This is a genomic window from Nodosilinea sp. FACHB-131 (assembly GCF_014695395.1).
In the GTDB taxonomy this organism is placed as follows: domain Bacteria; phylum Cyanobacteriota; class Cyanobacteriia; order Phormidesmidales; family Phormidesmidaceae; genus Nodosilinea.
On record NZ_JACJOF010000008.1, the window covers coordinates 1 to 57,671 of the forward strand.

General features: G+C 55.7%; 46 protein-coding genes, 1 tRNA gene and 1 riboswitch (1 of these 48 running past the window's edge). Of the genes, 26 read left to right on the forward strand and 21 right to left on the reverse strand.

What is annotated here, in order from left to right; genetic code table 11:
* Window positions 1-427: 427 nt before the first annotated feature.
* Both H6F75_RS04760 and H6F75_RS04765 read left to right on the forward strand, forming a co-directional pair.
* Window positions 428-2,527, forward strand: coding sequence for a diguanylate cyclase (locus H6F75_RS04760; protein ID WP_190749751.1), 2,100 nt, complete (start codon window positions 428-430; stop codon window positions 2,525-2,527).
* 85 nt (window positions 2,528-2,612) lie between these two features.
* Window positions 2,613-3,863 (forward strand): glycosyltransferase family 4 protein, encoded by a 1,251-nt coding sequence (locus H6F75_RS04765; protein ID WP_190749752.1) that lies wholly within the window; start codon window positions 2,613-2,615, stop codon window positions 3,861-3,863.
* 23 nt (window positions 3,864-3,886) lie between these two features.
* On the opposite strand, the gene H6F75_RS04770 is transcribed toward H6F75_RS04765, so the two are convergent.
* On the reverse strand, window positions 3,887-4,129 hold the full coding sequence (locus H6F75_RS04770; RefSeq protein WP_190749754.1) for a 2Fe-2S iron-sulfur cluster-binding protein: 243 nt from the start codon (window positions 4,127-4,129) through the stop codon (window positions 3,887-3,889).
* Window positions 4,130-4,144: 15 nt separating this feature from the next.
* On the reverse strand, window positions 4,145-4,426 hold the full coding sequence (locus H6F75_RS04775) for a DUF2470 domain-containing protein (protein WP_190517523.1): 282 nt from the start codon (window positions 4,424-4,426) through the stop codon (window positions 4,145-4,147).
* Between the two features lie 49 nt (window positions 4,427-4,475).
* Here H6F75_RS04775 and H6F75_RS04780 point away from each other — a divergent pair, with 49 nt between their 5' ends.
* The 3 genes from H6F75_RS04780 (at window position 4,476) to H6F75_RS04790 (ending at window position 6,541) form a co-directional block, all read left to right on the forward strand.
* Window positions 4,476-4,871, forward strand: a complete 396-nt coding sequence (locus H6F75_RS04780; protein WP_190749756.1) for a hypothetical protein — start codon at window positions 4,476-4,478, stop codon at window positions 4,869-4,871.
* Window positions 4,872-4,933: 62 nt separating this feature from the next.
* Entirely contained in the window at window positions 4,934-5,062 is a 129-nt protein-coding gene (gene psaI, locus H6F75_RS04785) for a photosystem I reaction center subunit VIII (RefSeq protein ID WP_190629129.1), read from the forward strand.
* A gap of 30 nt (window positions 5,063-5,092) precedes the next feature.
* The gene (locus H6F75_RS04790) at window positions 5,093-6,541 is read left to right on the forward strand and encodes a glycosyltransferase (protein ID WP_190749912.1); all 1,449 of its coding nucleotides are present in this window, start codon (window positions 5,093-5,095) and stop codon (window positions 6,539-6,541) included.
* A 54-nt stretch (window positions 6,542-6,595) separates the two neighbouring features.
* Here the strand turns inward: H6F75_RS04790 and H6F75_RS04795 are convergent, their stop codons facing one another.
* On the reverse strand, window positions 6,596-7,450 hold the full coding sequence (locus H6F75_RS04795; RefSeq protein WP_190749758.1) for a tetratricopeptide repeat protein: 855 nt from the start codon (window positions 7,448-7,450) through the stop codon (window positions 6,596-6,598).
* Between the two features lie 573 nt (window positions 7,451-8,023).
* Between H6F75_RS04795 and H6F75_RS04800 the strand changes: the two genes are divergently transcribed.
* Both H6F75_RS04800 and H6F75_RS04805 read left to right on the forward strand, forming a co-directional pair.
* Complete coding sequence (locus tag H6F75_RS04800; RefSeq protein WP_190749760.1) at window positions 8,024-8,617, forward strand: helix-turn-helix transcriptional regulator; 594 nt, start codon at window positions 8,024-8,026, stop codon at window positions 8,615-8,617.
* 161 nt (window positions 8,618-8,778) lie between these two features.
* Window positions 8,779-9,558, forward strand: a complete 780-nt coding sequence (locus H6F75_RS04805; protein WP_190749762.1) for a photosystem II S4 domain protein — start codon at window positions 8,779-8,781, stop codon at window positions 9,556-9,558.
* A 213-nt stretch (window positions 9,559-9,771) separates the two neighbouring features.
* Here H6F75_RS04805 and H6F75_RS04810 read toward each other — a convergent pair whose 3' ends face one another.
* The 8 genes from H6F75_RS04810 to H6F75_RS04845 all read right to left on the reverse strand — a co-directional run bounded on the left by H6F75_RS04810 (window position 9,772) and on the right by H6F75_RS04845 (window position 18,715).
* Window positions 9,772-11,130, reverse strand: coding sequence for a Gfo/Idh/MocA family oxidoreductase (locus tag H6F75_RS04810; protein WP_190749764.1), 1,359 nt, complete (start codon window positions 11,128-11,130; stop codon window positions 9,772-9,774).
* A gap of 100 nt (window positions 11,131-11,230) precedes the next feature.
* On the reverse strand, window positions 11,231-11,761 hold the full coding sequence (rfbC, locus tag H6F75_RS04815; RefSeq protein ID WP_073607863.1) for a dTDP-4-dehydrorhamnose 3,5-epimerase: 531 nt from the start codon (window positions 11,759-11,761) through the stop codon (window positions 11,231-11,233).
* 3 nt (window positions 11,762-11,764) lie between these two features.
* Entirely contained in the window at window positions 11,765-12,790 is a 1,026-nt protein-coding gene (locus H6F75_RS04820; RefSeq protein ID WP_190517505.1) for an SDR family oxidoreductase, read from the reverse strand.
* Window positions 12,791-12,815: 25 nt separating this feature from the next.
* Window positions 12,816-14,036, reverse strand: coding sequence for an L-2-hydroxyglutarate oxidase (lhgO, locus tag H6F75_RS04825; RefSeq protein WP_190749766.1), 1,221 nt, complete (start codon window positions 14,034-14,036; stop codon window positions 12,816-12,818).
* A 54-nt stretch (window positions 14,037-14,090) separates the two neighbouring features.
* Window positions 14,091-14,864 carry a glucose-1-phosphate cytidylyltransferase gene (gene rfbF, locus H6F75_RS04830; protein WP_190749768.1) on the reverse strand — a complete coding sequence of 258 codons (774 nt, stop codon included), beginning with the start codon at window positions 14,862-14,864 and terminating at the stop codon, window positions 14,091-14,093.
* A 626-nt stretch (window positions 14,865-15,490) separates the two neighbouring features.
* Window positions 15,491-16,555: a signal peptidase I gene (gene lepB, locus H6F75_RS04835; RefSeq protein ID WP_190749770.1), complete on the reverse strand. Its 1,065-nt coding sequence runs from the start codon at window positions 16,553-16,555 to the stop codon at window positions 15,491-15,493.
* Between the two features lie 9 nt (window positions 16,556-16,564).
* Window positions 16,565-17,356 carry a glutamine amidotransferase gene (locus H6F75_RS04840; protein ID WP_190749772.1) on the reverse strand — a complete coding sequence of 264 codons (792 nt, stop codon included), beginning with the start codon at window positions 17,354-17,356 and terminating at the stop codon, window positions 16,565-16,567.
* 42 nt (window positions 17,357-17,398) lie between these two features.
* Complete coding sequence (locus tag H6F75_RS04845) at window positions 17,399-18,715, reverse strand: Mur ligase family protein (RefSeq protein ID WP_190749774.1); 1,317 nt, start codon at window positions 18,713-18,715, stop codon at window positions 17,399-17,401.
* Window positions 18,716-18,855: 140 nt separating this feature from the next.
* On the opposite strand from H6F75_RS04845, the gene H6F75_RS04850 reads away from it, so the two are divergent.
* The 8 genes from H6F75_RS04850 to H6F75_RS04885 all read left to right on the forward strand — a co-directional run bounded on the left by H6F75_RS04850 (window position 18,856) and on the right by H6F75_RS04885 (window position 35,209).
* A complete protein-coding gene (locus H6F75_RS04850) occupies window positions 18,856-19,653 on the forward strand; it encodes a cobalt-precorrin-6A reductase (protein WP_190749776.1) in 798 nt (265 codons plus the stop codon).
* A gap of 287 nt (window positions 19,654-19,940) precedes the next feature.
* On the forward strand, window positions 19,941-21,395 hold the full coding sequence (locus H6F75_RS04855; protein ID WP_190749778.1) for a PP2C family protein-serine/threonine phosphatase: 1,455 nt from the start codon (window positions 19,941-19,943) through the stop codon (window positions 21,393-21,395).
* 121 nt (window positions 21,396-21,516) lie between these two features.
* Window positions 21,517-22,113: a DUF2808 domain-containing protein gene (locus tag H6F75_RS04860; protein WP_190749780.1), complete on the forward strand. Its 597-nt coding sequence runs from the start codon at window positions 21,517-21,519 to the stop codon at window positions 22,111-22,113.
* A 30-nt stretch (window positions 22,114-22,143) separates the two neighbouring features.
* The gene (locus H6F75_RS04865; protein WP_190749782.1) at window positions 22,144-22,734 is read left to right on the forward strand and encodes a 2'-5' RNA ligase family protein; all 591 of its coding nucleotides are present in this window, start codon (window positions 22,144-22,146) and stop codon (window positions 22,732-22,734) included.
* A 98-nt stretch (window positions 22,735-22,832) separates the two neighbouring features.
* Window positions 22,833-22,908: riboswitch (Glutamine riboswitch) on the forward strand.
* A gap of 42 nt (window positions 22,909-22,950) precedes the next feature.
* The gene (locus H6F75_RS04870) at window positions 22,951-23,421 is read left to right on the forward strand and encodes a DUF4278 domain-containing protein (RefSeq protein ID WP_190749784.1); all 471 of its coding nucleotides are present in this window, start codon (window positions 22,951-22,953) and stop codon (window positions 23,419-23,421) included.
* 415 nt (window positions 23,422-23,836) lie between these two features.
* Window positions 23,837-27,169, forward strand: coding sequence for a PAS domain S-box protein (locus tag H6F75_RS04875; protein WP_190749785.1), 3,333 nt, complete (start codon window positions 23,837-23,839; stop codon window positions 27,167-27,169).
* Window positions 27,170-27,749: 580 nt separating this feature from the next.
* Window positions 27,750-31,616, forward strand: a complete 3,867-nt coding sequence (locus H6F75_RS04880) for a glycerophosphodiester phosphodiesterase family protein (RefSeq protein ID WP_190749787.1) — start codon at window positions 27,750-27,752, stop codon at window positions 31,614-31,616.
* Window positions 31,617-32,056: 440 nt separating this feature from the next.
* Entirely contained in the window at window positions 32,057-35,209 is a 3,153-nt protein-coding gene (locus H6F75_RS04885; protein WP_190749790.1) for an alkaline phosphatase, read from the forward strand.
* Window positions 35,210-35,420: 211 nt separating this feature from the next.
* Here the strand turns inward: H6F75_RS04885 and H6F75_RS04890 are convergent, their stop codons facing one another.
* Window positions 35,421-35,912, reverse strand: a complete 492-nt coding sequence (locus H6F75_RS04890; protein WP_190749792.1) for a pentapeptide repeat-containing protein — start codon at window positions 35,910-35,912, stop codon at window positions 35,421-35,423.
* Between the two features lie 211 nt (window positions 35,913-36,123).
* On the opposite strand from H6F75_RS04890, the gene H6F75_RS04895 reads away from it, so the two are divergent.
* Window positions 36,124-37,047: a hypothetical protein gene (locus tag H6F75_RS04895; RefSeq protein ID WP_190749793.1), complete on the forward strand. Its 924-nt coding sequence runs from the start codon at window positions 36,124-36,126 to the stop codon at window positions 37,045-37,047.
* Between the two features lie 160 nt (window positions 37,048-37,207).
* Complete coding sequence (gene cysS / locus H6F75_RS04900) at window positions 37,208-38,683, forward strand: cysteine--tRNA ligase (RefSeq protein WP_190749795.1); 1,476 nt, start codon at window positions 37,208-37,210, stop codon at window positions 38,681-38,683.
* Here the strand turns inward: cysS and H6F75_RS04905 are convergent.
* Complete coding sequence (locus H6F75_RS04905) at window positions 38,680-40,170, reverse strand: hypothetical protein (protein ID WP_190749797.1); 1,491 nt, start codon at window positions 40,168-40,170, stop codon at window positions 38,680-38,682. The genes cysS and H6F75_RS04905 overlap by 4 nt on opposite strands.
* 124 nt (window positions 40,171-40,294) lie before the next feature.
* On the opposite strand from H6F75_RS04905, the gene H6F75_RS04910 reads away from it, so the two are divergent.
* The gene (locus tag H6F75_RS04910) at window positions 40,295-41,716 is read left to right on the forward strand and encodes a cobyrinate a,c-diamide synthase (protein ID WP_190749799.1); all 1,422 of its coding nucleotides are present in this window, start codon (window positions 40,295-40,297) and stop codon (window positions 41,714-41,716) included.
* Between the two features lie 47 nt (window positions 41,717-41,763).
* Entirely contained in the window at window positions 41,764-41,877 is a 114-nt protein-coding gene (petG, locus tag H6F75_RS04915) for a cytochrome b6-f complex subunit V (protein ID WP_190517464.1), read from the forward strand.
* A 49-nt stretch (window positions 41,878-41,926) separates the two neighbouring features.
* Here the strand turns inward: petG and H6F75_RS04920 are convergent, their stop codons facing one another.
* Window positions 41,927-43,198, reverse strand: a complete 1,272-nt coding sequence (locus tag H6F75_RS04920; RefSeq protein WP_190749801.1) for an FGGY-family carbohydrate kinase — start codon at window positions 43,196-43,198, stop codon at window positions 41,927-41,929.
* Between the two features lie 37 nt (window positions 43,199-43,235).
* On the reverse strand, window positions 43,236-43,745 hold the full coding sequence (gene apcB, locus H6F75_RS04925) for an allophycocyanin subunit beta (RefSeq protein WP_190749803.1): 510 nt from the start codon (window positions 43,743-43,745) through the stop codon (window positions 43,236-43,238).
* A 493-nt stretch (window positions 43,746-44,238) separates the two neighbouring features.
* On the opposite strand from apcB, the gene glnA reads away from it, so the two are divergent.
* A complete protein-coding gene (gene glnA / locus H6F75_RS04930) occupies window positions 44,239-45,657 on the forward strand; it encodes a type I glutamate--ammonia ligase (RefSeq protein WP_190749805.1) in 1,419 nt (472 codons plus the stop codon).
* A 484-nt stretch (window positions 45,658-46,141) separates the two neighbouring features.
* Entirely contained in the window at window positions 46,142-46,828 is a 687-nt protein-coding gene (locus tag H6F75_RS28720; RefSeq protein ID WP_199303756.1) for a PHB depolymerase family esterase, read from the forward strand.
* 92 nt (window positions 46,829-46,920) lie between these two features.
* Here H6F75_RS28720 and H6F75_RS04940 read toward each other — a convergent pair whose 3' ends face one another.
* Window positions 46,921-47,727, reverse strand: a complete 807-nt coding sequence (locus H6F75_RS04940; protein WP_190749809.1) for a helix-turn-helix transcriptional regulator — start codon at window positions 47,725-47,727, stop codon at window positions 46,921-46,923.
* A gap of 106 nt (window positions 47,728-47,833) precedes the next feature.
* Here H6F75_RS04940 and H6F75_RS04945 point away from each other — a divergent pair, with 106 nt between their 5' ends.
* Window positions 47,834-48,133 carry a DUF2834 domain-containing protein gene (locus H6F75_RS04945; protein WP_190749811.1) on the forward strand — a complete coding sequence of 100 codons (300 nt, stop codon included), beginning with the start codon at window positions 47,834-47,836 and terminating at the stop codon, window positions 48,131-48,133.
* 136 nt (window positions 48,134-48,269) lie between these two features.
* Here the strand turns inward: H6F75_RS04945 and H6F75_RS04950 are convergent, their stop codons facing one another.
* From H6F75_RS04950 to hetZ, 4 genes are all read right to left on the reverse strand, one after another.
* Window positions 48,270-49,469: an aspartate aminotransferase family protein gene (locus H6F75_RS04950; protein WP_199303760.1), complete on the reverse strand. Its 1,200-nt coding sequence runs from the start codon at window positions 49,467-49,469 to the stop codon at window positions 48,270-48,272.
* A 288-nt stretch (window positions 49,470-49,757) separates the two neighbouring features.
* Window positions 49,758-52,049 carry a DUF3488 and DUF4129 domain-containing transglutaminase family protein gene (locus tag H6F75_RS04955; RefSeq protein ID WP_242019693.1) on the reverse strand — a complete coding sequence of 764 codons (2,292 nt, stop codon included), beginning with the start codon at window positions 52,047-52,049 and terminating at the stop codon, window positions 49,758-49,760.
* 63 nt (window positions 52,050-52,112) lie between these two features.
* Complete coding sequence (locus tag H6F75_RS04960) at window positions 52,113-53,111, reverse strand: hypothetical protein (protein ID WP_190749817.1); 999 nt, start codon at window positions 53,109-53,111, stop codon at window positions 52,113-52,115.
* 25 nt (window positions 53,112-53,136) lie between these two features.
* Window positions 53,137-54,285 carry a heterocyst differentiation protein HetZ gene (gene hetZ / locus H6F75_RS04965; protein ID WP_190749825.1) on the reverse strand — a complete coding sequence of 383 codons (1,149 nt, stop codon included), beginning with the start codon at window positions 54,283-54,285 and terminating at the stop codon, window positions 53,137-53,139.
* 365 nt (window positions 54,286-54,650) lie between these two features.
* Between hetZ and H6F75_RS04970 the strand changes: the two genes are divergently transcribed.
* Together H6F75_RS04970 and H6F75_RS04975 are read left to right on the forward strand one after the other, a co-directional pair.
* Window positions 54,651-55,124 (forward strand): hypothetical protein, encoded by a 474-nt coding sequence (locus tag H6F75_RS04970; RefSeq protein ID WP_073607888.1) that lies wholly within the window; start codon window positions 54,651-54,653, stop codon window positions 55,122-55,124.
* Window positions 55,125-55,177: 53 nt separating this feature from the next.
* Window positions 55,178-55,249: transfer RNA gene (locus tag H6F75_RS04975), tRNA-Val, on the forward strand.
* 68 nt (window positions 55,250-55,317) lie between these two features.
* Here the strand turns inward: H6F75_RS04975 and H6F75_RS04980 are convergent.
* Window positions 55,318-56,337, reverse strand: coding sequence for an AI-2E family transporter (locus H6F75_RS04980; protein WP_190749827.1), 1,020 nt, complete (start codon window positions 56,335-56,337; stop codon window positions 55,318-55,320).
* Between the two features lie 450 nt (window positions 56,338-56,787).
* Here H6F75_RS04980 and H6F75_RS04985 point away from each other — a divergent pair, with 450 nt between their 5' ends.
* Entirely contained in the window at window positions 56,788-56,946 is a 159-nt protein-coding gene (locus tag H6F75_RS04985; RefSeq protein ID WP_190630608.1) for a YqaE/Pmp3 family membrane protein, read from the forward strand.
* 502 nt (window positions 56,947-57,448) lie between these two features.
* Window positions 57,449-57,671, forward strand: partial view of a DUF1206 domain-containing protein gene (locus H6F75_RS04990; protein ID WP_190749829.1) — the 5' end (the start) only. It continues 599 nt past the right edge of the window; 223 of the gene's 822 nt are visible here — the first part of the coding sequence; it begins with the start codon at window positions 57,449-57,451; its stop codon lies off the right edge, out of view.

Sequence of the window (57,671 nt, forward strand, 5' to 3'; positions counted from 1 at the left end):
AAGTTGCTGGGGTAGTCTTTACTCATAGCCTCACTCCGGCGTTGCTGACTTCTATCTGCAACCTATACGGAGTGAGCTTTTTTACTCAAGCCTTAACTTTTCAAACATCCTCTTAGACAGAGGCCTAACATTTTTTATGCCAAGCTCACTAAAATTGCCTAGAACCAAGACTTTGTGGCTGCAACTGCTTTAAATCACCTGACTTGTTCCGTGAGGGTGCTGAAATAGCTGTTTGAGATCACGGGCTAGCCTTTACTTAGCCCCTAGGATAGGCCTATAAGCCAAGCCCTAACCTTCTGTAAACATGTGGCACAGCAAGTGTTTCAGGGCCGGTCTGGGCGCTTTATTCTAGAAAAGTAGGTAGGGTGTTTTGCTTCACTTAATATTGCCGCTCAATCCAGTGCCAAAACTCCCGTTCTACCGACCATTGAGCCGTTTGCTTAAGCCCTTTTCGCTCAGCACGGTGTTGGTAGCAATTTTTGTGCTTCAGCTGGTTAGTGCGGTCGGGCTGCTGGGGTTTTTGAGCTTTTATCTCGGCAACTGGGCCGTGGCGATGGTGAGCCTGGGTGCCATCGGCAGCTCGGTGGTGGTGGGGCTGGCAGTGGTCAATCGAGTGCTACAGCCCATTGCCCAACTGCGCCGAGCCATTCAAGCTACGGCCCAGGGCAATTGGCAAACCCCAGTCCCTATTGAGAGCACTGACGAACTCGGGCAGCTGGCGCGGGCGTTTAACACCATGGCGGCCAAGCTACACGATTCATTTGCCGAGCTAGAGCACCTCAACCGCGAGATCCAGCGCAGCGAGCGGCGCTGGCGGCAGTTTCTGGACGGTATTCCCCTGGGCATTGCCGTCTACGATCGCTACGGCCAGATGGTGTTTGCGAGTCAGCAGGCCCGTATTTTGCTCTGCCTTGAAGACATGCCCTCAATACCATCCCTCGGTCTGGACGAAACCTGCATTGCCTACCGAGCGAGTACTGGCCAGCGCTACCCTACCGCGGCACTGCCCATAACTATGGCGCTGCGGGGACAGCCCGGCTGGGCCGACGATATTGAGCTGCGGCCGGGCAATCAGGCTATCCCTATTGAGATGGTGACGACGCCCATTTTTGACCAGGGGGGGCAGGTGGAATATGCGATCGCTGCCTTTCAAGACATTACCACCCGCAAGCAGGCCCAAACGCTACTGGCCGACTATAACCAGACCCTGGAGCGCCAGGTGGCCGATCGCACCGCTGCCCTGCGCCAGGCTGAGGCCACTCAGCGAATTATTCTAGAGGCAATTCCCGACCTGCTGGTGCGGTTTTCGGGCGACGGCATTTGCCTCGACGTGATGAATGCTGGAGCGGTCAACCTGATTGCTGAACCTAGCACCCAGATCGGCAGACCCATGCATGAGGTGCTCCCCGCCGACATGGTTGCCGAGCGCATGCACTATATTCAGCTAGCGCTACAAACCGGTGCACCTCAGGTCTACGAATATCGCTTTTCTACAACCGACGGCTGGCGCTATGAAGAAGCGCGTATTGTCACCAGTGGCCCTGACCAGGTGCTTGCGATCGTGCGCGACATTACCGAGCGCAAGCAGGCCGAGGCCGAAATCGCTCGCCAGCGTCAGTTTCTGCAAAATGTGATCGACAGCATTCCCAGCATCATTGTGGTCAAAGACCGGCAGGGTCGGGTGCAGATGGCCAACCGCGCCAGCGCCAGCTTGCACGGTATTACTCCTGCCGATATGGTGGGCAAGCTAGACACCGATGTTAACCCCAACATTTCGGCATTAAAGGCCATCCAGCAGCACCTCATTCACCAACGGGTGATTGAGACCCAACTGCCCTACCAGGGCGAGCAGGAAGTGATCGACCGAGTTGGCATTCGCCGCTGGTACCAGGTTGTGGTTAGCCCCTTTCAGGATGCCGACGGCACTATCAACGGCGTGATCACTAACTGCATCGACATCACCGATCGCAAGGGTATGGAGACTGCCCTAACTGAGGCCAACGAAACCTTAGAGCGCCTGGCCACCCTAGATGGGTTGACCCACATTCCCAACCGCCGCCGCTTTGACGAGTACTTGGAGCAAGAGTGGCAGCGCATGGTGCGCGAGCAGCAGCCCCTATCGCTGATTATGTTTGATGTTGATTTCTTCAAACCCTACAACGATTGCTTGGGCCATCAGCAGGGAGATGAGGCGTTGATCGCGCTTGCCGCCGCCGCTACCCGCGCCGTCAAGCGCGCTGCCGACCTGCTGGCCCGCTACGGCGGCGAGGAGTTTGCGGTGGTGCTGCCGAATACCCGCCGTGCCGGGGCCGAGATTGTCGCTAAGGCCATTCAAGAGGAAATTGCTGCCCTCAAAATTGCCCATCCCCAATCGTCTGTGAGCGACTACCTCACCATCAGCATTGGTATCGCCAGCGTAGTACCCACCGCCGACCAGTCGCCCGAAGACCTGATTGCCGCTGCGGATGCGGCACTGTATCAGGCGAAGCGGAGAGGACGCGATCGCTACTGGATTCGTCTCATCTAACTATCGTTGCCGGATGAGATTTCCTGGGCATTCTAGGCTCAGTCGCTGAGAGGGTTGGGCTAGCCATAGCTCAACCCTTATTCATATGAGAATTGCCTACGCTACTACTTATGATGTGCGCGATCGCGCCTCCTGGCCCCGTCGCCACCTGGGCCTCTATGGAGCTGGGCAAAAAATTGCTGAACTCCTGCAAAGTGCTGGGGCTGAGCTGGAATTTCTCGGCCCGCTGGAGCGGCGCAGGGTGCCGATTACTCGGCTCAAGTGGCTACTTTACCAACGCCTGGGGCAGAGCTACTACAGCCCTGTAGAACCTTGGGTTGCGCCCTACTACGCTCGCCAGCTTGAAGCTCAGCTCGCTCGGTCTAAGGCTGACCTGCTGCTTTGTCCTGAGAATGCGATTCCTCTAGCGCGGGTGCGCACTGCGCTGCCCACGGTGCTGTGGACCGATGCGCTGTTGGGCAGCTTGGTGAATTTTTATCCTTATCTGACTAATCTGTGTCCCGAGACTCGGCGGCGGCTGCACGCCGTAGAGAAGGCAGCCCTGGAGCGGTGCGATCGCGTCATTCTTACCTCCCAGTGGGCGGCCCAGTCTGCGATCGCTCTCTACGGTCTGCCCGCTGACAAAATTCGCATTATTCCCCGTGGGGCCAGCCGAGCTCAGGATCTGGCTCAGTCTGAGGTAGAAGCCCTGATTGCGCAGCGGCCCTCAAACCCTTGCCGACTGCTGTTTCTTGGCGTGGACTGGGAGCGCAAGGGTGGTCCGCTAGCCCTAGAGGTGGCTCAAACCCTCAACCAGCAGGGCGTAAAGACCGAACTCTGGGTCGTCGGCTGTGAACCTAAATGGGTGGGCGATCGCCCCAGTTTTGTGCGCTCCTTCGGGTTTATCGATCGCGCTACTCCCGAAGGCGAGGCTCAGTTTGCCCATCTACTCAGCACCGCCCACTTTTTAATCTTTCCCACCAAGGCCGATACCTTTGGGGTCGCCATTAGTGAAGCTAACGCCGCTGGTCTTCCCTGCGTGGCCGCCGCCGTAGGGGGTATTCCCACCGTGTTGCAGACCGACATTAATGGCAGAGCCTTTCCGGTAGAGGCCACCGCTATTGACTACGCCCAATATATTGCTGCCGTCATGGCCGACTACCCACGCTACCAAGCCCTAGCCCTCTCAGCTTGGCAGCACTACCGCCAACACCTGAGCTGGAATGCCGCCCAACAACAGGCCTGGGGGTACTTGCAGGAGTTGGTGACTGGGGGCGATCGCAGTGCAACCTCAACCCCTATCCCACCGCGCCCGCGTCGCCTCTTGCCGACGCTGAGCAAAGGCTTCAGAACCTAGCTGAGCGATGCCAGGCAGAATCCCTACCAGGTGGGGTCGACGTAAAGGTTGACGACGAGCCTATCCTGGCCCGGCGGCACTGCCGAAATACAGGCGCAGATCGGGTCTGCTTGACCCTCCAAATCTACTTCGCAGGCGTGGCACGACCCCATGAGGCAGCCGGTGGGAATGCTCACCCCGGCGCGATCGGCCACCGCCAGCAAGGGTTCGCCCACTTCGGCTTCAACGGTGACGCCATCGGGCAAAAATTGAATAGAGACGCTCATAGTAAAGGTCCCAGCTTAAGCCCTAGCTTTTGCCTGTTTGAGCATGGCGACTAGGGTATGGTGAGCATCTTCGGCCCCCTCTAGGGTGTGGTCAAAGGGCACTCGCACGGTGGTTGGGGCCCCGTCTACGGTCACCGCCAAGGTCATACCCTCGGGGTCCACAGATTCCATCACGGCGGCGGTAGCGGTGGGTTGGTTGCCGTAGGCAGTGGCGTAGAGAAGAACCGCTTCGGTGTGGTCGTCGTTCATGTGCTTACAGATGCGATCGCTCACCGCTGGAGTAATTGGCTCAGCCATAGAAAATCCCGTAGACTACTTCAACATTGGCCATTTGTTACATGCTGTTATGATACCGCCCCTGTCGCCCTCCTCAGAGCATCCCTGGTCTACGGGCCACGTTTTTCAGAGCCCAGGGGCCCACCTGACCTACCGCGTCGTCGGTCCCTGCTGCCGCCTGTTCGATCGCGATCAGCTACCCTGGCCCTGCTGTCGCATTCAGTGGCGGGGCAAAGAACCCAGCTGGCGGCGCATTGGCAAGCGGTTTGTGCCCGATATGGCCACCCGCAAGTCGCCCTCCTACTGCGTCGAGATTGTCGGCCAGGGCTATGGAGCCCAGTCCTTTGTCACCACCCTCTACACTGCCAAGCTCGATCGCGAAACCCAGGCCTGGTGGCACAGCCGCTTGCTCCTGGAGGAGACAAACCTATCGAGTGAGAAAGTTTGTAACAAGATAGACATATAGAGTGCCGATTCGCAGTAGTCTTATGCTCAACGCTGTGATGTTGCTATTGAGGTAGAAACCCTATGCCAGCTGCATTCTTACCCACTATTTTGGTTCCTTTGGTGGGGCTTGTCTTTCCCGCCGTTGCCATGGCCTTTTTATTCCTTTACATTGAGCGGGATGACGCCGCTGAGCCCCTCAAGAAGTCCTAAACGTCTGTGATTCAAGCCCATTCAACTGATTTGCTTGAGGCCCCCAAGCAAGACTTCAAGCAAGACATCCGGGCCTACTTTGACTACACTGCCCCCGAGCTAGATCGCTGGAGTCGTCGCAACCGCTACTACTACGGCGACCTAGCTCGGCTTCATAAATTTATTATTCCGCCCGGCAGCCGCGTGCTAGAAGTCGGCTGTGGTACCGGTGACCTCCTCCACGCCACCGCTCCAGCGATTGGGGTAGGCATTGACTTTGCTCCAGCGGTGACGGCGATCGCCAGCCAGAAGTACCCTGAGCTCGCCTTCTACACGCTAGATGCTGAGGCGATCGAGCCCGCTCAGCTGGCCTCGGAACACCGCCAGTTTGACTACATCCTGCTGTCAGGAGTGCTGGGCTACCTAGGCGATATTCAAGCTGTGCTCCAGCGGTTGCAGCCCTTCTGCCAGCCCCACACTCGCCTCATTCTCACCTTCCACAGCCACCTTTGGGAACCTCTGCTGGGCCTAGCCGAACGGATAGGGCAGCGCCGCCCCCAACCCCCCCAAAACTGGCTGAGCATGGATGACGTGGCCAACCTGCTCACCATCACCGGCTATCGCCCCCTTCAGCGAGGCAATCGGTTTCTCTGGCCCAAATTTGTGCCGGGGATAGCCGGCCTGGTGAATCGCTATCTGGCGCCTCTGCCCGTGGTCAAGCACCTGTGCCTAACCACCTTTATTGTGGCTCGGCCTCAACCCGTGCCCAGTTCAGAGCAGCCGACCTGCTCAGTCATCATTCCAGCTCGAAACGAGGCCGGGAATATTGCCGCTGCCGTGGCTCGGCTGCCCCAATTGGGTGCCCATACCGAGGTGATCTTTGTTGAAGGTCATTCCCGCGACCAGACCTGGCAAGCCATTCAGGATTTGGTGCAAACCTACCGAGGGCCTTTCACCCTAAAGGCATTCCAGCAGACGGGGCGGGGCAAGGCAGATGCAGTACGGCTCGGGTTTGACCAGGCCAGCGGTGACATTCTGCTGATTCTCGATGCCGACTTGACCGTTCCCCCAGAAGATTTACCCCACTTTGTGGAGGTGTTAGCCTCAGGGCGGGGAGAATTTGCCAACGGTTCCCGACTGGTTTACCCTCGCTCCAAGACCGCCATGCCCTGGCTCAATATGGTGGCCAACAAAATCTTTGCCCTACTCTTTTCGTTTTTGCTAGAGCAGCCGCTCAAAGACACCCTCTGCGGCACCAAAGTGCTTTGGCGACGCGACTACCAGCGCATTGCTGCCGGGCGTAGCTACTTTGGCGACTTCGACCCCTTTGGCGATTTTGACCTACTGTTTGGGGCTGCCAAGCTCAACCTCCACATTGTGGAGGTGCCAATTCGCTACCAACCCCGCACCTACGGCAGCTCAAATATTGCCCACGTCAGAGAAGGGCTAATTTTGCTAAAAATGTGCCTCTACGCCTCTCGCAAGCTCAAGTTTCGGTAGTGCGTCGGTGGTGAAATAGTGGCGTGAATTGCTGAACTGTCCCCTCTAAACTCGCTAGCTCTCGGGCAACTGCCCGAGGTGGCTTTGGGCTTTAGCTGCCCAGGTCGGGTTACCCATGGTGATATAAAGGTTTTTGGCATATTCCAGCACGGTGCGGGCTTCGGCAAAACGGCCGAGCTGGATGAACGCTAATCCAGCACTGTAGTAGGCATCAGCATAGCCACCGTTGATTTGAGTCGCCGTGCGAAACGAGTTAAGAGCAGTTTCGGTTTGACCCTGGTTAAATCGAGCAATTCCCAAGTTGTAGTGGGCCTGGGCGTAGCGGGGCTGAAGAGTCAGAGCCTGCTGCAGCACAGCCTCAGCTTCGCTGTTGCGCTCAGTTTGTAGGTAGATAATGCCTCGCTGTAAAAATGACTCGGGGGCGTTAGGGCTATATTGACCCGCCCGCTCGAACGCCGCCAGCGCCTCAGGAAATTTCCCCTGAGATTGGTAAACCAGGCCAAGATTGTAGTGGGCATTGCCCAGGTCGGGCTGAATGGCGATCGCCCGCTGCAAATACTGTTCGGCCTGATCAAGATTATTGCCTTCGATCAGAGCCCCGCCTAGGTTGGCGTAGGCCAGCGCAAACTGCGGATCGGCTCGAATCGCTGCCCAGAACGCGGAGGCGGCCTCTTGGAGCTCACCCTTTTGGCGTAGCGCTAGGCCAACGTTGTAATGGGCTGCGGCTAGGGTGGGGTCTAAGGCTGCCGCCTGCTGAAACTGGGCCAGAGCACCGTCGATTTGCCCCTGCTGAATGAGGCTCAACCCCTGGTTGAGGGCAGCCTCTGCCGCCGCTGGCGGTGCTTCCTGGGCATAGCTTGCCGCGTGCAGCGTTGGATAGAGGAAGGGAAGTGCGATCGCAGCAGCCATAATGCCCCTCTGCAAACGCTTTAGCAGTTGTTGATTGGCCGATATCATACTCGTTGCTATGGCCCTTAGCCCAATGGAATGCCCATAACAATATAGACAAGCATCCACTTTTTCAACCGTCTCACCGGATTGCTGCAGAACTTAGTGGCTAGTGCAGCAGATTGGGCAGGGCGCTCTGGTAGCTACTGAGCTTTGCTCAATCTGCTCAGAACGAACAGCATCTATGCAAGCCCTGTAAACCCGAGAGCGGTTTCTATGCGCCAATAAATGACTTAAAAAGTCAGTAAATTGCCATAGAAACTTGCCAAACTTTCCAGAACGACGCTTCATCTTGGTGAAGAATCTGTCAGTTTTATCCGTTTTTTTACGGGCGGTTCACCTTCACCACCGTTGCAACCCTGTAGAAACCACTTAGAAAACTGTCCCTAGTGTGCGGAGATCCCACCCTCCAGGTTGAGGTTCTCTTTACTGAAAACTCCAGCGCAAAACATCCCAGCGCAACTTAACCGGCTGTGTTCCCGGATGACTCCCTTAACTCTGTCGTGTCTTAAACCAGATAGCCCCATGGTCACTATGAGTTCATCCACCACCCTATCTAATTCCCGTTTTATTGCCCCCCAAGCAACCCAGGCCAATCTACCTCTGCTCAGCGCCGTGCTCGAAGGCTTTGTTGATGGGATTTTGGTCTTGACCGAAGACGGCACCTGCATTCACAGCAATCAGAAAGGTAGAGCCCTCTGCCGCGATCTCAGCGGCAGTGATAGCAGCAACTTTTTGCCCCCCAGCCTCAAGGCTATGTGCGTTCACCTCCTAGAAAGCCGTGAGTTTTACCCCGAAACCCTGCTGGTGCTCACTCAGGAGTTTACGTCTTGCTCTGGCCAGCAAATTCGAGCCCGTATTCAGTGGCTCGAACTGCCCGCCACGACCAGTGCTTATCTGCTGATGTCTTTGGAGAATCAAACCCGCGCAGCGCACACCTCTGCCATGCTTGAGGCGGTGCAGTATAACCTCACCCCCCGTGAGCGAGCCGTGTGGGTGCTGCGCCGGGCCAATCGTACCTACGACGAAATCGCCCAGGAGCTTTACATCACCGTCAATACAGTGAAGCGCCACCTAAAGAGCATTTATGCCAAGCGCAAGGAGGTGACCGAAGCGATCGCCAACTAACTACCGCTGCAGAAACCAGGTGGTCAGGTTGAAACCCATAACCACCTAGTTTCCCTCCTCTGCCCCAGGTCTGCCTGACAGTAAGCTAGGATCAGTGCCCGAAGGTTGGGTTTGCCTAAGTCCACCACCATCACTGATCTGTCGCTAAACGCTCTCTGCCCATGCTGCCCAAGGATGACCTGCTGAAATCGCTCGACAACCGCGACTGTTTGGCCCGTGTTTTAGATCAGGCCGACCAAGCCATCAAAACATGGGACATCGTTGTTACCGACTTTTTGTCGCCCCCCGAGCAAGTCGAGGCCGAAGCGATGCTCCAGCGATTGACCGATGTTCATAGCCTCGCCTGGGGTGGCTATACCCAGGCTGAGCGCCAGCGGCTGGCGATCGCGCGGGCCGATATTCCCCTCGATCAGAGCCAGATTCCCTTATCGCTACTGACGGTAGGGGGAAACTTCATGTTCGATCCCGCCAGTCATGGGGACTTTTTAGGAGCCCTGCTCGGCACCGGCCTGCACCGTAGCAAAGTTGGCGACATCATTGTGCTTGGGGAGCGGGGGGCGCAGGCGATCGTTGTGCCTGAACTGGCAGAATTCCTTACTCAGTCGCTTACTCAAGTACGCTCTGTACCCGTAAAGACCCAGCCATTAGAGTGGGATCAACTGCGGGTGCGTGCGCCTCAGAAAAAAGACCTTACTACCGTCGAAGCTTCCCTAAGACTTGATGCGGTCGCCTCCGCTGGGTTTGGCATGTCGCGCAGCAAAATGGCCGACCTAATCAACAGCGGCGACGTGCGTGTGAATTGGAAGCCGATCACCCAAGCCAGCCACACCTTGTCCACTGGGGACTTAATTGCAATCCGCGGCAAGGGAAGGCTCGAAATTGGTGAAGTTGCTGTTACCAAAAAAGAGCGCTACCGCGTCAACTTGACCCGCTATAGCTAGCGACAAGGGGTGGGTTAGCAGTGTAGATTGGCAAGCTCATTAATGTTCATTTGCCTAGACATGCCAGCGTCATTCCTCTAGGTCCGGCAGCCGTGGTGTATCCCACTCTGTTTGTTAGGCATGTACCCCCCTAGCAAGACCATAAAAAAGGGAGAGCCCATCGTGGGCTCCCCCTCTTGCTTTAAGTCTGTTAACCGTAGGGAGCTGCCCTAACTACGCTACCCCGGCAAGGGACTTTTGCGGAGCAAACATAGCGTTTTGTTCAGCCCGCAGCTTGTCGCACAGACGCCCGGGGGGCAGCTCGACATCGTCGTAGGTTAACGCCTGATCCTTAGCGACATCCCGCTTTAGCTTACAGCCCTCAGCTAGACCCACCGGAAGCAAGTTTTCCGCCGCGGTAATTTCAGCGGTTTCGCACTCGCCGTAGGTCATAAAGCCGCCAATGCAGTCAATGGTCTCACCAGCTTTCAGGTCGATTTTGGCGATGGTCACCACATCAACCTTCTGGCCAGCAATGGGGGTCATAACGGCGTCGCCAAACAACACAACGCGGGCGACCGACAGTGGCACTTCAAAGTGGCACAGGTGATAGGGGGTGTAGAAGCTGTATAGAGGCCCCTCACCCAGCTTGTATAGGTTCAGATAATGGCGCTGCTTGGGATCGTCGTGGGTGCCAAATACATAGACTCCAGGGCCGGGCTTTACCGCTACGACGTAGTCGACGATGCCGCCCAGTTCCTTGAGCTGGTCGACATCGTACAGCTTAGTTAAGTCGTCAATATGACCGGTGTAGTTGAGATCGTACTGCTTGACCAACTCATCCTGGTGCAGCCTGAAATCGTGGCCCAACATGCCGCGTTTGGCGACGGTCATACCGGTGGCGTTAGCAACGATAGCTTGCTCAAAAGAGACTTTGGTGCCATCGGCAAAGCTAGTTACCATGTTTACATTCTGCCCCCACTGTTCAGCAAACCCCTTTTGAGTAGTGGGGTTGCGGTAGGGGTCTTGTAGGCCCTTGATATTGCCGCACACCAGCGGAGTAAGGCCGATGCTCTTAACAAAGCGGTAGAGGTTCATCTCAACGCCGGGCTGGTCGCCGTCACAAGCTGACAAAATTACCCCGGCCTTATCGGCGTAGGTCTTAAGAATAGGGCCGATAGTGCCATCTAGCTCGGCGTTCATGAGCACAACGTGCTTCTTGTGGGCGATCGCCTCCATCACCACATGGGCACCAAACTCTACGGCACCAGTGACTTCAATCAGAGCATCGATGCCCTCCGCTCGACACAGCAGCATTGGGTCATCGGTAACGGCATAACCGCCCGCTGCAATGCTGTTTTCCAAGTTAGCCACAGTGGAGACGACGTTAATGTCCTCGACACCTGCTTCTTGGTAAGCCCGCTTAGCGGTATCTACGTTGCGATTTGAGATCGCTACCAACTCCATACCCGGCACAGAGTTGAGCATTTGGTTAGCGACCCCGCGCCCCATAAACCCCGCGCCGATCATCCCCACTCGAACCGGATTGCCGGCTTCCTGTCTGGCTTTTAGCGCCGTATCAACAATAAACATGGTGTTTAAACCTAAGCGATAGATTAGATTGAAATAGCTCAATAAAGGCCAGTTCTTTGGCGGAGGACTTTGTCTCAGCAAAGAACTGGCAGAAGATTACCTAGCCTTTAAAGGGAGGCCACTGACCATCTTTTTCAGAAATAACCGTCACCGGAATTGGCCACTCAATGCCAAAGGTGGGGTCATCATAACGAATACCTTGCTCGTAGCCAGGGGAGTAAAATTCACCCACCTGGTAGATCACCTCGGCATCATCGGTCAGTGCTTGGTAGCCGTGGGCAAACAGCTCAGGTACATATAGCGCCTTGCGGTTGTCAGCGGTTAGCTCAATGCCAAAGTGCTGCATGTACGTCGGAGAATCGGGGCGAATATCAATGATGACATCGTAGATAGCGCCGCGGGTGCAGCGCACCAGCTTAGTCTCGGCTGCCGGAGCAAGCTGATAATGCATGCCGCGCAAAGTACCCTTCTTGTAGTTGAAGGACATGTTGCACTGAGCAACCATGGGTTTTAACCCATGCTCTTCAAATTCTTTGGCACAAAAGGTACGAGCAAAGCCGCCTCGGTCGTCGCTGCGAATTTCGAGATCGATGACAAAAGCATCTTTCAGATTAGTTGCTTCAAAAATCATTGGCTAGCTCCAGAAGAAATCTTTATCAATTTGCTGGGTGCGAATGAGATACTCCAGCTGCTTGAGACGGGTAAAGCCGCGAGAGGTAAACATCTCTTCGGTCATATCGATTTGCTGGAACACCTTCAAAAGTTGCTCTGCACCGCGTCTGGCATCCCAGTCGCACTTAAATCCAGGCAGCACGCTATTGATCTTGTCGAAGGATACGCGATAGCTGCGATTGTCCGTGTCGGGCTTGCCAAAGCTCAGCTGACATTCGGGGAAAGTCTCTGCAACAATCGTCGCAATTTCGCGCACCTGGTAGTTGTGGTTGGTGTCGCCGACGTTGAAGACCTGGTTGTGAACAATATCACGAGGGGCTTCGAGGGCACAGATAATTGACTTAGCAATATCTAGACCGTGCACTAAAGGGCGCCAGGGAGTACCATCGCTGGTCATGCGAATCTCTTTGGTTGTCCAAGCCAACCCTGAGAGGTTGTTGAGCACAATGTCAAAGCGCATGCGGGGAGATGCCCCGTAAGCAGTGGCGTTGCGCATGAAGGTGGGAGAGAAGTCGTCGTCCGCCATCGGCTTCAGATCTTGCTCTACGAGGGTTTTGCATTTAGCGTAAGCGGTTTGAGGGTTGACCTCAGACTCCTCGGTAACGTAATCATCGCCTTCAGCAACCCCATAAACGCTACAGGATGACATATAAACAAACCGACGTACCCCAGCGGCCTTGGCCAATTCTGCTAGGCGCACAGATCCTTTATGGTTAATGTCGTAGGTGATGTTAGGGGCGAGCTTACCTAGGGGATCGTTGGATAGCTCAGCCATATGAACAATGGCTTCTACACCTTCAAGATCGGCAGCTTCAATGTTGCGAATATCTTTATTTAGGGTTTTAGCCGACGAGTTAATGCCGTTGTAGAGCCACCCTGCCTTATAAAAGCCGGTGTCAACGCCGATAACGTCGTGGCCTTTTTGCAGGAGCAACGGCGCCAGCAAACAGCCGAGATAGCCTTCTGTACCAGTAACTAATACTTTCATGGGTGAATTACCTGTTTGAGTGTGACTAGAGTGCGACGGAGGTCGGAGCAGTGGCCTTAACCACTTGGGAGGCAACCTCTTTACCGATTTCCAGAGATGATGTGGCTGCCGGAGACGGCGCGTTCAAGACGTGAATTGACCGCTCTCCGTTGACGATGAGGAAATCATCAACCAAGCTGCCGTTGTTCATCAGTGCTTGAGCTCGTACCCCGGCATGGGTGGGAACAACGTCTTCACTACGGACCTCTGGAATGAGGCGTTGTAGGCTCTTGACAAAGGCTGCTTTGCTGAAGGAGCGAACGATCTCGCGGACACCTTCATCTGCATGCTTGGAAGCCAGCTTCCAGAAGCCTGGATAAGCCATCACTTCAGCAAAGTCTTTCAGGTCAAAATCGGTCTTTTTGTAGCCTTCCCGCTTCAGGCTTAGGACTGCGTTAGGGCCAGCATGAACACTACCATCAATCATTTTGGTAAAGTGCACCCCAAGGAAGGGAAAGCTGGGGTTAGGTACCGGATAGATCAGGGTGTTAACCATATGCCGCTTCTCGGGCACTAGCTCATAATACTCACCGCGGAAAGGCACGATTTTGGCTGAGGGCTTGAGTTTAGCCATTTGAGCTACTCGGTCCGAGAATAGCCCAGCGCAGTTGATTAAAAACTTCGCTTTAATAGTACCTTTGTTGGTTTCTAGAACCACGTTTTGTGGATCTATGGAGATACCTAGTACTTTGGTATTCAAGCGGAGATCGTTGTTGGACTCTTGAATAATCTCGATGTACTTTTGGCAGACGGCTTTGTAATTAACGATGCCGGTTGAGTCTACCTTAACAGCGGCAATACAGTTGACGTAGGGTTCGATCTCCTTAACTTGCTCTGGCGTGATTTTGGAAACGGGAATCTCGTTTTGAAGACCACGCTGAAAGAGATTTTCTAGGAGTGGTAGTTCTTTTTCTTGGGTCGCAACGATGACCTTGCCGCAAACGTCATAAGGAATGTCATGCTGGCGGCAAAAATCTACCATTGACTGACAGCCGGCGCGGCTAAATTTTGCTTTGAAGCTGCCAGGTTTGTAGTAGATGCCGGAGTGAATAACCCCGCTGTTGTTACCTGTTTGGTGATAGGCCCAGGAGGACTCTTTTTCGATGACGGTGATTTTGGCGCTGGGAAGCATTTGGCTCAGCTTCATAGCTGTAGCCAGGCCCACAATGCCACCGCCAACAATGGCGTAGTCGTAGGTATTGGACATTATGTTTGCTCTAGTGTGCAGTTATGCAGGCTGTTTTGGAACGCAGGGCTTGAACTACCAAACCTTCCAGGGAGCTTCCCCAGATTTCCATAATCCTTCAAGATTATTTTTATCTCGAAGAGTATCCATAGGTTGCCAAAATCCGTCGTGACGGTAAGCCGACAACTGTCCCATCTCAGCCAGTTTAGTCAGGGGCTCATGCTCCCACATGACGTCCTCATCGGGGATAAAGTCGATTACCTGGGGATCTAAGACAAAATAGCCACCGTTAACGTAGGCTTCATCGCCATCGGCTTTTTCAGCAAAGGATGCGATCGTGGTCTGTCCTTCATGTAGGGAGATGGCCCCAAATCGACCAGGGGGCTTGACTGCGGTAAGCGTAGCCAGGGTGCCCTGAGCTTCGTGGAATTTGATGAGTTCGGTGACGTTTACATCGCTAACCCCATCACCATAGGTGAAGCAAAAGGGCTCAGACCCAATGTATTCTCTTACCCGCTTGAGGCGTCCACCTGTTAGCGTCGATGCGCCAGTATCAATTAGCGTGACTTTCCACGGTTCGGCGTTACCGTTATGGATATTCATTTGGTTGTAACGCAAGTCGAAGGTTACATCTGACATGTGCAAAAAGTAGTTGGCAAAGTACTCTTTGATGACATAGCCTTTGTAGCCGCAGCAAACGATGAATTCGTTAATGCCGTGGGCCGCATAAATTTTCATGATGTGCCAAAGGATGGGATAGCCCCCGACCTCAACCATAGGTTTAGGCTTGATACTGGTCTCTTCACTTAGACGGGTACCTAAACCACCAGCTAATATAACTGCTTTCATAAACCCTCTAGAAAATAATAAACTAGGAAGTTCTGGTCTTCGAACTGATGCGCTCAACTCGCGGAAGCTGAGCTGGATTTCAACTCATTTACCCAGTAAAGCACTGCCTATGTCAACTTAAAATCCTCATTTCTCTGAAATTTTATTTAGTCGTTAGGGCTAGGGGAACTAAGTAGATTTAGCAAATCTTTAACTTAAGTATTCTTACCGTAGCTTACGCCAGACTCCTATACTCTAACTGCTGTCTTTAGTCGCATTAACAAGCTTTTAACTTGATCATGAAGTTGTGTACTTTAAGACTAATAAAGCCGCTGCTAAAGCGTAGTCGGCGTGCCTAAGCATGACGTAAATCCCTTTGTATAGCGACAATATTCATGTTTAGGCTCCCCTAGGATACGCCTGTTGGCTAGCTTAGCCCTGACCCGGACTATCATTGTGAGCAGTCGGTGAAGTCAGACGGTCAGCATGTAAAAACCAGATAAATATAGCGACAGCTGTTTAAATTAGCCTTGGCAGACAAAATCACCCTTAAATTACCCTGATGGGAGATTGGTCTAACGCTAGAAAAGAATGAGAATCAACTTAAACTTGTGATGAACGAATATATTAGTTGAGAATCTTCTTAACTAAGGCAAGGGCTGTACCCGTTCGGGTGGCCAATAGATTTTGTAGGCATTGCCCAATACGTGAGCTTGGGGCAGAAACCCCCACACGTGGGAATCGCGACTGTTGTTGCGATTGTCGCCGAGTACGAACAGGTGGTTAGTGGGTACTGTTTGTGGCCCCCACTGGTATAGGATAGGCGCGGTCAGGTGGGACTCGACGAGAGGGATACCATCGAGCCACACCTGGCCGTCACGGATCTCCACCTGCTGACCGGGTAGAGCAATGACCCGCTTCACCATCAAATTCTTGAGTTCTCCGGCTTGTTCAATCGGAGTGCGCTCGGGGTTAGAAAAGACAACGATGTCGCCTACAGCTAGAGAATACTCGAAAGTGCGAGGGCGGACGAATATGCGATCGCGCACCTCTAGCGTGGGCAGCATTGACTCGCTGGGCACAATGCATTGCACTACCTTTTGCGGCACGACAAAGGGGATAGAGCTGATCGCCAGACGGGTGATCAGCACTGTGACGAGCAGCCCTCCTAACCAACTCCACTGACGCTGACGGGCGGGAGCAGCTCGGTAGACCAATCCGCAACTCACCGCCCAAACGATAGGCGGTATGGGTAGCAGAGCTGAGTTGAAGTTGGCCAGGTAGGCGGTAAAAATGCCTAAGATTAGCAGCGTTCCCCCTACGGTGGTCTGTTGCAAAAACAGGTGCCCTAGCCCAGGCAATATCTGGGAGAGGAACACGGGGTACCAGGGATCGCTAGATTGGTAGCGCAGTGGGCTGAACTCGTTGAGGGTAATGCCCCGCTTAGCCGCATGGTGGCTATCCCACAAATTGAATATATAGAGACTGAGCAGTGGAATGAGGGTGATTAGCCCTCGTAGGGTGTTGCCCCTAGGCGCAAAGATTGACCAGAAGATAAAGACGACGAGCCCTAGGTGAGCAGCAATGATGACCAGACCACGGGCGATCGCACCCTCATAAATCTGCCCCATGCCGGGCAGGGCTGCGGACAGATTAACCGCCAACCAAGGACTTTTTTGTCGACCCACCAGTACCTTGGAGGTTGCCTTCATAGCTCAGGGTTACCTGTAGCGCTGAACAACGAACTCGTGGGCGGCAAATTCTTCGGTGTCGGTCAGGGTGGGCAGGGTAAGGTTGACGTCGGCGTACTTGCGGCGTAGGGCTAGCCCAATCAGGTAATCGGCAAAATGCGGGTTTTTGGGCAGTAGCGACCCGTGCATATAGCTGCCAAAGACGTTTTTGTAACGCGCGCCCTCGTATTCGGCGGTGGCATTATTACCGAAGCCAGCGATAGTTTTGGCTAGGGGCTCTACGCCCTCACCGAGGTATGTTTGCCCTGAGTGGTTTTCAAACCCCACCAGGGTACGGGGAATTTTTCGAGGGGTAGCGTACATGGTCTGCATCTCGGCGTAGACAGCAGAGTTAATTTCCACAACCAGGTTGCCGATGCACCGCTGCTTGACGTCGGTGCTGGGGGCACGGGTATTGACGTTGACGATGCCCAGACCCTGGGTTTCTTCACCATTGCCCATCAGAAAGGTGTTGCCCATGAGCTGGTAACCCCCGCATACACCCAGGAACACTACTCCCGCCTCCGTATCGGCCCTGATGGCCTCGTGCTTGAGCTGGTGGAAGTCATTGACTACCGCCACCTGATCCATGTCTTGGCCACCGCCCATAAAGTAAAGATCGGTCTGACCGCTCTGGGCTACCTCTTCCATGGTCAAGGGTTTCACCGTGCAGTCAATGCCCATCCATTGGCAGCGGCGGCGCAGCACGATGAGGTTGCCGGTATCGCCGTAGAGGTTGAGGTAGTCGGGGTAGAGATGGGTAATGGTGAGGGCGTAGGGCATGGATGGGTAGTGGGTAGATGGGTAGGGGGTGGATGGGTAGGGTCAGACCACATCCAGGGTTTTGCCCATGAGCTTGCGAAATTCGAGCATGGCCGTGTAAGTGGGCAGCACAAACACCGTGTCGCCGGAACTAGCCTTTTGAAAGGATAAATCAATTATTTGGCGGATCGATTCTTCGGCTGGGATGGGGCCGGGGGGAACATCCAGCGCATATTTTAGCCGTACTGCCATATCCTTGGCGCGAACACCAGTGCAAAATATCCAGTCAATATTGGCTTGGTTGAGCCTTTCGAGTTCACTGTCCCATAGCCAGGAGACGTCTTTGCCGTCGGCGGTGTTGTCGTTGATGGCGAGGATGAGTTTAAGTCCAGGGATATTGCGCAGCAGCTCGAGACTGAGGCTAAAGCTGGCGGGATTTTTTACCAGCAGTAGGCGGTAGTTGACCTGTTTATCGCCCTGCCGGCGGGTAAGGATTTCGCCTCGGCCAAAGGCTGGTTTAAAGGTTTTGAGCCCGGCGATCGCAGTGGCTCCGTCTATACCTAGGAGGTTAGCGATCGCGATCGCCGTCAGCGCGTTGTACACATGGAAGAACCCCGGCGAAACGGTCTTGGCTTGGGGTAGGTGCACCGTCTCATGATTGATTTGCCCCTGAACCGAAAAATCGGTGGTCAGGTCTTCGTTGATGTGAATGTTCGTCGCCTCTAGCCCTTCACTGCCGGGGACTCGGCGGTTGAGCTTGCCTTCATAGGGCAGAAATCGGGCGTACTCTGGGGCAAGCGACATAAAATAGGTGGCGTTCTCCAGCCCCTGAGTGAGGCGAGAGGTGCGGGGATCGTCGCCATTGACGACCACGGCGGCGGTAGGGCACTGGGCTATACCATCGCGAATTAGCTTTTCGGTGCGATCGATTTCACCGTAGGCATCGAGCTGGTCGCGGTAGAGGTTGGTGACGGCGATAATATTGGGCTTGATCAGCCTAGCGATGCGAGGCAGGGTGGCTTCTTCTACTTCTAGCACCGCATGGGTAAAGTCGAGGCGGCCAACGGCGTTGCTCTGCTTAAGTAGCTCTGACAAAATACCCTGGCTGAGGTTGGCCCCGGCCTTGTTGCGCAGCACCTTGGCCTTCGGCGCCTGGTCAAGCACGGCACTGAGCATGGTCTGGCTGGTGGTTTTGCCGTTGGTGCCGGTAATGGCCACCACGACCGGGATTTGACTAACTAGTGCCTTTAGAACAAAGGGAAAATAGCGGCCCACCAAGTAGCCTGGCAGTGCGGTACCTGACCCCCGCCCCGATACCCGCAGGGCCAGGGTCAGCAGCTTAGCAAAGGCGACAATAGGAATCAGCAGCAGTTGGTTCATGGCCGGGCCAGGCAGATCATGAGGGAAAGGGTAGCAGAGTGTAGGGACAGACCCACGGGTCTGCTCTAATTTTTTGAGGCGAGGGGATGGAGAGACGCATTTTCGCGGCTTGGAGGAACACACGATATTGAAGGGAATTTGTGAACAATCGCGGTTCAGTTCTATGGGTGATTGGGGGTACAGGGGAGGCGGTGGAGTTGGCCGCTGCCTTGGCAATGGAACAGATTCCCTGTTTGGTCACGGTGACCACGGCGATCGCACGGCACGCCTATAAAAAGAGTACCTACTTGAAGGTTCTAGTCGGGGGATTGGACGTGGCGTCGCTGGGGGAGTTTATTCAGGCCCAGCGGATCGAGGCAGTGCTGGACGTGTCCCATCCGTTCGCGGTAGAAATTTCACAAGGGGCGATCGCCGCCGCCCGTACCCTCAACCTCCCCTACTGGCGATACGAACGTCCTGCTATAGAACCCTCTTCTAACGAGCGCATTCACTATATAGAAGACCTGCAGACTGTGCTCACCCCAGAAGTTCTGCTGGGACAGCGCACATTGCTGACCCTGGGCTATCGCTGGCTGCACCGCTTTGCCCCCTGGCAGACCCAGGCCACCCTATTTGCCCGTATCCTACCGTCGCCGGTAGCATTGGAAGCCGCCCTAGCAGCGGGCTTTACCCCCGATCGCCTGATCGCCCTCCGACCTCCCATTAGCGCCGCGTTAGAATGTGCCCTTTGGCAGCAGTGGCGCATCACTCAAGTTATTACTAAAGCCTCTGGCGCGCCTGGGGGAGAAGATATCAAGGGCACAGCTGCTGAACGGCTAGAAATTTCTCTATATATTTTGAATCGTCCTCAGCTCGATTACCCAGCGGTGTGTCGCAGCCAGGAGGAGGCTTTGGCGGTTTGCCTGGGGTGGTGGCGATCGCACCAAGGTTATGGGTAAAAAACTGCCTAGGCATCCCTTCCAGCTTCACTGGCTGATCTCCTTCCCCAGAGGTAGTTAAGTCCTCTCAAGAATGCTATTCTTGGCCTTCAATTTGTGCGCTACTATGGGCTATCCCCAGTTTCAGCCGGCCGGGATTACCTTTGCAAAAGTTGCTGTATGTCGCCAAAAATAGGGATTTTCTACGTCTAAGGGCAAAGACGTGCGCCAATTTTTCGGTTAGCCCCTATATTTAGTTGGTCATTTGGTTTGTTGAGTCTCACGAGAGCATTTTGCACAGGTCGTCCATGACAGCTTTTCCCATGCCATCCGGGCCGTCACCTTCTTTTGAGAGCGTTAGCAGTAGCGCTCTGCCAGATACTCCACCCGTGTTTGCCCTTAAGGAACTGGTGGCTCGGCTGCAGCGTGAGCAGTACAAAATTCAAGATTTGCTCAGTTCGCTGGGGTTTGCCCTCCGCAGCCTCAACAACCTGAATCAGTTCCTAGAGCTGATTCCCATGATTGCCAGTCGGGTAACTGATGCTAGCGGCGGTGCCCTGGTGCTGTTTCGAGCCGATGGGCAGGTCCGTTTAGAGCGACTGCACTGCCAGAGCGAAGACCAGTGCCAGGATGTGCGATCGGCCCTAGAGGCCGCTACCCGCCAAGTGACAGCTAGCTTTAAAGCCGCCCCTGAGAGCAGCATGATGTCGATGGCGCGCAATGCTATGCTGGCCCTCGATCGCCAGGTCAACCGCTACCTGGGCGACGAGTTTCAGCTGTTTGGCACCGCTATCATCGTGCAAAACGTGGAGCGGGGTCGGCTCTACGTGTTCAGCCGCGACCCGGACTATGCCTGGACGGAGACCCGCCAGAAGCTGGTGCGCCTGGTAGCTGATCAGACCTCGGTGGCGATCGAAAACAATGAGCTGACAGCGGCGGTGCGCAAAAAAGAGCGCCTCGATCGCGAGCTTGAAATTGGCGCTGAAATTCAGCTGCAATTGCTGCCCCGCGAGTGCCCCGCTATCCAGGGGATGGATTTGGCCGCTAAATGCCGCACCGCTCACAAGGTAGGCGGCGACTACTACGACTTTATCCCCACCACCTTTGATCAGCTGCGCCAGGCCGGCTCCCAGCAGACGGCAGCGGCTCCCTGGAGCTTTGCCATTGGGGATGTGATGGGTAAAGGGGTGCCCGCCGGGTTAATCATGACCATGATGCGGGGCATGCTGCGCACTGAAGTGCTCAACGGCCATTCGCCCGCCCGCATTTTGCAAGACTTAAACTTCGTCATGCACAGCGATTTAGAAAGCTCGAACCGCTTTGTGACGCTGTTCTACGCCGAGTACAATCCTAAAACTCGCCGCCTGGCCTACGGCAACGCCGCACACAATCCACCGCTGCTGTGGCAAGCTGCCACCAACACCATCACCCGGCTCGATACCCCTGGCATGCTGCTGGGGTTGGATATGAACACCGAGTATTGCGAAGCCGAGGTAGAGCTTCAGCCGGGCGACACGGTGGTGTTTTACACCGACGGTTTTACCGAGGCCGCCAACCCTCGGGGTGAGCGCTTTGAGGAAGAAAACCTGGAGCGGGCTCTCCAGTGGGCCTGCCGCAACTGCACATCAGCCGAGGCAATTTTAGACTACACCTTTAACTTGATCGATCGCTTCATTGGGGGCGATCGCAGCAACGACGACGACATGACTCTGGTGGTGATGCGGGTGAAGCCAGAACTTCAGCTCAATCTATTTGACAACTAGCGCGATCTCAAATTCTCGGCCTAAATTCTCGGGTTGGCAGCGCTAGACTTGAGGTATCTAGCCTCAATTTGGCGATGTTGCCGTTTCCGAAGGTGAGGCGACCCTTGGCCGCGATCGCGTTATGTTCACATCCCTAACCCAGTCATCGTTGAGACGAGGCGTTGCTCTGGCTGGTGCCGGTCTACTAACCCTGGGCTCTACCTGGGGATTTTTGGCGCCAACCTCCGCCCCGGCGATTCAGTACTCTGACGGCACCGTAGGTTTTTCGTACCCGCCGCGCTTGACCGAAAGCTACGCCACCCGCAATCTGGTCAGCGACAGCAATGTCACCTACTACCTCACCTTTGATTTCCCTGAGGCGGCAGTTGAGCCTTTGGAGCGGGTGGTGATTCGCCTGAATGAAGGCTATGACCCAATTTTTCGCTACCGGCTAGATGCCACTGAAGCCTTTGCCAACACCCCCAATGGCCGGGTGTCGTTACCCTTGGGCGAACTCACCCAAGACCAGGACGCCCGCGAATTGTCGATTTCCTTCGATCCGCCTGCTGAACCTGGGGTACCGATCACCCTGGCTCTACGCCCCGTGCGGAATCCTCGTTTCGGCGGGGTCTATCTGTTTGGCGCAACGGCCTACCCGGTGGGCGAAACGGTGGAATCTACCTTTATGGGTTATGCCCGGCTGTCGTTTTATGAGCGGGATCGCGATCGCTGGCCCTAGCCCCAACTCTCATTGTTAAGGTTTGCCCCCATGGCTAGCCCATCGCCAGAGTCGGCGCGATTTTTTGTGGCCCTACTGCCGCCCCAGCCGGTGCAGGACGCCATCACCGCCATCAAGCAGGACGTTGAGCGGCGCTTTGGCAGCAAGGCCGCCCTCAGATCCCCACCCCACATCACCCTACAGCCGCCCTTTGAGTGGCCTCTAGAGCGGCTGGACGAGCTACAGCACCATCTGCATAGATTTGCCGGTCAGCAGCGGCCTATTCCCATTGTTCTAGAAGGGTTTAGCGCTTTTCCGCCGCGAGTGATCTATGTAGACGTGCACCAGACGGCAGCGTTGATGGCCATTCAACCAGCCTTAATAAGCCATCTAGACACCCACTGTGGGCTGCGGCAGGGCTACCGAGCCGGTGCTCATCGCCGCACCCCTTGGCCCTTTACCCCCCATGTCACCGTGGGCTTCCGTGACCTTGCGCCCGCTGCCTTTCACCAGGCCTGGGCTGAGTTTGAGCACCGCCCTTTCTCAGCCGATTTTGAGGTGCCTACCCTCACCCTGCTCCGTCACGATGGGCAGGTATGGCAAATTTTTTCTGAGCAGCCGCTGGGTGCGCCAAAGCCTTGAGTTACCAGGCATACGGGATTATGTAGAAGCTTATACAGAATAGAAATTCCCTTGACATCACCCAAAACCGTAGCTTACTATACAGAAGTAATCAGAAATTCGTTCATCTCGCTTTTTCGTTACTGGCTAAAGCGAGACGGAAGTAGGGGTTAATAGCCCCCGAAGGAACGCGCCCCAATGTTCTGATCAAACCCTTGATCTTTTGGAGGCGACCCCATGCAACTTACCTATCGCGGCGTAAGCCACGACTACAATCCCCCCGTTGTGGAATCCAACTTAACCGATGAAGTTGGCAAGTTCCGCGGTGTAGATATTCGATTTCGCACTGTTAAGAAAGCTGCTGTGCAACAGCCCACCCTGGACTTGGTCTATCGTGGTGTGGCCTATCAGACCGGCACCTCTGAGGTAGCCCCTGTCGTTGAGACAGCGCCTGTCGTTGCCACAGCGCCCGTGGCTGCGATCGCCGCTCCCGCAGTGGCAACCACCCTTAGCACCGAAGACAGAGCCCGCATGAGCATGATGAACCGTCATCGCTCCGTGAAGCAGCGTCAGCAATCGATGCTGGCCCGTCTGGCTACCGAAGCTGGTCTGCCCGCCGAAGCTGCCCAATACTGGAACCACATTCAGGGCAAGGTGCACCCTAGCTTTTGGGCTACCTACAGCCGCAGCGGTGCAGCTGTTAGCTAAGCACTCGACCTGTTGAATAAACAGCCCCTGCCAGCAACGTCTGGCAGGGGCTGTTTTGTTGGCAGCTGATGCCGGAACCTGTCCTTTAGAGCAATCCGGCTGTAAATACCGCTAGCACCTCAGCGGGTTTGTTGCCGAAAGAAGTAGATTGGGCGAGATAAATTGCCGAGCAGTTGGGAAATATAGGTCCATTGATATGGGGCAGTAGTGATACAGAAGGAAAGCTGCCCCCGCCCAAATTAGTGGTCAAGCAGATTAGATTCACGCTTAGAACTTCCCTTTTTGCCCCGTGTTTTCTAAACCCCTGATGTGGTGAGACCTAACCGCCTAGGGTGTCTCCATTTACCTGTTGTTCCTCGCTCCACACTCGATTGTGTCTCTAACTTCTAACGGGTTGCCTGTAAACCTTGGCCCTTTGCCCCAAGCTGGCTTAGGGCAAGAGGGGGTAGCTTTAGAATCTCAAGGTCGCAACCTCTTCAACATGGCTTTGGATGCCATGCTCATTGCTAACGATCAGGGGCAGTATGTTGAGGCGAATCCTGCTGCCTGTAAGCTGCTGAACTGTGTACGAGACCAGATCATTGGCCGCACCATTGCCGATTTTTGTGTTTTGCCTCCTGGGGTTGATTTGCATCAACAGTGGCAGATCTTTTTGGCCCAGGGCCACATGCAGGGAGAAGTTGCTTTCAGGGTAGGCAACGGGGAAGAACGAATTGTGGAGTATGCGGCTACGGCTAATGTTTCTCCCCACTTTCACCTGTCTATTCTGCGAGATATCACTGGGCGCAAGCAGGCCGAGGCGCTCAAGGAGCATCTCAACCAAATGCTTACCCAGCAGGTTAAAGAACGCACCGAGGAATTGCGAGTTGTGCAAACTCAGCTCGCCCACAAGCACTCGTTGCTTGACAACATTCTCAGCAATATTGACGGCGTGGTTTGGTCAATCGATCTACAAACGATGACAACCCGGTATGTCAATTCTGCTGTAGAGACCCTCTATGGCTATTCTAAAGAGGCTTTTTTAGATACCGCTGACCTGTGGCGCAGTCTGATTTACCCGGCTGACCAACCCAAAATCGAGCAGTTTTTGGGGCAGCTCGGCGGGCAAGAACGCTTTGATCTGGAGTACCGCATTACCCGAGCCGATGGAGAGCTGCGCTGGGTGCGCGATCGCTCTCGGGTGGTTTATGACCCAGAGGGCAATCCGGTCCGCCTAGACAGCGTCGCCACTGACATTACTGAACAAAAGCAGCTAGAGGAAGCCCTGCGCCTGAGTGAAAGTCGGCTGCGGGCCATTTTTCAGCAGGCGGCCTTGGGCATCAACCAGGCGTCCCTAGACGGTTATTTTTTGCAGGCTAACCAGGCCTACTGCGACATGCTAGGTTACAGCGAGGCAGAACTTCTTCAGCTGCGCTATCAAGATATTGCTCACCCTGACGAACGGCAAGAAACGGAAGCTGCCCTGGCCAGGCTCTACGCCGGGCAAACCTCGTCAGTTACGTTAGAGAAACGCTACTTTCACAAAGATGGCAGCATCCGGTGGACAAATCTAGTGCTGTCTATTCTCCGCGATGCCGATGGACAGGCGATTTCGGACATTGCGATTGTGCAGGACATCAGCGATCGCAAACAGATAGAGCAAGCCCTTGAAGAAGAGCGTAGCCTGTTCATTGATGGCCCCACCGTCGTCATTCGCTGGGGGCCGACCGATGAATGGCCTGTGGAGTATGTCTCCCCAAACGTGCGGGCCCAGCTTGGCTATGAACCGAGCGATCTCGTGGAGGGCCGTGTAGCCTTCGCCTCACTCATTCACCCAGACGATATCGACAAGGTACAAGCTGAGGTAAGCGCGGCTGTGGTGGCCCAAATACCTTTCCTTGCCACAGAATATCGGCTGCGCCATGCCAACGGCGACTATCGGTGGATCGATGAATTTACTCGGATCATCTATGGAACCGACGGTGCAGTAGTCAGGTTTTTGGGCTACGTGCAGGACATCACCGAGCGCAAGCAAACGGCGCTGGCTCTGCAAGAGAGCGAGGCTACAAAGCAGGCCATGTTGTCAGCGATTCCCGATCTGCTCATGCGCATCGATCGCTATGGTCTACGCTATGACTTTATCTCTGGCGGCGAGATTACCCTCTACGGCGACGTTGACACTCAGCGCCCTCAGTCAGTCTACGAAATGCTGCCTCAAGCGCTAGCCGATCAGCGGCTGCACTTCATTCGGCAGGCGCTCGACACCGGCGAGCGGCAGATCTACGAATACACCATTACTGTAGACGGCCATCCCTACTACGAAGAGGCGCGGATCGTGCCCTTGGAGGGGGACAAGGCGCTGGTGATGGTGCGGGATGTCTCTGACCGAGTAACGGCAGAGAAGGCTTTACGGGAGAGTCAGCAGCGCTTTCAGGCAATTTTTGACCAGATGTATCAGTTCATTGGTCTGCTGACGCCAGAAGGTATTTTGCTAGAGGCTAATCAAACCGCCCTAGCCTTTGGCGGCTTCAGTCGAGAAGATGTGGTGAATCGCCCCGCATGGGAAACGGGCTGGTGGGATGTTTCCCCTGAAACCCAGGCGCAGCTCAAGCAGGCGATCGCGGCCGCTGGCCGAGGTGAGTTTGTGCGCTATGAGGTGACAATACAGGGGGCCAATCAGCAGATGATGACCATCGATTTTTCCCTGCGGCCGGTTTTAGATGACCAAGGTCAGGTGGTGCTGCTGATTCCAGAGGGGCGCGATATCACCCAGCGCAAGCATATGGAAGAAGAGCTTGAGCGCACCAAAGTCTTTTTGGAGCAAACCAACAGCGTAGCCCGCGTTGGCGGCTGGGAAGTCGATCTGCAACAGAACCTGGTGCACTGGACCCCCACTACCCGAGAAATCCATGAGGTAGATGCCGACTTTGAGCCCACCTTGGCGACAGCGCTCAGTTTTTACCCTTCGGGCGCTAACCGTCAGCGCATGGCCGCTGCCATCGAAAACGCGCGCCTCACCGGGCAACCCTGGGATGAGAAGCTACAGGTAGTGACCGCTAGGGGAAATCTGCGCTGGGTGCGATCGCTGGGGCAGGCGGAGTTTGTCGATGGCACTTGCATCCGCCTTTTTGGAGCGTTTCAAGACATCGATGCCCAGATGCGGGCAGACATGCAGCTGCAAGAGTTGACTCAACAATTACAGCAGGCGAACGGAGAGCTAAGTCGGGTTGCCACTACAGATGCCCTCACCCAAGTGGCCAACCGACGCTGTTTCGATCAGGTATTCATGCAGGAGTGGACGCGGGCCCAGCGGGCCACCACCTCTCTGGCACTGATTATGTGTGATGTGGATTATTTCAAGCCCTACAACGACCACTACGGGCACCCGGCCGGGGACCGGTGTTTGCAGCAGGTGGCCCAACTGTTGAAGGATCATATTCAGCGCCCTGGAGATGTGCTAGCTCGCTATGGTGGAGAAGAGTTTGTGATCCTATTGCCCAAAACCACGCTGGTGGGAGCGATGGCAGTGGCGACTAGAATTCAGCACCAGTTTACCCAAGCCCGGTTGCCCCATGGGTTTTCGTCAGTAGCTGACCACATCACCTTGAGCTTTGGCATTGCCTGCTGCGTACCCCTCCAAGAGAAGTTGCCCAGCGAGCTACTGGCCGCTGCCGATGCCGCTCTATATCAAGCCAAGCTGGCAGGCCGGAATCGCTACTGTATTAGCACCGGCAATTGGCCTGGTGTCCCAAATTTGCCCATAGGCTGAAGCCGCTATCTTTAGCGCACTAGCATAAATCGTTTAGGTTAGATGGGCCAAGGCAGGGGCAAAAAACGGCTCATTCTCAATAGTTGAATGGGCAGAATGCTTGCGAAAATGCGATCGCATATGCCTTCCAATATCTTATCGACTACGCAGATGGTTAACTTGGATTTTTCCTAAGCTTAAACCAAGCTTTGTTGACCAATGTCTTCCTTTAAATAACCCGCCACTAAAGGTAAGCCGACCGATCCGTAAACTTGGCTACGTTGGCCTCTGCTAGCGCAGTGAGATTTGCAGTAAAAAAAGAGTTTTGAGCCTAGATAACTCTCCTTTTTAAGGAAACAGACAGGATCCGCGGGTCATTAGGTCTACAAGAAATTCCCTTTTTAATTAATCTCTTAATCTGCGAGGCAAGCAAAATTAACCCTAAGGTAGCCCACCCTTAATCTTGCTTCAGAGCTTTTGTGAGAGCATCTTTCCTGACAATTGGGGTTGAAAATAATTTGCTGAGTCAACAGCTCCGGCAAGGGATTTTGATGCCTATTGGAACAGATTGAAACGAGTCACTTGGGAGAGCCTGACAGCTATGGATTTAGATACAACCCAGAGTGCAAAGCTGACGGGCTTTGCCTCGCTGCCCGCTGACACCTTTGCCGAAGGCCCTGAAGCTGGCGGCAACGATGGCACTGGCGCACCTGTTACCGGTAATGGTCGCACTGGCCCGTTTGATGGTCAGCCGATCCAGGGTTTTAGCGGCGTTCAGTTTGCCCCCGGTGGCGATGGCTCAACCTTCTGGTTTCTCTCAGACAATGGCTTTGGAGCCAAAACCAACAGCGCCGACTACCTGCTGCGTATCTATCAGGTTGACCCTAGCCTGGCGGGTGCAGAAGAGGGCGATCGCAGTGTTGAGATCCAGTCTTTTGTGCAGCTCAGCGACCCCAACTGCCTGATTCCCTTTGACATTGTGAACAAAGAGTCTTCTGAGCGGCAGTTAACCGGGGCCGACTTTGATGTGGAATCCTTTGTGATTGACGGCAATGGTGAGATCTGGGTTGGCGATGAGTTTGGCCCCTACTTGCTGCACTTTGATGCCACCGGCAAACTGTTAGAGGCTCCGATCGCGACGCCCAACCTTAAGACCCTCGACACCTTAAATGGTCAAGATCCCCTGGTGATTGGTCACCGGGGCGCGAGTGGCGAACTGCCCGAGCACACGCTAGAGGCTTACAGCCTGGCAATTACCAGAGGCGCAGACTTTATCGAGCCCGACCTGGTGGCGACCAAAGACGGCGTGCTGATTGCTCGCCACGAGCCGATTTTGGGCGGCACTACCGATGTCGCTAACCGCCCCGAATTTGCCGATCGCAAACGCAGTGGCGTGATTGATGGCGTCACTTACGAAAACGAATTCTTTGCCTCCGACTTTACCCTAGAAGAAATCAAGACCCTGCGCGCCATCATGCCCCAGGGCTACCGCACCGATGCGTTTAACGGCGTATTCCAGATCCCAACCTTCGAAGAGGTGATTGACCTGGTCAAGCAGGTTGAGGCTGACACCGGCAAGAAGATCGGTATCTATCCTGAAACCAAACACCCCACCTACCACGATGACCTGGGCCTGTCGCTGGAGGAGCCGCTGTTGGCGACCTTAGAGGCAACAGGTTTCACCGACCCCAGCCGCGTTTTTATCCAGTCCTTTGAGGTCTCTAACCTAAAAGATCTGAACACCAAGACTGACATCCCTCTGGTGCAGCTTTTGGATGCCTACGATGTGGCGCTGGATGGTTCCCTCATCTATCAGGATGTCAACGCGCGTCCCTACGACTTTGCCGTCAACGGTGACACCCGTACCTACGGCGACCTGCAAACACCGGAAGGGCTGGCCGAAATTGCCACCTATGCTGACGGCATTGGCCCCTGGAAACGGATGATCGTCTCTGTCAAAGGCGTGAATGCCAATGGCGACGGGGCAGCGGATGATGTGAATGGCGATGGTGCCGTCAATGATGCCGACAAAACCACCACGGACCCATCCACGCTAATTCCCGATGCCCATGATGCAGGGCTGTTTGTCCATGCCTACACCTTCCGCAACGAGGGGCGATTTCTAGCTGCCGATTATCAGGGCAACCCCAATAAAGAATATGAGCAGTTCATCAACCTAGGTGTGGATGGCTACTTTACCGACTTTCCTGGCACGGGTGACCTGGTGCGCGACCAGATTACTAGCGACTTCGTCCGCTCTCCCCAAAACCCAGAGGTGCTGGCCACCACAGAGTTCGACACATTAACAGGTGATGCTCCCATCGTGATTGGTCACCGGGGTGCGTCGGGTGAGCGGCCCGAGCACACGCTGGAAGCTTATAAGCTAGCGATCGCCCAGGGGGCAGACTTCATCGAGCCTGACCTGGTCGTCACCAAAGACGGCGTGCTGATCGCTCGCCACGAGCCCATGCTAGGGGTGGTGGCGCTGAATCCTGACGGCACTATCCAGCTAGACGCTAGCGGCAGCCCTGTGCTCAACACCAGCGACACCAGCACAGATGTTTACCTACGCGCTGAATTTGCCGATCGCCTAACAGTGAAAAACCTGGACGGCGTTCTGCGGGGCGGCTGGTTTGCCGAAGACTTTACCCTAGCAGAGGTCAAGCAGCTCAACGCCATTGAACGGATTCCGGCTATCCGGGGTACCGAATTCAACAACGATGGCTTGAAGGTGCCCACCCTGGCCGAGGTGATTGACCTGGTGCAAGAGGTCGAGGCTGAAACCGGGCGCAAAATCGGCATCTACCCCGAAACCAAGCACCCCACCTTCTTTGATCAGCAGGGCTTCAACACTAGCGAAATCTTGGTGAAAACCCTGGTGGCAGAGGGCTTCACTGACCCTAGCCGAGTTTATATTCAGTCCTTTGAGGTGAGCAACCTGAAGGCACTGAACGACACCATCATGCCCGCCGCCGAGATCGACATTCCGCTGGTGCAGCTGTTTGGTGGTTCGGGTCAGCCCTACGACTTTGTGGTCGCTGGCGATGCTCGCACCTACACCGACTTGTCTACCCCCGCCGGACTGGCCGAAATTGCTGAGTACGCGGCTGGCATTGGCCCCAACAAACAGCGCATTGTGCCGCTGAGCACGGTGGATGCCGATGGCAACGGGCAGCCCGATGATCTGAATGGCGATGGGTCGATCAGTGATGGCGATCGCGTCACCGGCACCCCCACCACCCTGATTGCCGACGCTCATGACGCTGGGCTGCTGGTGCACCTCTATACGCTGCGAAATGAGAGCTTCTTCCTCCCCGACAGTTATGAAGGGAATCCCATCAATGAATATAAGCAGTTCATTGAGCTAGGGGTAGACGGCTTCTTCACCGACTTCCCTGGCACCGGTTTCACCGCTCGCAGCACCTTTATTGACGAGCCTGCGGTGGCCAATCTGGGCGGTTCACGTGGGTTTGAGGGTATGGCCTTTAGCCCCGATCGCACTACCCTATACCCAATGCTAGAGGGCACCGTCGTCGGTGACCCCGCTGGCTCCCTGCGCATCTATGAATTTGATGTGGCCAGCAGTTCTTTCGAAGGGTTGGCAGGGCTGTATCAGTTGGAATCGGCTAGCAATGCGATCGGTGACTTCACCCCCATCAATGCCAACGAGTTCCTCGTGATTGAGCGGGACAACAACCAGGGGGAAGCAGCAGCATTCAAGAAGATCTTCAAAATTGACCTGTCTCAGCTCAACAGCGAAGGCTTTGTCAAAAAAGAAGAGCTGGTCGATCTGTTGAACATCGATGACCCCAACGATCTCAACGGTGACGGCAGCACCACCTTTGACTTCCCCTTCCAAACCATTGAAGATGTCTTGGTGCTCGATGAAGACACCATCCTGGTAGCCAACGACAACAACTACCCCTTCTCGGTGGGCCGTCCTCCGGGGATTGACAACAACGAAATCATCGAGCTTCAGCTTGATAAGCCTCTAAATCTCGATCCTCGTTTGGGTGTCGCTGGATTGTCTGGAGACGCTGTCACGGAGCTAGTTGACCTCACCGGCTTTGATGGCAATGTTGCCGTGAATGTTACTCTGACCCGCGAAGCAACCTACGACAACATCCTGAAATTCTATGAGACCGATGCTCGGGGTGCTGTGGACGGGCTTCTACCGGGTGAAGCCGGTTATGAGGCAGCGGTTGCGACTAACCTGCTCGATGCAGACGGATTAACCCTTGATAACCTCAGCGTTGTTAATCAATCCATCCTGCTGACGGGTGGCACCTACTACGCACCAGCGTTGTTGATTCAAGGCCGCCCTGAAAATCTGGTGACGCTCGACGATGCGGCCCTAGGGCAGTCTCGCATTGAGCGCAGCGGGAATGTTTGGAGCTTCGAGGATCTAAACGACTTCGACTTCAACGACCTAGTCGTCACCATCAACTCGACTGAGGTTGTTGCCTAAGTGGCTTGAGGCTAAGCCAGTTCTACCTCACTCCATTGACCTAACAGAGCTACTTGAACAGGTCGGTGGAGTGAGATGGAACGCGCGGTTAAGAATTCTCCGAAATGGTTAAACCAATTACGGGGGCTCCGTTAACCCGATGTCAGCCTGTCTTTAAAGTTCCTGTGAGAGATTATCAAGCGGCGGTCAAGCAGTAACCAGATTTCGACGCTTAATCCTAAGTTCCACTAACGCGATCAGGGGAGTTGCCCCGCTCTAACCCTGTCTCAATCCTGACGTATCAGCTCAATCAATGAGACGTCGCACGGTTACAACCCGTGTGGCCTGCTTTAGTTCGCTTTGCCAGGGTTGGCAGCGATCGGACTGGGCTAGGCGAGATGAAAGGTTGCTGCGTAGAGCTTGCCCGGTTTTAGAGACACAATCTGTAAGGAAGCATACCAATGGCTAATAACCACGTTATCTTCATCCATCCTGACGGAGCTAGCCCATCTCACTACGCCGCCGCGCGATTTGCCGACCTAGGCCCCGATGGCCGCCTGAATTGGGACAACCTGGACCATGCCGGGGTTTACCTGGGGCATATGGAAGACCAGCTCGGCGGCACCTCTAATGCGGGTGCTGTCACCCACGCCACTGGGGCTAAGGTGTATGCCGAATCCTTTGGTCTAGAGCAAGATGGCTCGCAGATTACGCCGCTATCGGGCAACACGGGTAAAACCATTGTTGAAGAGGCGATCGACGCTGGCAAGGTTACCGCGCTAGTGCAGTCTGGGGCGATCTTCGAACCGGGCACGGCGGCCTTTGTGGCTAAGACCGGCAATGTTGAGGTCGATGGCAGAACGGTTGTGCCTCGGGGCCAAACCGCTGAGATCGCTCGTCAGGTGATTGAATCAGGAGTCGATTTTATTCTAGCTGGGGGCGAAGTTACGCTCCTGCCGGTGGGCACTGATGGCTTTCACGGCACCGCTGAAGAATACAATGCGATCGCCAGCGACTCCGTTCGTCGTCCCTCTGAAAACCTGATTGAGCTAGCTGAATCCCTGGGCTACACCGTGGTCTATACCCGCGATGAGCTCTATGCCCTGCTGGAGCAGTCGGCAACGCCCCAAAAGGTGCTGGGGGTTTTCGCGCCCGTTCACACCTTCAACGATCGCCCCGAGGAAGTGCTGGCTGAGGCTGGCCTGCCTCTCTACCTGGAGACTGCACCTACTCTCGCCGAAATGCTGGAGGTCACCCAGCAGCTGATGGAGGCCCATCCCAATTTTGAAAATGGCTCGATCGCGATCGTCGAAGAAGAAGGCTCTGATAACTTTGGCAACAACAACAACGCTGCTGGCACCATTGAGGGAGTGCGGCGGGCCGATGCGGCGATCGGCGTGGCCCAAGACTTTCTCAGCCGCTATGAAAACACCCTGATCATCACCGCTGCCGACAGCGATGCCGGTGGGTTACAGGTCACTGACGTGGACCCCGCTGAGCCCGTAGGCACCATCAACAACAACCCCACCCTCGAAGATCGTCCGGTACCCCTCGACGGTGTGGGCGGCGTGGGCACCTTGCCCTTTGTGGCTGCTCCTGATGCCGATGGCGACGTCTTTGACTTTGCGGTGGGCTGGGCCGGTACCCCTGACTTCTCGGGCTCGATTGTCTCTAAGGCCGAAGGTCTCAATGCCGACAAGCTACCCGCCACCGTCGACAACACCGGCATCTACGAGCTGATGTACGAAACTCTGTTCGATGTAGAACTTGAGTCTCGCATCCCTGACCAAACTAAGGTGGCGCCTGCTCCCACCGCTGAGACTGGCAACGTCATCTTCATTCACCCCGACGGCACCAGCCCCTCCCACTACATGGCGCTGCGCAACATCGACCAGGGGCCAGACGGTCGCCTCAACTGGGACAAAATGTCTAACGCCGGGGTCTACCTGGGCCACATGGAAAACCAGCTGACTGGCACCTCCAACGCTGGGGCCGTCACCCACGCCAATGGGGTGAAGGTCTTCAACGAGTCCTTTGGTTTAGAAGAAGACAACTCTGTTGTGGTGCCGGCCTCGGGCAACGTGGGCAAAACCATTCTAGAAGAGGCGATCGAGGCGGGCAAAGCCACCGCGCTAATTCAGTCGGGTCAAATGGCCGAACCGGGCACTGCTGCCTTTGCTGCCGCTACCACCAACCGTGACGGCGACGACATCCGCGCCCGCGACAAATACGCCGAAATCATCGAGCAGACCATTCGCTCTGGCACCAACGTCATCCTGGGCGGTGGTGAGCTATACATGCTGCCCGTCGGCACCACTGGCTTCCACGTCACCGCCGAAATCGATGCCGCTGAAACCCGGCCCGAGCGTCGCCCTGAGACCAACCTAATTGAACTGGCAGAATCCTTGGGCTACACCGTGGTCTACACCGAAGACCAGATGAACGCGGTGGTCAATGGCAACAACCCTCCTGAAAAGCTGCTGGGTGTCTTTGCTGCCGATGCCACCTTTGACGCTACCACCGAAGAGGACCTAAGGCTGAATACAGACTCTCCCCTGCCCCTCTACGTAGCGACCGCTCCCACTGTTGCCGAAATGCTGGACGCCACCCTCAAGCTGGTCTCCAACGATCCCGATGGCTTTTTCGTGGTGTTGGAAGAAGAGGGCACCGACAACTTTGCCAACAGCAACAATGCGGCAGGCACGATCGAAGCCGTACGCCGAGCCGATGCCGCCATTGGTGTCGCCATGGACTACGTCGATAACGTTGACCCCAACACCCTGGTCGTCACCGCTGCTGATAGCGATGCCGGCGGTCTGCAGGTGTTCCAGTTTGCCCCCTACACCCGCCCCTCAGGTAACCCTGTCTCAGGGCCGGCTCTGGGTGCAGAGGAAGCTGAGGTCCCATTTATCTACGCCAACCCCACCACTGAAGCCGGTACCCCGGTCTTCCTCGATGGCGCTACCGGCAGCACCGGCAGTGCCGAGTTCCCCTGGGATTCGTTTGCGGCTACCGACAGCATTGATGGCCCGATGGGCAACTTCGGTGTGGCTTGGGTGGGCACCCCCGACTTTCCCGGCAGCATTGTGTCTAAAGCTTATGGTCTTAATGCCGACCTGCTGCCCTCTACCCTAGACAACACCTTCATTTACGAGATGATGTATCGCACGTTGTTTGGGGATGAGGCGTTTGAGCCACCTGTGGCTGAGCTGGTTGATCTGACTGGTATCGACGGCGATGTCGTCGTTGATATTACTGTGACCCGTGAAGCAACCTTCGATAACGTGCTGAGGTTCTACGAAACCGATGCCCAGGGCCGCGTGGATGGCCTTGTGGCCGGTGATGCTGGTTATGAGACAGCTGTTGCCGCCAACCTGCTCGATGCCGAGCTATTTGTCGACAACCTGGTGACTGACAGTGTCAAACTGACCCTGCCTGGCGGTACTTACTACGCCCCTGTGCTGCTGGTGGATGGTGACATCAATAATCTGGCCACGATCGGTGAGTCTCGCATTCAACGCAACGGCAACGTTTGGGGCTTCGAAGACCTGTCTGATAATGACTTTAACGACTTGGTCATTACGATCAACTCGGCTGAGCCGGTTGCGGCGTAGGGGATCCTAACCGCCTAAAGTTCGTGCCTTTAGCCCCTGCGCTGAGTTCAGCGTAGGGGTTTTTTCTGATTGGTTACCTCATAGCTGTTGCCACGAAGGTTAGGACATCTTCATCAGTAGTCAGGCGATCGCTATAGGCTAGTTTGCCGTCCCAGTTTTAGCTATAGGCGATCGCGTTAAAGGATCCCTCCCAACGGGAACTGATCTAAACCTACGAGCAGTAGAGAGTATCGCGGGTGTTGCGTTTCGTGACTGGATTAGTGCCCTTGGCCACATCGCAGAGCATTTTGTTGACCTTGGGGTCGAGGAGCACATCGGTAAAGTCGGCTCCATCGATAATCGCTTCGCGAAAGTCGGTGCCAAAGGCGTAGGCCCCTTCCAGAATGGCGTTGGTGAGGTTGGCCTGAAAGAAACGGGCCCCATCTAGGGTGGCTCCGGTCATATCGGCTCCTTCCATGTTGGCGCGGGCCAGGGTGGTGTCAAACAGGCGAACCCCGCGCAGGTTGGCGTGGCTCATGTCGGCATCGGCCATGTCGGCGCGGGTGTAGTTGTTGTCGCGCAGGTCTTGGTTAGACCAGTCAGTCTTTCTCAGGTTTTGGCGATCGTAGCTGGTGGCCTGGGCCGGGCCCACCCAGCTGAGGCAAAGGGTTAGCACCATCAGCGTGGCTACAACTATCCGACACAGGCTGGATCGACTAACCATGGCTCCCAATGTGTTCAAATCAAATTCTACGTATCTGAGTTTACAGGTTGACTTGGGTCAAACCAATCCCCCAGCCTACAGGTATCCTGCATTCTGCCAGCGGTAATCTTCTGGAATGTTGCCGCAACTCTTGTAGTTTTAGAGCGATGCCTGCGACCTGGTGGTGCTGTGCAGGTGAGCTGTATTGCCCATTGCCTTGGAGAACATTGCTATGGCCACCGACTATGTTTTATTCGTCCACGGCGTCAAGCAGCGTCAGCCGGAGGAGTTTAACCGCACTACCCAGGAACTGCTCCAGAACGTGCAGCGCAGCATTGGCAACAACGGACGCACAATTAAACCTATCGTCGTGTTTTGGGGTGATTTGAATGTGCAGCCCCAGGCTAACTTGCGCCAGGGGCTTGAAGCCTCTCCCCAGTGGCGCAACCTGTGGCTGACCGACTTTCGTATTAGAGAGGTGGTTGAGTTTGCGGGCGATGCGGCCCTATACCTCAGCCGCCACGTGGGGGCTCAGGTGGTGCAGCGGTTTCAGCAAATCGCTTTGCCGATACTGCAAGGGGCGGAGCCGAGCGGTGGCGATCGCCTCCACATAGTCACCCACAGCCTGGGCAGCGTCATTCTCTTCGACCTGCTGTTTGCCACCCGTTGGGATGACCCCAGTTTGGACAAAGACGCTAGCACTCGCCAGACTCGGCAAACGGTAACCCAGCTGCGCAATACCCTGTTTGGTTTGGGCCAGGAGCCGGGGCGGGGAATACATATTTCCAGCGTGCACACCCTGGGGTCGCCGATCGCACTGTTTAGCCTCCTGTCGGTGACCGGCGATAGCACCCATGACTTGACGAAGGATTTGCGAGCCATGCTGCAAACCCTGTACCACCAGCGCGGCAAAAAAGCGCTGCCCTGGTATAACTACATGCACCCCGGCGACCCGATTGCCTACCCCCTACAGGGGCTAATGCCCCGACTGATGGGCAATGCTCAGCTCTACGTGCATCTGCGAGATGTCGTCACCGAGCACCACGGCTTGCCCATTACCTGGGGGCGGCTGCCCTTGCTGTGGGGTGGCGATGCCCACAGCGGCTACTGGAAGAGCAGCACCGTCGTGAAAACTCTGACAGAGGTGCTGCGGTGAGAGCGAGCAATTTTGAATCTAAGCTCTGTGATGAGCTAGTCTAGCGATCTGCAACACCTGAGTGCTGCATTGCACCCAGGGCGGTTTCAGTGTTGAATCGTTCTGTTAGCGCCTTTATAACTTATATACTGGGCATTCTGCGCTGTTGCCTCGCCCTGCCATGAGCATTGTTCTCTACAACACTCTGACCCGTAAGAAGGAACCCTTTGAAACCCTAGAGCCGGGCCGGGTGAAAATTTACTGCTGCGGCGTCACGGTATATGACTATTCGCACCTAGGCCACGCCCGCTGCTACGTGGCGTGGGATACAGTGCGACGCTACCTGCTGTGGCGGGGCTACGCCGTCCACTACGTGCAAAACTTTACTGACATTGACGACAAAATCCTCAACCGCGCCAAGTCAGAAGAGTCTTCTATGCAGACGGTGGCGGAGCGCTATACCCAGGCATACCTAGAGGATATTGCCCGCCTCAACGTGGTGGAGGCCGACGAGTATACCTACGCCACCCAAACCTTAGACGGCATTCAGCGGCTGATTGGCGAGCTAGAGCAGAAGGGCTACGCCTACCCCGCCAATGGCGACGTGTATTACTCAGTGCGTAAATTTGAGGGCTATGGCAAGCTCTCGGGTCGCAATCTCGATGATATGCAGGCCGGAGCTAGCGGTCGGGTAACGGGGGAAGATGCCACCAAGCAAGACCCCTTCGATTTTGCCCTGTGGAAGGGTGCTAAAGAAGGTGAACCTTTTTGGGAGTCGCCTTGGGGGCCGGGGCGACCGGGCTGGCACATTGAGTGCTCGGCGATGATTCGTGATCGCCTCGGCGACACCATTGATATCCACGTGGGCGGTAGCGATCTGGTGTTTCCCCACCACGAGAATGAGATCGCCCAGTCGGAGGCGGCCACTGGCCATCCCCTGTCGCGCTACTGGATGCACAACGGCATGGTGAACGTGGGCGGCGAGAAAATGTCAAAATCCCTCGGCAACTTCACTACCATTCGAGATTTGCTGGATGCGCCTAATGCCCCAGACCCGATGGCAGTGCGGCTGTTTTTGCTCCAGGGCAGCTACCGCAAGCCGGTGGATTTTACTGATGAGGCGATCGCCGCTGCTCAAACGAGTTGGGGCACGCTCCTGGACGGGTTGCTGTTTGGCTACCAGTATGGGGCCAAGCTTGGCTGGGTCGATGTTGAAGACTCCGCCTTTGGTGATCCAGCAGCCATGCGCATTGACCGGGAGAGTGATCCGGTACAAACCTTCCAAGCCGCGATGGACGATGACTTCAACACCGCTGGGGGACTGGCGGTGCTGTTTGACCTGGCCAAAGACCTGCGCCGCGCAGGGAATCTGATCACCCACACGGGCGAAGCCGACACCCCTAGCGATGTTCTCCGCCAGCAGTGGCAAACCCTGGTGTGCCTAGCTCAGGTGCTGGGGTTAGAAGCTCGGCCTGGGGTCGAGGTATCCACCGAAGGCGGGCTATCGGATGCCGAGGTTGAGGCGCTGCTGACCCAGCGGCGCGAGGCCAGAGCGGCGAAGGACTTTGCCGAGGGCGATCGCATCCGCGACCTACTCCAGGCCGAGGGCATTACTTTGATCGACAAGCCGGGCGGCGTCACCGAGTGGCATCGCTAGGGCAACCACTGCCGCCCAAGAGCAACAAAAATCTCGCGGTGCTGGCGAAAGAGGGTGTATCCGTAGACCCCAATAATTCCCAGTAGGCAGAGGTGGGTCAGGGTGCCGTAGGTGCCGATGATATCGCCCGGCATCCAGCCATGAATGTCGATCAGCTGGTTCATGTCGCCGTGCTCGGCTTCGCCCCACAGGCTGCCAAAGGGAATTGAGGCTTTGCCCTTAGGAACTTGCTGCCACAGCCACACCTGACCCCAAAAGCAAAAGGCCGCCCCCAGCACCACCGGAAAGCGATAAAAATCCCACCGAAAGTAGTTGGGCAGGGGGAAGTAGAATCCCATCATCAGCAGGGCGGACAGATAAATTTCGCCCCCCACGCCGCCAAAGGCCATCAGCATCTCAAAGCGATCGGCGGGCAGCAGCCAGGTCATATAAAACTGCACTACGGCCAGCACTGCGGCTAGCACCATGGGCCAGCGCTGACCCTCGCGGCGTCCAGCCCAAAACAGCAGACCCAGCAACACCAGAATGGCGAGGTAAACCAAAAGCGATCGCTGGGGATTGTAGCTCGTCCAGCCGATGGGTAGGGGCAACGCCTGCCTCCCCGACAGCCAGGCGACGGTGGCGTGACCAAACTCATGCAGCCAAATCTTGATGCCGAACAGCAGCGCATTCACGATGGGCATAGCGTTCATCAGCATCCCCAGCAGCATTAGGCCGGGGAAGATCAGCCCGTTGCTGTAGCGATTTTGAAATGACAGCAAATCGGTATCGTCTGCTGCTGGGTCAGGGTGGGGCTCGGTCTGTCGAGGTTGCGATCGCCGCCCCGGCCCCAGATTTGTAGTGGCGGCTGCCTCTAGCAAAGCGGTGCTAGCGGGATCGACCTCAGCGACAGCACTCTGCTCTAGATGAGTCTTGAGGGTGGTGAAGGCCCACTTGAGGGGTTCTAGGGCAGCGCGATCGCCCCGTCGGAGCAGCTCTGCCCGCCGCTTGAAATACACCGACTCTACCTGGGGCAACGGGTCTCCTAACGATAGCCCCAGTTCCTCGTAGGCGCGCACCACTGCTACCGGCACTGGGGCAGCCGTGAAGGAACTCGGTTGGGGTGCCGGGCTAGCAGCTCTGCCCCCATCAGTTGTAGAGGTTAACGTCTCATAAGACTGTGACTCGTCAGACAGAGAGGCCTCTGAGGACAGCGAGAGTAGGGAAAATTCCTCACTCCAAACAGGCGAGGCTGAGCCTGTTTGGGTGCCGTAGAGTTGCACAATACCGATAACAGAGGGCTGCAATTTTTCCATGGTGCGGCGGACGTAGGCCACCGTTGCCGCTTGGGGTGGGGCGGGGCTGCCGCTAAACCACAGCTGCAAACAGTAGCTCTGGCGATCGCCCCGCACGGTAATGCCTTTAGGCTTGAGGGCGTGGGTGAGCAGGGCGGCGATCGCCGCCGCATCCCCATCCTTGGCCTGCTCCAGTAGCGAAGGAGTTGTCATCGCGTTGGGCTATCTCGTACCGTAGGTATTCCCAGGCTACCCAACCGCCACCGTCGATACCCGTCCCTCGATAGGATGGTTGGCACAGATTTAACAGTAGGAAGCTAACTATGAGGGCAGGGTCTTGAACACAGCGGCTAGCCCCGGCGGCCTGGTGATCGCGGGCGAGCGCAGCGGCGTAGGTAAGACCACCGTCACCCTAGCGCTACTGGCGGCCCTGGCGCAAAAGTCGCCCCGCGTGCAGTCATTTAAGGTGGGGCCAGACTACATCGACCCAATGTTTCACCGGCAGGCGACGGGGCGACCCTGCTACAACCTCGACCCAATTTTGACCTCAGAAACCTACGTGCAGCACTGCTTTGCCCACCGCTGCCAGGGGGCCGATTTTGCCCTGGTCGAAGGGGTCATGGGCCTGTTTGACGGCGCCTCTGGGCTCTCGGATGTCGCCAGCACCGCCCATATCGCCCGTCTGCTGAACCTGCCGGTGCTGCTGGTGGTCGATTGTAGTCGGCTGTCGCGATCGGTGCTGGCGATTCTTCACGGCTACCGCAGTCTCGATCCGCGAGTGAAGCTTGCCGGGGTGGTGTTAAACCGGGTGGGTAGCGATCGCCACCTCGACCTGCTTAAAGAGGCTCTATCAAGTATCGATCTCCCTATCCTGGGAGTGCTGCGGAGACAGGATGCGATCGCCCTCCCCGATCGCCACCTGGGCCTAGTGCCCACCGCCGAACTCCCCCAGCTCCCCGACATTCTCGATCGCCTCGCCCACCTCGGCCACACCTGCTTCGACTGGCATGCCCTCACCCCCCTTCTAACTGCCAACTCCGCCCCCCAACTCTCCCACCTTCCCTACTCCCTCTCACTCCCCCACCCCCCAACTCCCCTACCCCCTTCACCCCGCATCGCGATCGCCCAAGACCCCGCCTTCAGCTTCTATTACCCCGACAACCTCGACATTCTCACTGCTTTGGGGGCTGAGATTATTCCCTGGAGCCCGCTACGGGATGCCCATCCTCCTGCCGATGTTGATGGGTTGTACTTTGGCGGCGGCTTTCCCGAAATGTTTGCCGCCGAGCTAGCTGCCAATCAGGGCCTGCGGTCAACGCTTAAGGCGCTCATCCATCAAGGCTTACCCGTTTATGCCGAATGCGGCGGGCTGATGTATTTAGCCACTACCCTGGTCGATCTAGACGACAATGCCTGGCCTATGGTCGGCGTGCTGCCCACCAGCGTGCGCATGACCGGACGACTCACCCTGGGCTACCGTCACGCCCTAGCGGAACAGAGCAGTTTACTCTTACAGGCTGGTCAAACCGTTTGGGGGCACGAGTTTCACCGCTCTGAAACAGAAACGCCCTCCCCCACGCCTCTGTACCAACTCAAGCGCTACGGAGCAACCCAGCGCCACGCCACCGAGGGCTGGGCACCGCAGCGTATTCATGCTTCATACCTGCACCTGCACTGGGGTGGTTGTCCAGAGGTCGCGCAAGCCCTAGTTGAGGTCTGCCGACAACATCGCCAGGGCCTAAGTCCGGGCTCTGATTAGTGTTATGGTTAGACTATAGACTTTTGTTGAGACAAGGAGTTATTGCTGTGGTTGAGCCTTTGCTAAGTGGCATCGTTTTAGGGTTTATTCCTGTCACCCTGGCCGGGCTTTTCGTTGCGGCTTACCTGCAATATCGCCGGGACAATAAGCTTAATTCATAGCCGAGCGGCTGGTGAGAGGGCGCGATCGCGCCTTCATTTGCTTCAAGAATCACTTAACGGCATCCCCCAGCCAGCCAAGCGCTAAATAGGCACTGCCGACCGCCGCCTCTACTGAGGCGGCGTTTTTAATGGGCACCGGCAGCAGGGTAGCTCGCAGCTGCCGCCAGGTCTCGTTAGCGGCACCGCCCCCAGCCGTAAAAATTTGCCGCAGGGGTGATGCCCCATGCTGGGTGAGCAACTCATACCCGCGCTGCTCAATGCGAGCGATGCCCATCAGCAGACCGTGCAAAAACGCGCTGTCATCCTCTGGGCGGGGCCAGAGCCGCGGAGCCAGGGTGGGGTCATTGATGGGAAAGCGCTCCCCCGGCTGTACCAGGGGGTAATAGTCTAGCTCCGTGGGCACGGCGGGATCGATGCGCTGGCTCAGGGTGGCTAACGCCTCTCGGTCAAAGAATTTTTCGAGCACGGCACCGCCGCTGTTGGAGGCACCGCCCACCAGCCAGTGGTTGCCCAGCCGATGGCTGTAGATGCCGTAGTCACCCACATCGACACGCTGGTCGCTGAGCAGCTTGATGGCCAAGGTTGAGCCCAGAGAGGTGACCCCATCGCCCGAGGCGCTAGCACCGCTGGCCAAAAAGGCCGCAATGCTGTCGGTGGTGCCTGCGACTATTTGACACTGAGGAGATAGGCCAAACCGTTGGGCCACGCTTTCCGTCACGCATCCCACCCATTCGCCCGGCGCTAGCACTTGCGGCAGTACTCGGCTCCAAGGCTGCCCCTGCATCGAAGTGGGGTAGTTTAAAGCACCCACGTCATAGCCCAGCTTGAGGCTGTTGTGGTAGTCACTCAGCCCCCACTGACCGTGGAGCTGGGCGCTGAGCCAGTCGGCCTGGTGCAGCAGATAGGTCGCTTGATTCCAGGTTGAGGCGGGCAACGTTTGGTGCCACCACACCAGCTTGGCCAAGCTCGACGTGGCGCTGGCAGCGGGGCTCTGGGCAGGGGCCAGGGCTTTGACAGTGTCTAGGGATTCTCTACAGGGATGGTTGTAGAGCAGGGGCGGCGTCAGCGATTCCCCGGCTTGGTTGCACAGCAGCACGGTGGCTGAGGTGCCGTCGATCGCCACTCGACCGATCTGGGGGGCGATCGCCCTCGGCAGCGTCGCTAGCAGGGCAAAGAGCCCCTGCCGCCAGCACTCTGGGGCGGGCAAGTCGGGGTAGCCCTGGCGATATTGCCAGCATAAATGCCGCTGTGGATTGACCACAGCGGCACGCACCCCAGAGGTGCCAAAGTCTATACCCAGAGCTAGGGGAAGGGTCGTCACGAAGCAGCCGTTCGCTACACCATTCCTCAAATCTCGCCTAGATGCTGGTCTCGCTGATCGAACGGGTGATGTAGTCGAAGGGATAGTCGACCACAGAGGGATCGGCTACGCCCGCTTCCTGTACCTTGGCTTTCACGATGTCTTTCATCAGCTGAATGCCGATCACCGTAGGGGCAATGGGCACGCCTAGAGAGTTGTAGGTTTCGCGCAGCCCGGTCAGCACTCGCTCGTCGAGCACGTCGGGGTTGCCGGCCACTAGCGCATAGCTGCTGTAGCGCAGGTAGTAGTCCATATCGCGCAGGCAGGCGGCGTAGCGGCGGGTGGTGTAGGCATTGCCGCCAGGGCGAATCAGCTCGGGGACTTGGGCAAACAGGGTGACGCCTGCTTCTTTGACAATGCCAGCGGCGTTAGAGCTGATAATTGCCGCCGCCTTGATGCGATCGAGACCGCTGTCAAAGTAGGACTTAATAGAGTCGAGGGCGCTGCTATCGAGATAGCGTCCAGTGTTGTCGTAGGTCTTGATTAGCGTGGTGACAGCGTCCCGCATAGGTGGTTTCTCCCAACTCTCACTTGGCAAACAGCATTTTATAAATGGTGGCAGGCGCAGGCTGCCCGTCTCTGGCTAAAGGCTCTAACCCCAAGGGCCAAAACCCTGATAAATGCCAGGTTTTATCTTCGAAGAAGTTTACCACGGGGGCTCAACCCCTGGGTTGCCCAAGCCCGTCAGAGGCGGGGCTTTATGAGCGAATTGTTACAAAACATCATGGTCTGCCCTGGAGCTTTTGTTGGCTTTCCCTGACAAAAAGTATTGGGTGATACAAAACCGGCCAACCCCTCTCCCTAGGATGATTCTGATGAGTTGATACCTGTGGAACCAACAGGATCAGAGTGCCCGTGCCCATAAACCGGTGTTGTATAGGGCTTGCCTGTTGCAGCCTTGCCGATTTGGCAGGGGATTTGGGACGGAGCCAGGGCATCATCTACGACGAGTTAAATCGGTTTCCCCACGTTTGAACGCTAAAGAGGCTAAGGAGTAGTTCATGGCAACCCCAGCAGACATCCTGAAGTGGATTGAGGATGACGGCATTGAATTGATTGATCTGAAGTTTATTGACATGCCGGGTATCTGGCAGCACCTCACTCTACACAAGAGCCAGATTGACGAGAGCAGCTTTACCGATGGGGTAGCTTTCGATGGCTCCAGCATTCGGGGTTGGAAGGCCATCAACGAGTCAGACATGATGATGGTGCCCGATCCTGACACTGCCTGGATCGACCCCTTCATGGCGGAGCCGACCCTGAGCATGATCTGCACCATCAAAGAGCCCCGCACCGGCGAGCTTTATGCTCGCTGCCCTCGGGCGATCGCCACCAAGGCGATCGAGTACCTCAAGTCCACTGGTCTGGGCGACACCGCCTTCTTTGGTCCTGAAGCTGAGTTCTTCATCTTTGATGATGTGCGCTTCGACCAAAACGAGCATTCGGCTTACTACTACGTCGATAGCGTCGAGGGTCGCTGGAACACGGGTCGCGAAGAAGTGGGCGGCAACCTCGGCTACAAACCCCGCTACAAAGAGGGCTACTTCCCCGTCGCCCCCACCGACACCTCCCAGGATATGCGCAGCGAAATGCTGCTGACCATGGCCAAGCTAGGTGTACCGATCGAGAAGCACCACCACGAAGTGGCTACCGGCGGTCAGTGCGAGCTGGGCATTCGCTTTGGGCGGCTGATTGAGGCTGCCGACTGGTTGATGATCTACAAGTACTGCATCAAGAACGTCGCCAAGAAGTGGGGCAAGACCGTCACCTTCATGCCCAAACCGCTGTTTAACGACAACGGCTCTGGCATGCACACCCACCAGTCAATCTGGAACAACGGTGAGCCTCTGTTTGCAGGCGATCGCTACGCCGGGCTGAGCCAAATGGCCCTGTGGTACATCGGTGGCATTCTCAAGCACGCCCCCGCCCTGCTGGCGCTGACCAACCCCACCACTAACTCTTACAAGCGTCTGGTACCGGGCTTTGAAGCGCCGGTGAACCTGGCCTACTCCCAGGGCAACCGCTCGGCTTCGGTGCGCATTCCCCTCTCCGGCGATAACCCCAAGGCTAAGCGCCTAGAGTTCCGCTGCCCCGATGCTACCTCAAACCCCTACCTGGCTTTTGCAGCGATGCTTTGCGCTGGTATCGACGGCATCAAAAACCAGATCGACCCCGGCGACCCGTTGGATGTGGACATCTACGACCTCAGCCCCGAAGAGCTGGCGAAGATTCCCTCGACCCCCGGCTCGCTGCTCGATGCCCTCAAGGCTCTCGAAGCCGACCACAGTTTCTTGACCAGCACTGGCGTCTTCACCGAAGACTTCATCAGCAACTGGATCGAGTACAAGCTCGACAACGAAGTCAACCCCATGCGCCTGCGCCCCCACCCCTACGAACTAGCCCTCTACTACGATTGCTAGAACGCGCTAGAACGAGTGGGTTAACCCTTGTTTGAAGGGTAAGACATAAAAAGAGGTCAGGGTATTAAACCTTGGCCTCTTTTTATGGCTGATTGTGATTGCTGTTGTGGCAGTAGCATTGGATTTGAAAATAATGGTGAACCCTTAGGGCGGCGAGTAAGACGATTTGAAGGGTGCCAACTTTTCATTTTTTAGGCAATAGGCAATCATTTAGTGAACATAGCTTGGATGTCAGATATTCCGTTAGGTAGAGGGGTTTCTAGCCTTAAAAGGCTGTTAGTAAGAGGCCGTCACTACGGGCATCTTTTTAGACTGTTTCTATCCTTCAACATCATCTTTTGGTCGTCCAAGAGGAGTGCTAAGGGAAGTGATAAACAGTCCCTTAACCCTAACGCGGCGAAGGCTCCTCAAGGGAGGATTTATGGGCGCTGTTGCTGCACTAGCGGCCTGCACAACCGATCTGATCTCAGGAAGTACACAGCCCGTGAAAAGCACTCAACAGGAAATAGGCCATCTCCTTGCTCGTCCCAAACTGCCAACTGAAGCAGGCGCAGCTAGCGGCTTACATCCCCTAGGTTTGGAAAGCCAGCGAGATGGACTCATCTATGTGCCTAAAGGCTATCAGCTCAATACCCCGGTGCCGTTGGTGCTGATGCTCCATGGTGCAGGCGGCGATGCGGAAGGGGCGCTCAGAATTTTGGCAGGGCTGGCCGATACCTACGGGCTGCTACTCCTAGCTGTGGAGTCACGGGGTCGCACCTGGGATGTGATTGTCGGTGACTACGGCCCCGATATTGCTGCGATGGATCGGGCGCTGGCCCAAACCTTTAGCCGCTACGCAATAGATCTGAGCCGAGTTGCGATCGCAGGTTTTTCCGATGGGGCTTCCTATGCCCTCTCGGTGGGCATTACCAACGGGGATTTATTTACCCATGCGATCGCCTTTTCCCCTGGTTTTATGGCTCCCGCAACCCAGCGAGGAGAACCCCATATCTTCATCTCCCACGGCACCCAAGACCCAGTGCTGCCAATTGACAGGTGCAGCCGTAGAATCGTCTCGCAATTGCAGCAGGCGCACTACAACACCCGCTATCAAGAATTTAACGGCGGGCACACGGTTCCGGCTGATATTTCTCGGGAAGCGATGGCCTGGTTGACTGCTCAGCCCTAACCTTGATCGCAAGAATTTTTTCTTGGTTAATTATTACCTTTAGAAGAATGTGAACGTGCCCCACATTTTTCTAAGCAACTCACCAAAAATACCTATTGAACCTGCGCTTTGAGCACCGCATGGGTGGCCTCGTCGGCGGCAAACAAATGCTCGACCCGCAACGAGGCCAGCGTAATGTCTTGGGGTGTGCCAAAGGTTGTAAACATACTAAAAAACGCGAGTTCGCCATATTCAGTGGCATAGCGTGTTGTCAATACTGGAGCTGTGGGGCGCGACCAACTCGTATGCAGCTTTTGCCCGCCAAGACGATGGTGCAGCATGGCTTCAAAATCGTCTACCTTGGGTGTTAGCGCAGGCTGCCCAGAAGCCTCATGTCGCAGGTGAGCCAGCAGTGTGGGGCCAACCTCCTCTAAATTGACGATTGGTTTGGCAAAGCCCTCTGGGTGAGACAACAAATCCAGCAAATTAATCGGTGCGTTGTCTGGTACGTCAGTCGCCCCTGGCATCAATGTAGCGGCCAGCCATTGACCACCTCGATTTAGCCGCAGCAAATTCCAGTGCTCGTCGATAACTAAGGCGGGCATCGGGTCGTGGGCACACAACAGTTGCTCTAGCGCTGAGTTTATCTGCTGTAGCGCCGGGTCATCTAGGAGCGCAGCAGAGTAAACCGGCGCATAGCCCGCCTGCAACATGACCTCATTGCGCACCACTAGCGGAGCGTCTAGCTCTTGTAGCCAGGCTAACAGCAGCTCGCGGCTGGGTTTGGCGCGGCCACTTTCCACAAAACTCACGTGCCGCTGCGACACCCCCAAGCGCAACGACAGCTCTAGCTGACTAAGCCGCTGGGCTTTGCGCACCTGGCGCAAGGTACCAGTCAAGGTTTGAGCAGACCTATCCATCGTCAAAATCAACCACAGCGATCGCTAGTTTTATTACCTTGGAGGTAATTGATTCTATAACGTAGAGGCTCAATACTGAACATGCCAACCTTAAAGAGGTTCAGTTATGCAACGCAGTTTGATTGTCTTTACCCTTATTTTGTTTGGGGCACTGAGCGCCGTAGCGCTTTGGCAGTCTGGCTATTGGGGCATCCTCGCACCCCACTTTCAGAGTTTTGGAGAGGGTCAAGTTTTAGCCGACCTGGTAATTGCCCTAAGCTTGGTTATGGTTTGGATGTGGCGGGATGCTAAAGCAATTGGTCGCAACCCGTGGCCTTGGATGGTTGCCACCCTAACGACAGGCTCGTTTGGCCCACTGTTTTATTTACTCTCCCGCAAATCGGCAGCGGCTGAAAAAGTTGGGTAACGCCCAGCGTCTACAGCACAACGCTTTACCTCAATCAAAAATAGTCGGTGGTCGAACGGAGTCAAAACCACCGACTATCTCAGCGTCAGCTCGGAATGAGCAAAGTGTTCCGACAATCTACCGATTAACTCAGACGTTACTCAGCATGCTCCCGCTTAACCAACAGGGCCACAGCTTTTTCTACTGTCATTAGCGCTTGCTGCACCTCGTCAGCACTGACGTTCAGCGGTGGCACAAAGCGTACAACCTGAGGTCCGGCAGGTACCAGTAGCAAGCCTTCATCGATGGCGGCTTTGACAATATCCACTGACTTGATGGTGGAGTTGGGCTGAAGCACCAGGCCGTTGATGAGCCCCCAGCCGCGTACCTGCTCGAGCAGGGCAGGATACTGCTGCACCAGGCGTTGTAGGCCAAACCGCAACTGCTCACCGCGCAGCTTCACGTTGGCCAGCAGGTTCTCAGACTCTAGGGTCTCGCACACGGTGAGGCCCACTCTGCAAGCGAAGGGGTTACCGCCAAAAGTGCTAGCGTGGTCGCCGGGTTCGAACACCGCACAAGAAGCCTTGCACAGCAGCGCCCCAATCGGAATGCCGCCGCCCAGCCCTTTGGCTGAGGTGAAGATGTCGGGCTCAATGCCCAGGTTCTCAAACCCCCAGAGGGTGCCGGTGCGGCCTACGCCCACCTGTACCTCGTCGAGAATCAGCAGAATGCCTTTTTCGTCGCAGAGCTGGCGAATGCGCTGGAAGTAGGCAGCATCGCCGGGGCAGACGCCCCCTTCGCCTTGCAGAGCCTCCAGCATGATGGCGGCCACCTGAGGCGTCGCGGCGTCGAGTTCTGCCACCAGTGACTCCAGAGCCGCAATGTCGTTATAGGGGACGTAGGCGAACCCCGGCATGAGCGGGTCAAAGTTCTTTTGGTATTTGGGCTGGCCGGTGGCGGTGATGGTGGCTAGGGTGCGCCCGTGGAAGCTGGCTTGGGCCGTAATAATCAGCGGATTGTTGATGCCCCGCTGGGTATGGGCGTACTTGCGGGCTAGCTTGATCGCCCCTTCGTTGGCCTCGGCACCGGAGTTGCAGAAAAAGACGCGATCGCAGCAGGAATGCTCCACCAGCCAGTGGGCCAGCGCCCCCTGCTCAGGGATGTAGTAGAGGTTTGACACATGGTGCAGGGTTTGCATCTGCTGGGTCACGGCTTCGATCATTGCCGGGTGGGCGTGACCCAGGGTGCAGGTGGCGATGCCTGCTACAAAGTCTAGGTAGCGACGGCCCTGATCATCCCACACAAAGCTGCCTCGGCCCTTGGTCAACGCGATGGGGAAGCGCCCGTAGGTGGTCATCACGTCGGCATCGAACTGGGCCGGCGAGAAGGTGGTGCTGCCGTTGGTCGCAATATTGAGCGACTTGAGGGAATTTTTGACGAGGGTTTTTAGGCTCACGGTGGGGATATGGGGAGTGGGGGGTGAGGGGTGGGCGAGTGAGGGATGGGGCAGTCAGAGCGACATAGCGGTTAATTGCGCTAGCCGCCAAATCACCAACAGCCCTAATTCACCGACTCAATCCAATGGATCGAGCATAGCGGAAACCTCAGGAAAATCAATGATTATCCTGAACTAATCGGTGTCGGGTTAGCGACGAATAAGCCGCTGGTGGGGATAGTCCTTTTTGCGAATAGTCTGCAATTTTTCGCTTAGGTAAGCAAGGTTTTGAGGTTCACCGCCATAGCGCCAGCGGACGTAGGCGTGAGTGATTTCGTTGGCGGCTTGGGCAGGCTGAGGTCGGGTCTGCTGATAGAGGCGCTGGCCATACTCGATGGGGGTTTCAGCAGGGGTTTTGCCGAGGCCCTGGTGGGCAAACCAGGTCAACATTTGTTGATATAACCGCTCGGTGGGCGCGAGCTGGTGCAGCTGTCGGTAGCGCCAGCCTCGGCGTAGGCCCAAAAAGGCTAGCCAGGCGATGAATCCGAAGGCGGTGGCGATCGCGATGCCCAGCAAAATGCCTACCCAGCCCAGGTTCAGCAACGCATTGAAGGTGCGCAGTAGGTACGCGATCCCGTCGCTGAGTAGCGTGATCAGGCCATCGACGAAGCCCACCAGGGGAGAGGGCAGCCAGCCAGCCAGCCAGGCCCAAACCCGCCGCACCGTGCTGAAGGTTTCGTACTCCCTGAGACTGGGCGGAATTAGCTCATGGCCAGGGATGGGATCGAAGCCAAACCAGCCGTACTGGGGAAAGTAAACCTCGGTGAGGGCATAGGCATCGGTGTTGCGCACCACATGGAACCCGGTGAAGGGGTTGAACTCGCCCTCCCCAAACCCGGCCACTAGCCGCGCCGGAATGTCGATGGAGCGCAGCATGATAGTTAGCACAGTGGAGAAATGGTCGGGATAACCCCCCTGGGCTTGAAACAAAAAGCTCTCAACCAGATCTTGCTCGGCGCTGAAAAAGGGCAGCTCGGGCTGAATGGTGTAGCGCTGCTTGAGGGCTTGGGCCAGGTAGAGAGATTTTTCGTAGGCATTAGTTAGGGGCACTGGGGAGGTGGCGAGCAGCTCTTGGGTTTTGGCCCGCACGGGCTCCAAAATCTCCTCGGGCACCTGAAGGTAGTGGGAGCGAATGCCGGGGGGATAGCGGGTGCCCGCCTGGCCCAGCAGGGTGCGATCGCGAAAGGGCACTCGCGATACCACTGTATAGGTCATACCCTCCTGAAGAATCACGGGCGACCTGAGACTGCCTTCGGCATCAATCGCCACCTCTCGGGTGGGAAAATAGAGCTGCTTAGGCTGATACATGGCCGGAATCAGGTTAGGCAGCTCGCTAACCAGGGTGTAGGTCTGCACCACCTCTCGATTGCGAGCCAGGGTGGGGTCGGTGGGCAAAAAGGTCTGGGCCGAAAACCGCGATCGCTTCAGCGTTTGAGCATCATCGTTGCGGGAAATATCCCAGCCCTGACCCGTGTAGGTGTCGAAGGCCAGCACCCGCCAGAATCCCGGCGCCTGTGACCTGACCCGCATCACCACCTGGGGGGTCATCGTGCCCCGCAGATTTTGATTTATCCGCTGGTTAAAGCCGTAGTAGGAAACGGTATCCACTACCCCCGGCCCACTGGCCTTACCCTGGCCCCGGATAGTGCCAGCACCGTCGCCAAAGCCGTCGCCCTCCCCATCTTCACCCTCGGTGCGGTAAGCCGAGTTCAAAATATCTTCCCCTGAGAAATCCCCCGGTGTGTCAATCACTGAACTCACCGGAAAATTCTGGATTTGATAACCCGGCAGCCGGGGCAAAAAGACAAAAATTAGCAGCCCCAGGCCTACGATTAGCCCCATCAAGCTCAAGAATCGCCCCAGGGTCGGTCGCAGCTTCATCTCGCCCCAAGCGATCGGCCCTAGCCCCAGCCGCGACTGGTAGTCGAGTCGCAGCACCGGTACTGCCAGCGCCAAAAACAGCAGCAGCAGCGGCGCAAAGGCCAGGGTCTGACTAATGGTGGCAGCTACCCCCAGCAAGATCAAGCCAATCATCATCGAGTAGCCCAGGTCTTTGCGGCGGGGCAAATCAAAGCTGTGCAGCACTTGCAGCTGCACCAAGAGCTCCGCTAGCACAATGCGGGTGTCGCCGGGCGCTTCAAGCAGCCGAGAAAAAAACGCCGCTAGGGCCACCAGCATGCCGATGGCGATAAAAAATTTCATTGCGATGTTGCGATCGCGCCGCCGCTGCCAGCTAAAGGTAGCCCCCACCGCGCTCAGGGGTATAGCCAGCAAATTCCACCAGGAGGCTGCCGTCACCCCGGCAGCGGCTACCACCACCGAGCCAATGCCTACGGTAACCAGTCCCTGAACCAGCACCCGCAGCAGCCGCGAGTCTTCGATTTCATCAAGGGGAATGGGCCGGGTCAGGGGAGAAGAGGCGAGCCAGCGGGACGCGACCATAGACAAACCAGAGGAGGGTCGCATCTATGCTAACCGCTGGGCTAGCCTCTGCCCAGAGTCACTCTAGCGCTCAGCAATCATCAGCTGAAAGCTCAGGGGAGCTACCTGGGTCTGCCCCAGGCTGACATCCAAACGATGTACAGCACCGGGCTGGGTGGTCAACCGCAGCACCAGTTCGCCAGGGGTAGAGCGTTCGGAACCGACAGTTTCACCCAGGCTAGTCAGCACCAGGCTACCGTCCGTCGGTAGGACTGCTTTTACCTCCAGTTGCTCCGCAGCGTAGGTCGCCTGCACCGTCAACAGCCCAGAGGCCGTCAGCCAAGTCTGGGTCTGGGTGGGGTTAGCCTCTCCCACCGTCAGCGATAGGGCTTCAAAAATGCCCTGGGCGGCCAGCATAGCTAGCGCCACCTGCTGCTGCGTCGAGGCCGTAGCGTAGTCTACCTGGTCCAAAGACTCGGTTTGGGCCGACCGGTAGGCCGGTCGAGCCACCAGCCCGGCAATGTACTCCAGGGTTTGGGGTTGATCCGGAAACAATCCTTCAACCGCTGCGACCAGTCGCCGACCGGTTTGGCGAATGTCTTGGGCCACCTGCTGGCACTGGTTGAGCAAGTCGGCCAGCACATCTTCAGGCACATCGCCGGGAACCGAAAGATTTCTAAGGTGGTCTAACCAGATAGAGGCGGCGCTAGGACGCAGAGCATCGGGATAGTCTTGCAGACCTTTCTCCCAGGGAAACAGAGGCGGGCGATGGGCAATTTCTTGCCGCAGGCGGCGCTTCAAAAGGGCTTCAAAATGGGGTTGCACAGTGGATAGGTCTCCAGAGTCAAAGACGGGGGTGTAGTTGGGGTTGAGCGCATCATCCTCTGAAGCCGCTGGCGCTGGGGTAGATGTCTCAGGATCAGGGTAGACCGAAGGGGTAGGCAATCCTGCCCCCTCTAGCTCCGCCGTGTCAGCGTCAGCAGCCGGGAAAAAGCGCGTTCCTGATGGTGAGTCATCCGCCGAAAGTGGCTCTAGCAGGAGCTTTAGCAAGAGGTCTTCGGGGATATCTGAGTCTCTATTCATGGCCTGATCCGGTCTGTCCGGATATTTAAACGTTACGAATTTCCCACGCGTGCTCTAGGAGCTTAGTCCACTGTTTTTGAAATTGGGTAGCGGTTATGCCCATGATTTTAGCGGCTTCGCCATCGGGTATGCCCTGCTGTTTGAGGGAGAGCAGTCGGGCTTGCTTGGTGTTGAGGCTGTCTTGCAGCTGTTGCCACTGCTGGGCAGTCAGGCCCAGGTTGGTTTCTAGGCCGGCCTCTAGCCATTCATGCACCAATTCCCAATGATGGGACAGGGCAAAGCGTAGCAGGTGGTACTTAAACCGCTGCTGGAGATAGTCGCGCTGGCGGGGCGTCAGCCCCAAGAGAGCCTCAATTTCGTGGGTGGGCAGATCAAGCAGTCGCAGGGTGAAGTAGTCGGCACATTCATCCTGGTTGCGCTCTTTGAGGTAGGCCAGCAGCTCTTCAACTACCCGTCCCCGCAGGGAATTTTCGGGCAGGTCGTCGGACTGGGCGATCATTTCTTCGCGCACCCGCTGGTGGGAAGCGGCAGGGCGGATGTCGTCGCCGTCGCCACCGTAGTCGGTGGCCTGCTCGATGTCGATGGCGACTTCGGGGGGCTGCTGCTTGGAGAATGTTTGAGCCCGCAAGATGATCAGCTGTTGGCTGCGTCGACCCGGCAGCGGAATGCGCCGCTTGCCATAGCGCTCAGAGAAGGCCATGAACTCAGCCAGCTCCAGCAGAGTGCGGGGTTGGTAGCGATCGCCCAGCTGATTTTCCCGCCGAAAGGCGTTGAGCGCTTCGACGTAGAACCCCTGCAAAAAATCTTCGATCAGCGCCAGTCGGGCTGGGTAGCTAGTCTGCACCTGGGGCGGCGTAATGTAGCGGTACACGATGGCGCTGAGCGTGCTGTGCAGCTCAACGCGGCCCTGGCGCGATCCCAGGTTGTAGTATTTGAAACACTGATCCAGGCGGTGTTTGCCCAGCGATTTGGCCCAGGCCTCGACATCGCCCGACGACTGAATGCGATCGCTCTCATTACAAATGCGATGCACCTCGCTGGCCAGCCGCTGAGCGATTACCCGGCACCCCGCCTCCGGGGCACCAGTACCATTCTTTAACTCTTGGTAGAAAAGCTGGCTAAGCGAATCCACACTCAACGCACAGATACCCTGACTCAATCTGGCTATCCTCAAAAAGCTACACAGACCCGTGAAGCGATATTCAGGTATTTTTAGGAACGTGGTGGATGCGCCCGCTGCAACTTGGGACGAGCTATGGCAGTTGTTAACGAGACCAATCTAGACGCAGAAGGTAGAAAAGTCTGGGTCTAAGTAGATTGATTACCCAAGAGTTGCAAGCTACCCAACAGCTTAACATCTGTCCGTAATTTTATGGATGCGGGGCGGGGCACCTCGCCGGTAGCCCCCTGCGGTAAAGTGATGCTAGATCAGGTGCGATGGTTCCATAAAACAGTCTTCGACTATCGCCGTCTCTAAAGAATCTCCTGGCCCAAGCCGTCACCCCCAACGCTAGCCCCAACTATCCCTCGGAACCCGCTATGGATCTTGATGCCCAAGTTGCCTCCCTTCAGCACAGTGCCCCCAACGATGGCGTAACTAGCAATGCCATTACTACCATTGCGCCCACCCTCAAGGCGATCGCCGGGCAGCTCAAGCATGAGCAATACTACGTGCTGCAAACCCTAGAGCAGGGCTGGATGATGACCACCCTCAGCAACCGTACCCAGCCCAATAGCCAAAAGAATATTGTCTACGCCTACCCTACCCTGCAAGACGCCGCTACCAGTCAAGCCACCGTCAAAGATCCTCAGGTCATGGCCTTGCCGGTGCCCGTGGTGCACATTCTGTTTCAGCTGCTGGCTATGCAGCCCATCGACAGCCTGATCTTTTTTGAAACGCCGGGACAGGTAAGCCAAGGCGTCGAGATTCGCCGTCAAGACATGCAGGCACTGATTCAAGCCCAGCTTCAGCAAGCCCAACAGGGCAGCCCCATCCCTCCCGATATGGCTTGACCTAAAATTTTCGCTAAACTGCTCCAGAAGATGTGCTATCTTAAAAAACCCAAGGGCGATTAGCACAGTGGTAGCGCGCTTCCTTCACACGGAAGAGGTCACTGGTTCGAAACCAGTATCGCCCATACCTTAGTCAGGCAATGTTTGCAGCTTTTCTGCAAGCATCGCTTTATCTAAAAATACTCTGACCATCCTAGTGCTGGTCTAAAAAGCCTCTTACCCAAAATTCGTCTAGCCACTGTTGAATAATCAGCGTTAGGGGCAGAGCTAGCAGCAACCCTAAAAAGCCGAAGAATGCGGCAAACACAACCTGAGATAGTAGCGTTATGGCTGGCAGCAGAGAAACCTGCTTTTTCATAACCAACGGAGTCAAAATATTACTCTCGATCTGCTGAATCACGATGTAGAGCACGACTACCGCGATCGCTTTCCAAGGGGCTTCGAGCAGGGCGATCGCAACAGGCGGAATCACACTGATAAAGGGACCAAGATTAGGGATGAACGCTAGCAGCCCTGCCAGCAATCCATTAGCAAAGGCTAGGGGAATGCCCAAAATCCAGAGGCCGATCATGCTCATCAGGGCGATGATCGTCATGTTGAAAAGGATGCCGATAAACCAACCTGCGATCGCCTCTTCGCAGCCGTCTAGCACACGGCTCACCTGTTGCTTTCTAGATGACGGAAAAACCCTTAGAAAGAGTCTTCGGTAGGCCGTCGGGTTTAGCAGCACCATGACGATGACAACCGACACCAAAAGCAGGTTAAATACAACGGTTAACGTGTTAGAAAACCACACTAAAAATCGACCAAATAGGATCTCTAGATCTAACGCTTGCAGCTGTCCTAGGATAGCCTCAAGGCTTCGAAGATCCTCAAGGGAAAAACCTGGCACAATGTCGCCTAAGGCCATTATCCAAGATTGCGATCGGTCAATAACTTGGCCGGCTAGACCCACCAAATCCTGGAGCTGATCAACAAAAGGAGGGACAATAATGATCCCAAACGCCCCTACAACTAGTAAAACAGCGCTGGTTAAAAGAAGAACAGCTACTCTGCGATCGGGAATTCGTTTTTGTAGAAGTCTGACGGCGCGGTTGAGCACTACGGCAAAGGTGATTGCTGTCAATGCCAGCAGCAGTACGTTACGAATCTGCCAAAAAATATAAAGACAGATTCCTAAAAGTACTAAGCTTAACCACTGACTAAAAATCACTTATGGATTCCCTGCAACACAAACTCAGTTAAAACTACTTACAAATACTTGAGTTTTCATAAATTGCAGAACTTTACCGTTCCGATGCAGGAGCATTAAAAAATAAACATGTTAACTATCGAGATACTGTTATTTGTTTTTGCTAGTAATGCACAAACGAATACCCTATATCGTTGGCAGGTTTAATATCTGGTAAGTATTCTTACCAAAAGATTCGTTTATGTGTAGAAATGCAACTTTGCTTCTAACGGGATTGAATCCTAACTAAATTCGAAACCTACCTTCCTACTTGAAATTTATGACTGCCGAGGTTGGATGGTCATCTTCCTCAAGAATCATATTGATTTAGCTATGCCTTTGTGTAGATAGAGGTAGTAACCAAAGATAGATGCCATACTCACGCAAACGTCTTTTAATTGGAGACAGATAAGAATTGGGTTAAAAAATCCTATGGATATTGTGAGGCTTATAGCGGCCATTTTTCTGCCACCCCTTGGAGTTTTTCTTCAGGAAGGGATCGGCACTCAGTTTTGGATCAATATTTTGCTGACGCTTTTGGGCTATATTCCCGGCATTATTCATGCTGTCTGGATTATCGTGAAGCGATAGACGGCATCCGTATTCCTAGGGTTTTTATGCTGCGGTTAAGCCTTGCTTTCTTAAAAGCAAGGTATTTTTTTGGATTTTTCCATCTTAATTTTTCGGCAAGTATTTTTGTTTGATGTTCCCATTCGTGCATAAGACAGCACCTTTGCAGCTGCCTTCTAAAGTTTGCTGGTTGCTTTACTTAATCTAGACTTTCTGCTGAGCCTAGGGAGGGCTGTTAACCGCTGACCTTTGATGTTGACCAGCGAGCCTAGGTCTTCTTGGAACTAGGAAAAATACCGCTAACGCAAATGGTTATTCTACTTTGGCAATGCCGAAAGGTAGAGTTGTAACTGTCGAGAACTCTAGCGTGGGAAGGATGGTTCAGACTGATTTAACGGGTATAAATCTATTACCTTCAGTAGAGTACGTCTAGCTGAGATGAAAGTCTTGGTGAAACTTTGGAGAAATATTTCCCTCGGTAGTTTTGTTTAGAGCTATAAAGCTAACCGTATAGGTAGTGTCAATGAACATTCAAGAATTAACTCCTCAAGGACAACAGCCTGAAAAGTGGATCGAACGCTTAGCGCGATTTGGCTATGCTGCTAAGGGAATTGTCTACATGATTGTCGGATTGCTGGCTGTCATGGCTGCTTTTGACTGGGGTGGGAGAATAACGGGCACCGAGGGCGCTTTTCAAGCGATCGCATCTCAACCTTTTGGCAAGCTCATGCTGTTTCTAGTAGCCC

What these genes read in the sequence shown, in the direction of transcription:
- H6F75_RS04950 (WP_199303760.1), bottom strand. Translation starts at nt 49,469, where the DNA reads ATGACCACCTACGGGCGCTTCCCCATCGCGTTGACCAAGGGCCGAGGC.
- H6F75_RS04945 (WP_190749811.1), top strand. Translation starts at nt 47,834, where the DNA reads ATGCAACGCAGTTTGATTGTCTTTACCCTTATTTTGTTTGGGGCACTG.
- H6F75_RS04880 (WP_190749787.1), top strand. Translation starts at nt 27,750, where the DNA reads ATGGATTTAGATACAACCCAGAGTGCAAAGCTGACGGGCTTTGCCTCG.
- H6F75_RS04775 (WP_190517523.1), bottom strand. Translation starts at nt 4,426, where the DNA reads ATGGCTGAGCCAATTACTCCAGCGGTGAGCGATCGCATCTGTAAGCAC.
- H6F75_RS04970 (WP_073607888.1), top strand. Translation starts at nt 54,651, where the DNA reads ATGGATCTTGATGCCCAAGTTGCCTCCCTTCAGCACAGTGCCCCCAAC.
- H6F75_RS04860 (WP_190749780.1), top strand. Translation starts at nt 21,517, where the DNA reads ATGTTCACATCCCTAACCCAGTCATCGTTGAGACGAGGCGTTGCTCTG.
- H6F75_RS04905 (WP_190749797.1), bottom strand. Translation starts at nt 40,170, where the DNA reads ATGACAACTCCTTCGCTACTGGAGCAGGCCAAGGATGGGGATGCGGCG.
- H6F75_RS04940 (WP_190749809.1), bottom strand. Translation starts at nt 47,727, where the DNA reads ATGGATAGGTCTGCTCAAACCTTGACTGGTACCTTGCGCCAGGTGCGC.
- H6F75_RS04840 (WP_190749772.1), bottom strand. Translation starts at nt 17,356, where the DNA reads ATGCCCTACGCCCTCACCATTACCCATCTCTACCCCGACTACCTCAAC.
- H6F75_RS04885 (WP_190749790.1), top strand. Translation starts at nt 32,057, where the DNA reads ATGGCTAATAACCACGTTATCTTCATCCATCCTGACGGAGCTAGCCCA.
- apcB (WP_190749803.1), bottom strand. Translation starts at nt 43,745, where the DNA reads ATGCGGGACGCTGTCACCACGCTAATCAAGACCTACGACAACACTGGA.
- glnA (WP_190749805.1), top strand. Translation starts at nt 44,239, where the DNA reads ATGGCAACCCCAGCAGACATCCTGAAGTGGATTGAGGATGACGGCATT.
- H6F75_RS04890 (WP_190749792.1), bottom strand. Translation starts at nt 35,912, where the DNA reads ATGGTTAGTCGATCCAGCCTGTGTCGGATAGTTGTAGCCACGCTGATG.
- H6F75_RS04765 (WP_190749752.1), top strand. Translation starts at nt 2,613, where the DNA reads ATGAGAATTGCCTACGCTACTACTTATGATGTGCGCGATCGCGCCTCC.
- H6F75_RS04845 (WP_190749774.1), bottom strand. Translation starts at nt 18,715, where the DNA reads ATGAACCAACTGCTGCTGATTCCTATTGTCGCCTTTGCTAAGCTGCTG.
- H6F75_RS04855 (WP_190749778.1), top strand. Translation starts at nt 19,941, where the DNA reads ATGACAGCTTTTCCCATGCCATCCGGGCCGTCACCTTCTTTTGAGAGC.
- lhgO (WP_190749766.1), bottom strand. Translation starts at nt 14,036, where the DNA reads ATGTCCAATACCTACGACTACGCCATTGTTGGCGGTGGCATTGTGGGC.
- H6F75_RS04810 (WP_190749764.1), bottom strand. Translation starts at nt 11,130, where the DNA reads ATGTTTATTGTTGATACGGCGCTAAAAGCCAGACAGGAAGCCGGCAAT.
- H6F75_RS04985 (WP_190630608.1), top strand. Translation starts at nt 56,788, where the DNA reads ATGGATATTGTGAGGCTTATAGCGGCCATTTTTCTGCCACCCCTTGGA.
- psaI (WP_190629129.1), top strand. Translation starts at nt 4,934, where the DNA reads ATGCCAGCTGCATTCTTACCCACTATTTTGGTTCCTTTGGTGGGGCTT.
- H6F75_RS04960 (WP_190749817.1), bottom strand. Translation starts at nt 53,111, where the DNA reads ATGAATAGAGACTCAGATATCCCCGAAGACCTCTTGCTAAAGCTCCTG.
- H6F75_RS04895 (WP_190749793.1), top strand. Translation starts at nt 36,124, where the DNA reads ATGGCCACCGACTATGTTTTATTCGTCCACGGCGTCAAGCAGCGTCAG.
- rfbF (WP_190749768.1), bottom strand. Translation starts at nt 14,864, where the DNA reads ATGAAAGCAGTTATATTAGCTGGTGGTTTAGGTACCCGTCTAAGTGAA.
- rfbC (WP_073607863.1), bottom strand. Translation starts at nt 11,761, where the DNA reads ATGATTTTTGAAGCAACTAATCTGAAAGATGCTTTTGTCATCGATCTC.
- H6F75_RS04795 (WP_190749758.1), bottom strand. Translation starts at nt 7,450, where the DNA reads ATGGCTGCTGCGATCGCACTTCCCTTCCTCTATCCAACGCTGCACGCG.
- cysS (WP_190749795.1), top strand. Translation starts at nt 37,208, where the DNA reads ATGAGCATTGTTCTCTACAACACTCTGACCCGTAAGAAGGAACCCTTT.
- H6F75_RS04780 (WP_190749756.1), top strand. Translation starts at nt 4,476, where the DNA reads ATGATACCGCCCCTGTCGCCCTCCTCAGAGCATCCCTGGTCTACGGGC.
- H6F75_RS04820 (WP_190517505.1), bottom strand. Translation starts at nt 12,790, where the DNA reads ATGAAAGTATTAGTTACTGGTACAGAAGGCTATCTCGGCTGTTTGCTG.
- H6F75_RS04955 (WP_242019693.1), bottom strand. Translation starts at nt 52,049, where the DNA reads ATGGTCGCGTCCCGCTGGCTCGCCTCTTCTCCCCTGACCCGGCCCATT.
- H6F75_RS04770 (WP_190749754.1), bottom strand. Translation starts at nt 4,129, where the DNA reads ATGAGCGTCTCTATTCAATTTTTGCCCGATGGCGTCACCGTTGAAGCC.
- lepB (WP_190749770.1), bottom strand. Translation starts at nt 16,555, where the DNA reads ATGAAGGCAACCTCCAAGGTACTGGTGGGTCGACAAAAAAGTCCTTGG.
- H6F75_RS04805 (WP_190749762.1), top strand. Translation starts at nt 8,779, where the DNA reads ATGCTGCCCAAGGATGACCTGCTGAAATCGCTCGACAACCGCGACTGT.
- H6F75_RS04865 (WP_190749782.1), top strand. Translation starts at nt 22,144, where the DNA reads ATGGCTAGCCCATCGCCAGAGTCGGCGCGATTTTTTGTGGCCCTACTG.
- H6F75_RS04870 (WP_190749784.1), top strand. Translation starts at nt 22,951, where the DNA reads ATGCAACTTACCTATCGCGGCGTAAGCCACGACTACAATCCCCCCGTT.
- H6F75_RS04800 (WP_190749760.1), top strand. Translation starts at nt 8,024, where the DNA reads ATGAGTTCATCCACCACCCTATCTAATTCCCGTTTTATTGCCCCCCAA.